54 protein-coding genes and 1 tRNA gene are annotated in these 57,671 nt (G+C 48.3%); 24 read left to right on the forward strand and 31 right to left on the reverse strand.

From position 1 onward, the window contains the following. Positions 1-109: 109 nt before the first annotated feature. Entirely contained in the window at positions 110-538 is a 429-nt protein-coding gene (locus K2Y22_06660; GenBank protein MBX9878126.1) for a hypothetical protein, read from the reverse strand. An 85-nt stretch (positions 539-623) separates the two neighbouring features. Here K2Y22_06660 and K2Y22_06665 point away from each other — a divergent pair, with 85 nt between their 5' ends. Further along, positions 624-1,547, forward strand: a complete 924-nt coding sequence (locus K2Y22_06665; protein ID MBX9878127.1) for a glycosyltransferase family 2 protein — start codon at positions 624-626, stop codon at positions 1,545-1,547. 72 nt (positions 1,548-1,619) lie between these two features. On the opposite strand, the gene K2Y22_06670 is transcribed toward K2Y22_06665, so the two are convergent. Genes K2Y22_06670 through rpmH form a run of 5 tightly spaced genes read right to left on the reverse strand, consistent with a single transcriptional unit; the run spans position 1,620 to position 4,193 of the window. After that, positions 1,620-2,180, reverse strand: coding sequence for a hypothetical protein (locus tag K2Y22_06670; protein ID MBX9878128.1), 561 nt, complete (start codon positions 2,178-2,180; stop codon positions 1,620-1,622). 50 nt (positions 2,181-2,230) lie between these two features. Then, positions 2,231-3,385, reverse strand: a complete 1,155-nt coding sequence (gene yidC, locus K2Y22_06675; GenBank protein ID MBX9878129.1) for a membrane protein insertase YidC — start codon at positions 3,383-3,385, stop codon at positions 2,231-2,233. Then, complete coding sequence (yidD, locus tag K2Y22_06680) at positions 3,385-3,678, reverse strand: membrane protein insertion efficiency factor YidD (GenBank protein MBX9878130.1); 294 nt, start codon at positions 3,676-3,678, stop codon at positions 3,385-3,387. Before yidD ends, yidC begins: the two co-directional genes overlap by 1 nt. Beyond that, a complete protein-coding gene (gene rnpA, locus K2Y22_06685) occupies positions 3,675-4,016 on the reverse strand; it encodes a ribonuclease P protein component (protein MBX9878131.1) in 342 nt (113 codons plus the stop codon). The genes yidD and rnpA overlap by 4 nt, the downstream gene beginning before the upstream one ends. Positions 4,017-4,058: 42 nt before the next feature. Next, on the reverse strand, positions 4,059-4,193 hold the full coding sequence (gene rpmH / locus K2Y22_06690) for a 50S ribosomal protein L34 (protein MBX9878132.1): 135 nt from the start codon (positions 4,191-4,193) through the stop codon (positions 4,059-4,061). A 226-nt stretch (positions 4,194-4,419) separates the two neighbouring features. Here rpmH and dnaA point away from each other — a divergent pair, with 226 nt between their 5' ends. The 6 genes from dnaA (at position 4,420) to K2Y22_06720 (ending at position 13,708) form a co-directional block, all read left to right on the forward strand. Continuing rightward, complete coding sequence (dnaA, locus tag K2Y22_06695) at positions 4,420-5,835, forward strand: chromosomal replication initiator protein DnaA (GenBank protein ID MBX9878133.1); 1,416 nt, start codon at positions 4,420-4,422, stop codon at positions 5,833-5,835. A gap of 306 nt (positions 5,836-6,141) precedes the next feature. Next, positions 6,142-7,329, forward strand: coding sequence for a DNA polymerase III subunit beta (dnaN, locus tag K2Y22_06700; protein ID MBX9878134.1), 1,188 nt, complete (start codon positions 6,142-6,144; stop codon positions 7,327-7,329). Between the two features lie 39 nt (positions 7,330-7,368). Then, positions 7,369-7,442, forward strand: a tRNA-Asp gene (locus K2Y22_06705). A gap of 624 nt (positions 7,443-8,066) precedes the next feature. Then, positions 8,067-9,380, forward strand: coding sequence for a M4 family metallopeptidase (locus K2Y22_06710; GenBank protein MBX9878135.1), 1,314 nt, complete (start codon positions 8,067-8,069; stop codon positions 9,378-9,380). 112 nt (positions 9,381-9,492) lie between these two features. Next, positions 9,493-11,379 (forward strand): acyl-CoA/acyl-ACP dehydrogenase, encoded by a 1,887-nt coding sequence (locus K2Y22_06715; protein MBX9878136.1) that lies wholly within the window; start codon positions 9,493-9,495, stop codon positions 11,377-11,379. Positions 11,380-11,461: 82 nt separating this feature from the next. Then, complete coding sequence (locus tag K2Y22_06720; protein MBX9878137.1) at positions 11,462-13,708, forward strand: hypothetical protein; 2,247 nt, start codon at positions 11,462-11,464, stop codon at positions 13,706-13,708. A 284-nt stretch (positions 13,709-13,992) separates the two neighbouring features. On the opposite strand, the gene K2Y22_06725 is transcribed toward K2Y22_06720, so the two are convergent. Next, positions 13,993-14,856: a DNA adenine methylase gene (locus K2Y22_06725; GenBank protein MBX9878138.1), complete on the reverse strand. Its 864-nt coding sequence runs from the start codon at positions 14,854-14,856 to the stop codon at positions 13,993-13,995. Between the two features lie 86 nt (positions 14,857-14,942). Next, positions 14,943-15,788 carry a histone deacetylase gene (locus tag K2Y22_06730; protein ID MBX9878139.1) on the reverse strand — a complete coding sequence of 282 codons (846 nt, stop codon included), beginning with the start codon at positions 15,786-15,788 and terminating at the stop codon, positions 14,943-14,945. Between the two features lie 487 nt (positions 15,789-16,275). Between K2Y22_06730 and K2Y22_06735 the strand changes: the two genes are divergently transcribed. Together K2Y22_06735 and K2Y22_06740 are read left to right on the forward strand one after the other, a co-directional pair. After that, positions 16,276-16,977: a hypothetical protein gene (locus K2Y22_06735; protein MBX9878140.1), complete on the forward strand. Its 702-nt coding sequence runs from the start codon at positions 16,276-16,278 to the stop codon at positions 16,975-16,977. Positions 16,978-17,213: 236 nt separating this feature from the next. Then, on the forward strand, positions 17,214-17,579 hold the full coding sequence (locus tag K2Y22_06740) for a hypothetical protein (protein MBX9878141.1): 366 nt from the start codon (positions 17,214-17,216) through the stop codon (positions 17,577-17,579). A 114-nt stretch (positions 17,580-17,693) separates the two neighbouring features. Here the strand turns inward: K2Y22_06740 and K2Y22_06745 are convergent, their stop codons facing one another. Next, positions 17,694-18,338, reverse strand: a complete 645-nt coding sequence (locus K2Y22_06745) for a nicotinamidase (GenBank protein MBX9878142.1) — start codon at positions 18,336-18,338, stop codon at positions 17,694-17,696. 84 nt (positions 18,339-18,422) lie between these two features. On the opposite strand from K2Y22_06745, the gene K2Y22_06750 reads away from it, so the two are divergent. Beyond that, a complete protein-coding gene (locus K2Y22_06750; GenBank protein ID MBX9878143.1) occupies positions 18,423-19,229 on the forward strand; it encodes a creatininase family protein in 807 nt (268 codons plus the stop codon). Between the two features lie 71 nt (positions 19,230-19,300). Here the strand turns inward: K2Y22_06750 and K2Y22_06755 are convergent, their stop codons facing one another. From K2Y22_06755 to K2Y22_06770, 4 genes are all read right to left on the reverse strand, one after another. Beyond that, a complete protein-coding gene (locus K2Y22_06755) occupies positions 19,301-20,044 on the reverse strand; it encodes a phosphodiester glycosidase family protein (GenBank protein MBX9878144.1) in 744 nt (247 codons plus the stop codon). A gap of 398 nt (positions 20,045-20,442) precedes the next feature. Next, entirely contained in the window at positions 20,443-21,390 is a 948-nt protein-coding gene (locus K2Y22_06760) for a hypothetical protein (GenBank protein MBX9878145.1), read from the reverse strand. 27 nt (positions 21,391-21,417) lie between these two features. Beyond that, positions 21,418-22,077: a hypothetical protein gene (locus tag K2Y22_06765; GenBank protein MBX9878146.1), complete on the reverse strand. Its 660-nt coding sequence runs from the start codon at positions 22,075-22,077 to the stop codon at positions 21,418-21,420. A gap of 243 nt (positions 22,078-22,320) precedes the next feature. Further along, entirely contained in the window at positions 22,321-23,793 is a 1,473-nt protein-coding gene (locus K2Y22_06770; GenBank protein ID MBX9878147.1) for a metallophosphoesterase, read from the reverse strand. A 189-nt stretch (positions 23,794-23,982) separates the two neighbouring features. On the opposite strand from K2Y22_06770, the gene K2Y22_06775 reads away from it, so the two are divergent. Then, a complete protein-coding gene (locus tag K2Y22_06775; GenBank protein ID MBX9878148.1) occupies positions 23,983-24,390 on the forward strand; it encodes a hypothetical protein in 408 nt (135 codons plus the stop codon). A 41-nt stretch (positions 24,391-24,431) separates the two neighbouring features. Then, the gene (locus K2Y22_06780; protein MBX9878149.1) at positions 24,432-25,022 is read left to right on the forward strand and encodes a hypothetical protein; all 591 of its coding nucleotides are present in this window, start codon (positions 24,432-24,434) and stop codon (positions 25,020-25,022) included. Between the two features lie 152 nt (positions 25,023-25,174). Here the strand turns inward: K2Y22_06780 and K2Y22_06785 are convergent, their stop codons facing one another. Further along, entirely contained in the window at positions 25,175-27,526 is a 2,352-nt protein-coding gene (locus K2Y22_06785; protein ID MBX9878150.1) for an aspartyl protease family protein, read from the reverse strand. A 447-nt stretch (positions 27,527-27,973) separates the two neighbouring features. Here K2Y22_06785 and K2Y22_06790 point away from each other — a divergent pair, with 447 nt between their 5' ends. Continuing rightward, the gene (locus K2Y22_06790) at positions 27,974-29,011 is read left to right on the forward strand and encodes a hypothetical protein (protein ID MBX9878151.1); all 1,038 of its coding nucleotides are present in this window, start codon (positions 27,974-27,976) and stop codon (positions 29,009-29,011) included. Between the two features lie 47 nt (positions 29,012-29,058). Beyond that, positions 29,059-29,838 (forward strand): ATP-dependent Clp protease proteolytic subunit, encoded by a 780-nt coding sequence (locus K2Y22_06795; GenBank protein ID MBX9878152.1) that lies wholly within the window; start codon positions 29,059-29,061, stop codon positions 29,836-29,838. A gap of 104 nt (positions 29,839-29,942) precedes the next feature. On the opposite strand, the gene K2Y22_06800 is transcribed toward K2Y22_06795, so the two are convergent. Continuing rightward, entirely contained in the window at positions 29,943-31,085 is a 1,143-nt protein-coding gene (locus tag K2Y22_06800; protein MBX9878153.1) for a hypothetical protein, read from the reverse strand. A 42-nt stretch (positions 31,086-31,127) separates the two neighbouring features. Beyond that, positions 31,128-31,817 (reverse strand): DUF4304 domain-containing protein, encoded by a 690-nt coding sequence (locus K2Y22_06805; GenBank protein ID MBX9878154.1) that lies wholly within the window; start codon positions 31,815-31,817, stop codon positions 31,128-31,130. Positions 31,818-32,303: 486 nt separating this feature from the next. On the opposite strand from K2Y22_06805, the gene K2Y22_06810 reads away from it, so the two are divergent. From K2Y22_06810 to K2Y22_06835, 6 genes are all read left to right on the forward strand, one after another. Then, a complete protein-coding gene (locus K2Y22_06810; protein ID MBX9878155.1) occupies positions 32,304-33,065 on the forward strand; it encodes a slipin family protein in 762 nt (253 codons plus the stop codon). Positions 33,066-33,121: 56 nt separating this feature from the next. Next, positions 33,122-33,982 (forward strand): DUF4240 domain-containing protein, encoded by an 861-nt coding sequence (locus K2Y22_06815; protein MBX9878156.1) that lies wholly within the window; start codon positions 33,122-33,124, stop codon positions 33,980-33,982. Continuing rightward, positions 33,969-34,598: a hypothetical protein gene (locus K2Y22_06820; protein ID MBX9878157.1), complete on the forward strand. Its 630-nt coding sequence runs from the start codon at positions 33,969-33,971 to the stop codon at positions 34,596-34,598. Before K2Y22_06815 ends, K2Y22_06820 begins: the two co-directional genes overlap by 14 nt. A gap of 126 nt (positions 34,599-34,724) precedes the next feature. Next, positions 34,725-36,206, forward strand: a complete 1,482-nt coding sequence (locus K2Y22_06825; protein ID MBX9878158.1) for a hypothetical protein — start codon at positions 34,725-34,727, stop codon at positions 36,204-36,206. After that, on the forward strand, positions 36,203-36,883 hold the full coding sequence (locus K2Y22_06830) for a transglycosylase domain-containing protein (GenBank protein ID MBX9878159.1): 681 nt from the start codon (positions 36,203-36,205) through the stop codon (positions 36,881-36,883). The genes K2Y22_06825 and K2Y22_06830 overlap by 4 nt, the downstream gene beginning before the upstream one ends. Then, entirely contained in the window at positions 36,871-37,329 is a 459-nt protein-coding gene (locus K2Y22_06835; GenBank protein MBX9878160.1) for a hypothetical protein, read from the forward strand. The genes K2Y22_06830 and K2Y22_06835 overlap by 13 nt, the downstream gene beginning before the upstream one ends. A gap of 6 nt (positions 37,330-37,335) precedes the next feature. On the opposite strand, the gene K2Y22_06840 is transcribed toward K2Y22_06835, so the two are convergent. Then, the gene (locus tag K2Y22_06840; GenBank protein MBX9878161.1) at positions 37,336-37,773 is read right to left on the reverse strand and encodes a helix-turn-helix domain-containing protein; all 438 of its coding nucleotides are present in this window, start codon (positions 37,771-37,773) and stop codon (positions 37,336-37,338) included. A gap of 331 nt (positions 37,774-38,104) precedes the next feature. Here K2Y22_06840 and K2Y22_06845 point away from each other — a divergent pair, with 331 nt between their 5' ends. Continuing rightward, entirely contained in the window at positions 38,105-39,568 is a 1,464-nt protein-coding gene (locus tag K2Y22_06845) for a serine protease (GenBank protein ID MBX9878162.1), read from the forward strand. Here the strand turns inward: K2Y22_06845 and K2Y22_06850 are convergent, their stop codons facing one another. The 5 genes from K2Y22_06850 to K2Y22_06870 all read right to left on the reverse strand — a co-directional run bounded on the left by K2Y22_06850 (position 39,569) and on the right by K2Y22_06870 (position 45,328). Beyond that, positions 39,569-40,786, reverse strand: coding sequence for a matrixin family metalloprotease (locus K2Y22_06850; GenBank protein ID MBX9878163.1), 1,218 nt, complete (start codon positions 40,784-40,786; stop codon positions 39,569-39,571). A gap of 2 nt (positions 40,787-40,788) precedes the next feature. Then, complete coding sequence (locus tag K2Y22_06855) at positions 40,789-42,252, reverse strand: matrixin family metalloprotease (protein ID MBX9878164.1); 1,464 nt, start codon at positions 42,250-42,252, stop codon at positions 40,789-40,791. A 124-nt stretch (positions 42,253-42,376) separates the two neighbouring features. Beyond that, positions 42,377-43,594 carry a hypothetical protein gene (locus tag K2Y22_06860; protein ID MBX9878165.1) on the reverse strand — a complete coding sequence of 406 codons (1,218 nt, stop codon included), beginning with the start codon at positions 43,592-43,594 and terminating at the stop codon, positions 42,377-42,379. A 41-nt stretch (positions 43,595-43,635) separates the two neighbouring features. After that, positions 43,636-44,808, reverse strand: a complete 1,173-nt coding sequence (locus K2Y22_06865; protein ID MBX9878166.1) for an amidohydrolase — start codon at positions 44,806-44,808, stop codon at positions 43,636-43,638. A 127-nt stretch (positions 44,809-44,935) separates the two neighbouring features. Beyond that, the gene (locus tag K2Y22_06870; GenBank protein MBX9878167.1) at positions 44,936-45,328 is read right to left on the reverse strand and encodes a hypothetical protein; all 393 of its coding nucleotides are present in this window, start codon (positions 45,326-45,328) and stop codon (positions 44,936-44,938) included. 311 nt (positions 45,329-45,639) lie between these two features. Here K2Y22_06870 and K2Y22_06875 point away from each other — a divergent pair, with 311 nt between their 5' ends. After that, a complete protein-coding gene (locus tag K2Y22_06875) occupies positions 45,640-46,359 on the forward strand; it encodes a TrbI/VirB10 family protein (protein MBX9878168.1) in 720 nt (239 codons plus the stop codon). 77 nt (positions 46,360-46,436) lie between these two features. Here the strand turns inward: K2Y22_06875 and mutL are convergent, their stop codons facing one another. Beyond that, entirely contained in the window at positions 46,437-48,239 is a 1,803-nt protein-coding gene (gene mutL, locus K2Y22_06880) for a DNA mismatch repair endonuclease MutL (protein ID MBX9878169.1), read from the reverse strand. Between the two features lie 45 nt (positions 48,240-48,284). Then, on the reverse strand, positions 48,285-48,758 hold the full coding sequence (locus K2Y22_06885; GenBank protein MBX9878170.1) for a nucleoside deaminase: 474 nt from the start codon (positions 48,756-48,758) through the stop codon (positions 48,285-48,287). 89 nt (positions 48,759-48,847) lie between these two features. Between K2Y22_06885 and K2Y22_06890 the strand changes: the two genes are divergently transcribed. Then, positions 48,848-49,819 carry a hypothetical protein gene (locus tag K2Y22_06890; protein MBX9878171.1) on the forward strand — a complete coding sequence of 324 codons (972 nt, stop codon included), beginning with the start codon at positions 48,848-48,850 and terminating at the stop codon, positions 49,817-49,819. Here the strand turns inward: K2Y22_06890 and K2Y22_06895 are convergent. The 7 genes from K2Y22_06895 to K2Y22_06925 all read right to left on the reverse strand — a co-directional run bounded on the left by K2Y22_06895 (position 49,774) and on the right by K2Y22_06925 (position 56,849). Beyond that, a complete protein-coding gene (locus K2Y22_06895; protein MBX9878172.1) occupies positions 49,774-50,682 on the reverse strand; it encodes an arginase family protein in 909 nt (302 codons plus the stop codon). The genes K2Y22_06890 and K2Y22_06895 overlap by 46 nt on opposite strands. A gap of 200 nt (positions 50,683-50,882) precedes the next feature. Further along, positions 50,883-51,974 carry an alpha/beta hydrolase gene (locus K2Y22_06900; GenBank protein MBX9878173.1) on the reverse strand — a complete coding sequence of 364 codons (1,092 nt, stop codon included), beginning with the start codon at positions 51,972-51,974 and terminating at the stop codon, positions 50,883-50,885. 28 nt (positions 51,975-52,002) lie between these two features. After that, positions 52,003-53,325 carry an FAD-binding oxidoreductase gene (locus K2Y22_06905; GenBank protein ID MBX9878174.1) on the reverse strand — a complete coding sequence of 441 codons (1,323 nt, stop codon included), beginning with the start codon at positions 53,323-53,325 and terminating at the stop codon, positions 52,003-52,005. Then, positions 53,303-54,337 carry a S41 family peptidase gene (locus K2Y22_06910; GenBank protein MBX9878175.1) on the reverse strand — a complete coding sequence of 345 codons (1,035 nt, stop codon included), beginning with the start codon at positions 54,335-54,337 and terminating at the stop codon, positions 53,303-53,305. The genes K2Y22_06905 and K2Y22_06910 overlap by 23 nt, the downstream gene beginning before the upstream one ends. 339 nt (positions 54,338-54,676) lie before the next feature. Beyond that, positions 54,677-55,465, reverse strand: coding sequence for a 2,3,4,5-tetrahydropyridine-2,6-dicarboxylate N-succinyltransferase (locus K2Y22_06915; protein ID MBX9878176.1), 789 nt, complete (start codon positions 55,463-55,465; stop codon positions 54,677-54,679). Next, positions 55,462-56,658, reverse strand: coding sequence for an amidohydrolase (locus K2Y22_06920; GenBank protein ID MBX9878177.1), 1,197 nt, complete (start codon positions 56,656-56,658; stop codon positions 55,462-55,464). The genes K2Y22_06915 and K2Y22_06920 overlap by 4 nt, the downstream gene beginning before the upstream one ends. A 5-nt stretch (positions 56,659-56,663) precedes the next feature. Then, positions 56,664-56,849 carry a hypothetical protein gene (locus tag K2Y22_06925; GenBank protein MBX9878178.1) on the reverse strand — a complete coding sequence of 62 codons (186 nt, stop codon included), beginning with the start codon at positions 56,847-56,849 and terminating at the stop codon, positions 56,664-56,666. Positions 56,850-56,959: 110 nt separating this feature from the next. Here K2Y22_06925 and K2Y22_06930 point away from each other — a divergent pair, with 110 nt between their 5' ends. Further along, positions 56,960-57,574, forward strand: coding sequence for a CYTH domain-containing protein (locus tag K2Y22_06930; GenBank protein MBX9878179.1), 615 nt, complete (start codon positions 56,960-56,962; stop codon positions 57,572-57,574). Positions 57,575-57,671 lie beyond the last annotated feature (97 nt).

The following is a 57,671-nucleotide window of genomic DNA, read 5'->3' on the forward strand; positions in this document are numbered from 1 at the left end:
AGGAATAGCCCGATTTTCATTCAACGTCAAGCCCCTATTTGACTTGACGTTATTTATTACCGTACAAGATGACAAAAATGGGGTGCTCTGAATGACAAAGTGGCGGATGTTAATGACCAGCGCCTTGTCCTAAGAAATAGATGCAAGACATCATCACGAGCATCGAGCTTGTTACACCGAGCCAGAATGATGCAATAAGAATTTGCCAGACAATGAGAGCCTGGCGCGCAGTCATGCTCACGATAATGCCCATGCGATTGACCATGTAGAAAATAACGGCAGCAACCGTACATAAAAGCGGCAATAGTTTGAGACCAGCGGCAACAGGTAGTGCAACTGCGGCTACCAAGCTCAATACACAAAGCACAACGAGTCCAATTGATACGTAGTCTGAAAATCTTTGGCGAACCGACTCGGTTACCGAAGCATCATTGATAAACTTGATTGCTTCAAAGAAGTTGTTTAGGTGCCCCCGTCTTCTTGAAGCCGGGTTGCTATCGTCCCCCGGACGACTGGTTGGAATATCAGACTCTGCCATGAGACAATCTCCAGACGGGCACTAAGTAATACCAATCTATACTATCAACCCGAAGTTGTCTTGGACCTAGATTAGAAATCACGAAATGTCTATCAACAAAACCGGCAAACTTTATGTCCTGATCCTTCATTGGCAGGAGCTGCAGCATACCCTGGCGTGCCTGAATTCATTACGGGCGCTGACTTTCCGGGATTTTCGCATCCTTGTAGTCGACAATGGCTCAGAAACGGACGACGGTCAGACTATCAGTCGCCAATATCCGGAAGTTGAACTTTTACGCTTGCCGGAAAACCAAGGCTTTGCCGGAGGGTGTAACGCCGGTATCAAATATTGCTTGGACAAAGGCGCTGAATGGATCTGGCTTTTGAACAACGATACAAAGGTTGGAATGGACAGCCTGGAGTTGCTTCTCGATGCCGGAGAGAAGAATCATAAAGCAGGCGCGTTGAGCGGCATGGTGTTAACAGGCGCCGGTGAGACTTTCGCCGCTTCCGGGCGCGGCGAAATTGACTTTAAAAAAGCAAAAACATATTTGCGTCCTGACGTGCCGAATGGTGCAACCGTTGTTGACTGTGAGTGGTTATCAGGAAGCAATTTGCTTTTGCGTGCATCTGCTTTGGCTGAGTCAGGGCTTTTTGATGAAGACTACTTTCTCTATTTCGAAGATACTGATCTGTGCCACCGTATTCGCCTAGCGAATTGGAAATGTCTACTTGTACCAGCAGCGAAAGTTGAGCACGTTGGCGGAGCGTCTACCGAAGGCAAACGGCGCTTTTGGCGCGCGTATTATTACACTAGAAATCGGTTGTTGTTCTTCAGAAGGTATTTGACGGGTACTTCGAGGTGGCCGGCGCAACTTTCCATTGCAGGACATTTACTTCGTCATGCGTTGGTTTTGCCGTTTAGAGGGCCAATTGGACGGAAGCAACTGAAGGCGGAATATTTGGGATTCACCGACTACGTGAACGGCCGATTAGGACGCGCGAAGTGTCTTGATTGGTGTGATTAAGGGCGCATGCAATGCGCGTACAGAGAACATAGGGCAAAGGGACAGTGGTTCCGTTTGACAAAAGCGGGAGAATTATTCTTCCCCGTTTAATTCGGCTTCCGACTCATCGGCGTGGAAGTCGTCTTCTTCTACTGGTTGTTCGCGGACTTCGCCTTCGGCGGGTTCGCCGGAGTAGCTGATGACGATGTGTCTGTTTGGACCCATGCCGCGGCTGTGCGAGGCGAGATCGGGGAAGTGTTCTTGCAAATAGTTGTGGACGAGGCGTCTTTCAAATGCGCTCATCGGCTGTAATTCGTATTCTTCGTATTCGCCGTTCAAGACTGCAACGGCTCCGCGCTTGGCGCGATCGACAATTGATTGTTCACGTCTTGAGCGATAGTCCATTACATCAATAATGATATGAGCTTCTTCTGCCGCGCCCGTGCGACACATTTGACGGAGCAAGAATTGCAGAGCTTCCAGCGCCTGTCCCTTGCGGCCGATTAAGAGTTTGGCGTCTGTATCCTGACAATCAATGTGGTAGCAGGTTGTTGATTCGTCGACAGGCTTTTCGCTGACTGTAGCCTGGATTTCCAATATCGAAAGTATTTTCTCTAGATGTTCTTTGGGGTTTTCTTGGGCAACTTCTGACATCACTAAATTTCCTTATCAGGTTTGCTTAGTTTACTTGGTTAGAGCTGGCTTTAGCCACCTTCTTTCTTCGGTGACTTTTTCTTTTTGCTCTTCTTCTTGCCTTCTCCGGTTTCGCCATTGGTCTCGATGACATCAATGACAGTGCCTTCCATGTTCTCGGACGACTTCGCCGGCGGGCCGTCGGACAAGACATCTACTATCGCAGGAGCAGGCTTGCGCATGATGAGCCATGTCTGCAAACTCTGAATGATGTTGGATATGACCATGTAAAGAAACACGCCTGAGGGCAGCGGTATAAAGAAGAACATACCGGTCAATGCAATAGGCATTGTTCTTTGTGTTTGCTTTTGAATCATTACTTGTTCGGGATCAGCATTTGCCGGTTGCGGTTGCACCATCAACTTCTGCGAGAGGTACATGGTGGCTCCGAACATCAAAATCAAGAATAGGTTATCCCAGTTAGCCGGCTTCAATAGATCCAGTCCTTTGGCGACTTTGCCCAGACTGCTGATGAAACCAAAGCTTTCGGATTTGGCAATGCCTGGAACCATTGCTTCAACAGTCACATCGCCTGTTTGCGGAAATACTGCCGTACCGTCACTGTTGACAGTTGCTCCGTGAGCATCGCCTGTAATTTTCCATTCGACCTTGAAGTCGTTAGGCAAAGTACCATCAACGGCTCTTGTGCCGAATACTATTTGATCACCGGCAACTACCGTTGAGTCGCCCGGGAAAACAATTACTTTAGCCAGGTTGCCTTCCCGACTAACATAAGCGCTATTGCCGCCGGAGACTTCCGCTTTTTTTACTTGTGCTGCATCTTGCTGCGAGACAACGTGAATTTTTACTGGGATTGCTTTGTCACCAAACGGCGGTCCGGTGAATGCTGCAAAGAGCGCAAAGAGAATTGGAAGTTGTACCAATGTTGGCAAACAACCACCAACTGGGTTAATTTGATTCTTTTGGTAGAACTCTGCGGCTTTCTTCTGGAACTTTTCCGGGTCGTTTTTATAGCGGTCCTGAATTATTTTCAATTGCGGCTGCAATTGCGACATGCGCTGCATTGAGCGAGTCGAGCTTGCAACAAGCGGATAAACAAGAATGCGCACTAGAATCGTCAGAAAGACAATTGCCCAGCCATAGCTATGGCAGAATTTGGCAATTTCCTCCAAGACAGGCAACATGAATGAGTATGTAATATCCACTATGGATTCCCCACTGTTTCGGTCAACAACTTGTGTGCGGTCACATTGAACGGGCGCATGCAATGCGCCCCTACGCCAACGGTACGTGTCGGCGGAAAGTCTGTGCCGCCTTTACAAAAAGGCTGGCAGCGCAAGAGTCTAAATACGGCTAGCGTTGCGCCTTTGAGGACGCCGTGCATTTCGATACTTTGCTTGGCGTAATCAGAACAACTCGGATAAAAGCGACACGCCGGCAGTCTCATCAAGCGCGTTGCTTGATAAAAACGAATTGCCAGCAAAAATAGTTCTTTCATCGTTTCGTTTTACCGAAGGACTTGTCTGCTTTATCAACTGCTTCACTCATTGTTTTAACGAGTTCATCGAAGCCGGCACTTACTGCTTGTTCGTTGATCAGCCAGACTACTGCGTACCATTGCTTGAGACTTTGTTTCTCCAGCCGTACTCTTCTGTATGCTTCACGCACCCTACGTTTTGATCTGTTGCGTTCTGTTGCTTTGCTGTGAACTTTTTTGCTAACTACAAAACCGGCAAACGGCAATCTTTCGTGGCTGCGTTCTTGCCGAGGCAAGACATACAACGTCACTGCCGGAGAAGCTACGAATTTTCTTGCTGCATAGGCACGCTTAAACAAGCTTGCTCGCCGCAACCGCTCTTCTTCCGGCAGCACAAAAACCTAGACGGAGAGTTTGTAGCGGCCTTTGGCGCGGCGCGCTTTGAGTACCTTTTTGCCTGCTTTGGTGGTCATGCGCTTCAGGAAGCCGCTATCTTTTTTGGCTTTGGTTTTTGAGCCTCTGAGAGTTCTTTTCATTACAGTGTCCTTTGTACTAGTTGCCAAATACTGGCAGAGCTATTGCTTAAATATATTAGTGATCTACAAGTTAGTCACTTATGCTATCATCTCAGGCAACATTGTTCTTGGCAGTCCTATAAGGACTCGGTTAAATATTTCCGAGACACAGCCTTAGTTTAAAGGCTTACTCTGTTATCTGATCGAGTTGCCGTCAAATGCCTTTTGATTAAGGAAAACATAAAGTTTGAGCGGGAAAGTCCAACTATCAGCGCCTGAGATCTGGGAATTGGCCAAGAAATCTCTTGCTCAAAAGCTCAGTCACCCGTCATTCAAGATGGGCGTAGATGTGGCACAGCTTCAGGACTTAACCGAAGATGAAGCTATCTTGGGCGTTCCAAATGACGGCACAAAAACTTTTGTCTGCTCTGGATACATCGAAATAATCGTGAACGCCATTGCTGAAATAGTCGGCAAAAAAGTTGCACTCAAGGTTGTTATTGATCCAAGCCTCGAGCAAGATTCTTATAATGGTTCTATTGCTTCGCTGTCTGCATCCAGCTCTGCGCCTGCGCTGAAAGCCGCTCCACCGGCTGATTTCATCGTTCCGGCGCAACCGCAATTTAACGCGCGTGTAACTTCGTCAAATCTTTCAGCTAAGTACACATTCGATAGTTTTGTTATCGGATCCCACAATCGCTTTCTACATTCTGCAGCACTTTCTGTTGCCGAAAGACCAGGTCAGTCATATAACCCGCTTTTCATATACGGGGGAGTTGGTCTTGGAAAAACGCACATCATGCAAGCAATCGGCAATCAATTGCTGAGATCCAACCCGCAATTGGTCGTGCGCTATTTGAGTTGCGAGACTTTTACAAACGAACTCATCAGTTACATTCGCGACGACAGAATGAAAGAATTTCGCAAACGTTATCGACAGATTGATGTCTTGCTTATAGATGATATTCAATTCATAGAAGGCAAAGAAGCGACGCAAGAAGAGTTTTTCCATACTTTCAATGCGTTGAAAGACAACGACAAGCAAATTGTTCTTTCTTGTGACAGACCGCCTAAAGCGCTTGCTCGTCTTGAAGACCGCTTGAAGAGCCGCTTTGAATGGGGTCTAATTGCTGATATTCAAACTCCGGATTTAGAAACGCGCTTGGCCATCTTGAGCAAGAAAGCACAGCTGGAAAAACTGGCTGTACCTGCTGATGTGCTTGAGTTTATTGCCAGCTCCTACACAACAAATATTCGTGAATTAGAAGGAGCACTGCTGCGCATTACCGCTTATTCGCGCATGACCGGTGCACCGATAAACATCGGCATGGCCGGACAAGTACTTGAGCCATCCGGTCCGCCAAAGTCCAAGAAAATTATTACTCTCGATCAAATACTTGAGGCAACCGCATCGCACTATCGCCTTGAAGTAAGTGAATTGCGTTCAACAAACAGATCACAACACCTTGCTCTACCAAGACATATCGCCATGTACCTCGCGCATGAACTTCTCGACATGAGCTTTCCAAGGATCGGCGAAGCTTTCAGTAATCGCAAACATACATCTGCTCTATATGCGCACAAGCGCATAAAAGAAGAATCTTCGAAAGATGCCGCCCTGTCACAAGACATCAAGCAAATCAGGCACCAGTTGAGCCTTTGAGTGCTTGTCGAAAACTTGTAGAAAACCTGTGTTTTGACTGTCAGCTTCTTGTCGGCCGAGGATTTTGCCAAAGAAGACAAGATTGGCAGATCGATCTCTTGGCCAACTGTTTTTCTACAGGGGTGATCCAATACTGGCTTGTCGTCCATCGGTTATCTACAGAAATCGGCTTCCCCTCTTACTCCTATTTATAGAGATCTAGTAACCTCGTCCAGAACCGTTTCACCAAAGAAGGCACCCTGCCTTGAAATTAGCTTCCCAAAGGAGTAACCTTTCAGGCATAGAGTTCTTGCCGAGGATATAGCTATGCATTTTGCTATCCAGAAGGACGCATTGGTTAAAGCGCTGAAGGACGTCAGCAGCGCAATCGCCACTCGTGTTGTTCAGCCGATTTTAAGCAATGTTCTTATCGAATCAATCGATGATGTGACATTGCGCTTTACCGCAACAGACCTGGATTTAGCTATTCAGACCAAGTGCCCCGCTGTTGTCTATAAGCCAGGCGCCGTTACTTTGCCGGGCAAGAAACTTCTGGAAGTTGTAGCAAAGTTGCCCAATGACCTGGTCACAATTCAAGTCACGCCCGAACATGAGACAGCTGTCACCTGCCAGCGTTCAAAGTTCAACATCTCCGGTTTGGCTGCAGAAGATTTTCCAAAAGTGCTTGATTCACGCTCATCAGACGGGCTTGTTATGCCGTCCGAAGTTTTGAAAAGAGCGATTGCTCAAACTGCCTTTGCTGCTGCCGGTTATGACGCTGCCAGCATTTTAGGCGGTGTCTACTTGTTGCTTTCCGATGGTTCTTTTGAAGCCACAGCAACTGACGCATCCAGACTCGCGCATAGAAAAGACACACTCAATGTCTCAAGTCCGGCCGCTCGCAGAGAAAGCGAGAAAGAAGCTGAAGGCGGTGTTACATCGACAACTGCCACGATGGATCGTCCAGTCACCTTGAAGGCAATTGTTCCAGCCAGAGCTTGTGCTGAACTGACAAAATTACTCGACGTTAAGGAATCACCGGAAGTGCGCATCGCGATGCTGAGCGGGCAAATCACTTTCGAAACGGATTCGCATTACCTGAGCACACGCCTAATTGGCGGCGAGTACCCGCGCTATCAGGAGCTTTTCCCGGCTAACTACACTCACCTAGCCCACTTCGAGCGCGAAGCCTTGATGTCGGTTGTAGAGCGCGTTGCTGTTATGTCTGATGAGCGCACACACCTGATCAACTTGCACTTTGATGGCGAGACTTTGAAAGTGTCTTCCAACACACCTGATGTTGGACGCGCACAAGACGAAGTGCCGATGCGTTATGAAGGCGAAGCTTTGGATGTCGCTGTTAACGTTCGCTATGTAGTGGAAGTTTTGCAGAAACTGACAAGCGCCGAAGTGCGTTTGGAAATGACCGGATCTTTGAAGCCGCTAATCTTCAAAGGTGACAACGATGAAAACTACCGTTACTTGTTGATGCCGGTTCAGTCAAAGACTAAATAGTCATGTGATATACTTCCTCCCCTGCTCAGAATCTATTCTGGGATCGTAGCTCAGCTGGTTAGAGCGCCTGCCTGTCACGCAGGAGGTCGCGGGTTCGAGTCCCGTCGGTCCCGAATTTTTTTACCCCTAGGCTGCCAAGATAGGCCAGCTAGGCCAGTAGCGAAGCCAGTTTGAGGCTTTGAGTGGCTCTCCAAAAAATCGCGAAAATGGCCCATTTTTGGGTTTCAAGCAGAAAAAGCTCTCTATCGGTGGGAAAATTCCTGGGCCGTAAGGTGGGCCTAGAAAACTGCAATTTGCTCGTTGCGAAAAAACGGAAAAGAAACACGAAAAAGCCAAGAGAGATCAAGAATGATACCACTCTCATAATGTGGTGCTAGCGTGAGTTATCGCGAACCTTTTTACTTCTAGATAATTGGAATTTCAATTGAAGTAAAGAGTTTCTATTTAGTAGGGTGGAAAATGCGATTTAGTTTCAAATTCTATTTGTAGTTCTTATTGAAGTAACCCCACCTAACCCAAACAGTCATTCAAAGCATTTGACCATTCAAGACGATGGCGCGACCAAGACTCCAGTTTGAGCCTGGTTCGTAGCTGACGGAAAATCGCACGCTGGCAGAAGCTAGCACAACGTAAGCCGGAACACGTAGCGCACCGAACAACGGTGCTCTTAGTGCTCCGGCTTTTTCTTTATCTCCACTTACTTAGCTCACCAACGTGCGTGAGCCAGGAGGCTAACTATGAGCAACTATCTGAACGGATTTATACCTGAGTTCATGCTCAACACCTTGACCTACAGCTCCCCGGAGAACCCAGCATTCGCCGACTTGCTCACAGCGGACAAGGAAACTGAGTACGCTCAAACATTTGAAATGCTTCAGCAACCATTCAAGCGTCGCAAGAGTCGCTTCTCGCTTGCCCTAGACAAGTTCATCGGCAAAGTCGATTCGCAAACTCTGGCGGCCTATGAACAGGCTGAGGCAATGCGCAAAGAAATGGAACTTGGCATGAAGTTCTACAAGCGCGTTTATAAACCAAGTGAGTTGGGCTTCATCGACGGCGTTATCGCCGGACTGCAATTCGTGATTCTGACCGGTCGTGCGCCTAGCCAAGAAAAGGGCAATGGCACCGGCGAGAGATTTATCTACGATGCAGTTTGCGACTCCGACTTGCCTGGAAAGGAATACTGCAGCGAGACTAAAACGCCAACCAAGGCCGATGAAGACCTGGACTCCTTGTTCAAGTTTTCCGGACAAGTGCGCAAAGTCTTTCTGGATGTCTTCGGCAAAAACTCCCTTGACGGCAAGGGCATGAGAATCAAAGCCTCAGGACACTACTCAAACACCGGCGACAAACGCAAGTGTGAATATGACAACGCGTTCTGGAATGGCTACATGTTTGTTTGCGGTAACGCCAGCAAGAAGATCTTCAAGACCTTCATCCTGCTAAGCGTTGTAGCTCACGAAATGGGCCACGGCTTTGAAAACATGACACTTCCCTCATGGAACAACGACTACTACGGCGAGCAAGGCGGACGAATGGAAGCATTCGGCGACTTTATCTCGGCAGTGGTAACGCTTGTTTCCAACAACTGGACCATTGAACATGGCGCCACGAAGGAGGTTGGTGGTTTCCAAATCGGTAAAGGCATCTTCATGCCTCAGATTCAGGGCTACTGCTTGCGCGATCCATTCCTGGAAATCGGCGAGTACGAGTACAAGGATCCCGTCATCGGCAAGTCTCACCAAACTCGCCACATGAAGGAAATCTACAACGGTGAATCCGATAGAGGCGGCGTGCACTGGAATGCCACAATCTTCTACGGAGCGTTTGCTCGCTGGTGCAGACGTGGCGGTGGCGACATCACCAAGTATGCACGTGTCTGGTACAACGGACACCAAAGAATCAAGAGCTCGCACAACTTCCAGCAGGGCATTGAGGCTATCGGCAGCGTTTGCCAAAGCGCAGAACCGAGTCTCTATCCGCATCTGCGCGAAGGCGCCAACGAAGTTGGCTTGATTCTGCCGGGTAACGTGCAGATTATAGTGCCGTGATGCAGTCATTGTGAGCGTAGGGGCGCATTGCATGCGCCCTTTTGCGAAGAATCTCACGTGTTAAAGCCGTGAGATTCTTCGCTTTGCTCAGAATGACGCAAAGGAGAAGACAATGGTTGATAACAACGAAAAGAGTCTTGCAGAAGATATGTTGCGGATTGGCGGGAAATCCGAAGAGGAAGCCAAACGCACAGGTGCCGTCGATCGCGCAGACGACGACGTAGAAAAGTTTTTTGCCGAACAATATCGCACTGCCAACAGCCCGGTTCATAGGGCGGTTTGGCGTCGGATAAAAGGCAGTAAGTTTAATTCCACTCCCGTAGAAAACAAGTACATCAACGAGGCATTTAGTCGCTCGATTGTCACTGTGCAGAATTACAAACAGCGCGGTGCTCTTTATAACGAGCAAGACAAACTCAGCGATAGCCTAATCGACGAGCTTGGCAAAGCCGGCTATTGGGGCTTGTTAATCGACAAAGAGTTTGGCGGACAAGGACTGAGTGTTCGCGAATTTATGGATTATCTCAAGCGGATGTCCGCATACGGCGAGCCCACACTTGCCGGAATGTCCTCTGTTCATGGTTGCATCGGCGCAGTAGACCCAGTGCGCACATTTGGCAACGAAGAACAGAAGCAAAGATTTTTGACAAAGCTGGCTAGCGGCGAAGCGCTTTCCGGTTTTGCTTTGACCGAGCCCGGCGCAGGTTCAGACCTGACAGCAATTAAGACGACAGCCGTTTTAGATGGCGACAATTATTTGCTCACCGGCGAAAAGCTGTTTATTACAAACGCACTGCCGGGACGAACAATAGGCGTTGTCTGTCTTGTCGACGGCAAGCCGGCTGTTTTGATTGTCGAGTTGCCCAATGAACACAACGAGAATTTCGAAGTTGTTCATTACGGATTGCATGCCTTGAGGCGCGCCCACAACAACGGTCTGCGTTTCAGGAACTTCCCTGTGCCGAAAGAAAATCTTCTTGTCCCGCCGCACGGCGATGGCCTTACCATTGCGTATCACGGATTGAACAGAGGGCGTGTTGCTCTGTGCGCAAATGCATCAGGCGTATTGCGCAAGATGTTGAAGAGCATCATGCCCTGGGCGAAATATCGTGAAACATATGGCGCTGCCATCGAAACACGCGAGTTGGTCAAGAGAAGAATTGCTCGCACGGCTGCTTTGATAATTGGTTGCGATGCGCTTGAAACCTGGTGTTCAACACTGTTGGACGAAGGATATCGAGGCGAACTCGAGTGCATCATTGCCAAGATCTTTGGCAGCGAAGCACAGAAGGAAGTCGCAATTGAATATGTGATGAAGACTCACGGCGGCAGATCTTTCCTTGTTGGTCACGAATTTGGCGATAACCTGCACGACTTTCTTGCGCCCTGTATTTACGAGGGTGAGGGCGAAATGTTGTGCATGGCTTTCTTCAAAGGGCTGGTAAAGGAGCATGGTTTGTCGTTTATGGCGCCTATTGCTAAACGCCTGGAAATTTGCCGACTGAAGACATTCAATCCAATAAATCCTGTGCACGTGTTTAAGCTGCGTCGCGAGATTTTCAATTACAGCTTCTGGTTTTTGGGACAGCTGTTCAAGTTGCCAGAGCGAGCCAAAAATATGGACAAGCGTTTGGTTAAGCACGCTCAATTTGCCAACGACCAATTGAGCAAAGCTGCACTGGAGCTTAGTTTGATCATGGTCAAACATCAACTCAAGCTCGCTGATAGACAAGTGAGAATGGTTGAACTGTCGCAGCGGATTCAAGATTTGATCGTCATATACGTCACTTGCCAGTACGCCAATCAAACTCCATATGACGGTGTGAAGATGGCTGCCGCAGACGTACTTTGCCGCGACCTGACGAGAAAGCTCACAGGCAAGCGGATATCCGACAGTGACATTGCGGCAATGAGAAAACTTGCCGACTACGTCATCGACGGACACTTCAAAGAAATAGACGGCGTTGAAGAGACAGAAATTCTTAGACGCTACAAGTAATCACAACTAAATAGAAGAGTTTCCCCCTCAAGCCCGACTGGATTTTTCCGGTCGGGCTTTTTTCTTTGCAAGGTAACCAAACATGACCAACAGAAACACAATTTCTAATAACCCCCTGTTGTTGGCACTTAATGGCCAACTCAAGGCACAAGGCGGTTCGAGCGAACAACCCAGCAAAGAGTGGCGCCAGAATCTGACCGGAATCATCAAAGTTGATCTGGAAAGACGTGCCCGAGAAAAGAAAAGCGCTCGCGGCCCGGCAATCAAGCTGAAAAAGGCGAAAGGCAAAGTGCCGGTTGCGCTGAAGATGGAACGCCAGAAGGCTCTCGATATCTATCAAGAAATTCGTGAGGTTTTTCCAGGCTACGGCAGACTGGGAGCGGATGCTCGCAGATCAGGACAGAACTTGATTCAGGTTCCTGGTACAGGTGAAGAAAACTTCCCGTATCCGACACCACATGCTTTGAAAGCAGCAGCCAAGCGTCGTTTGTTCAGCTGGATGGAAGAAGTTGATCAGCAGATTGCCATCATCGAAGCAATCGCCGGCGGCAACGTCAGTGAGCCGAATCCAACCCCTTCGAGTGTTCACACGGATGGAATGAAATCCGCTCGTCGTTCCAACGAGGAAGAACTCGGCGCTACGCTTTTTGAACAAGCGCGCGGAGTTGAGTCCAAGCTGGCCGATGGCAAACTTGAGCCTGCGTTGGCGCGAAGATTTGCTTATCCGAAAGGTGAGTTTCAGTATGTCGCTAAGATTGGCAGCAATCAAGAACAGCTGAAAAAGTGTCTTGAAGAAGCCGGTACCAATGAAGTCCTCAAGAATGCAATTCTCGAATTGGACAAAGAGCCAATTGAGGACTTCAAGCGCATGGGCAAATTGCAGCCTGCTGCGCTTAGCTTGGAGCTGCAGAGACGAACTGCCGAAGAACTCTATCGAGAAGTTCTTCCCGGCTTGTTGCTCATGCTGGAAGGCATGTATCCTCAACTGCCGGAAGAAATGCTCATCGAAGTTGCGGCACAAGCGATTGACCAAGAGTTGATGCTCATTCACTACGTAATGTGGGTATGGGCTGATATCTTCTCGCAAGATCGCAATCGTTTCTTCGTCAAGGAAAGAGCTTCAATCGATGAATTCATCGATGGTTGCTTTGATCAGTTCATCAGCAAGGAATGTGGTAAGTGCGGCGATACATGTCGCAACTTGCTGGCCACGATGACCGTGGGCGGCAAGTTCAAATGCCGCTTTGAAGCTGATGGTCCGTCGACTCTTCCTGCGCAAGCCATTCAGGCTCGTGGTCCTAGCGGAGCGGATGCGGCGCACGCAGTGAACATTCCATTCAACATGGAAAAGATCACGGCGTTTGTCAAAGTTATCTTCGCTCACGAATTTATGCATGACATTTTTGCAGACATTCAGGGCAAGGATGGCGGCCCGTCTCTGGAACAAGAGTTGCTTGACGTTGTCGACAGAGCACTCGTGACCGCCTCCAAAAAGGCAGAAGGCGAAAGAGGTCGTCTGAAACTCTCCACTCCGCACATCATGGTGGGCGAGCAGAAAGTGAAGACGATAACCGTTCTGCGCAAGGTGTTTGCCGACACGCTCAATGAAATGAACGCCGATATTTCCGGCGGCATTTTGCTGACTGGTCCAGCATTCCTCGACTGTATGATTGTGACTTTCAAGGCGCTCTATGGACCAATTCTTAGACGCTACGGTCGGGATAACAAATTCCCGAATGAAACAATCTACACCGCCGACGAAGAAGGTCGCATCGAGATGGAAGCTCACTTGCCTCCATACATTAGAGCGAAGATCGTGCGGTTTGCGCTGGAAAATCTTGGTTTCAAGAAAGAAGCTAAGAAGTACGGCAAACTGACTGATCAAGCGACGGAATTGGATGAACTGCCGAAGTTCGCCACCTGGTTTGATGCAGAGGGCGCATTCCCGAACATCGACATTCCGTGTGTTGATTTGGAAGCGGCTGGTCGCTTTGTGGTGAAAGCCATTATGTCGACCAAGCTGCAGTCACTCAATGGACGCTCGATGAGACAGCTGATGAACTACACGCGCGAATCTCAAGACAGAGTCGATGTGCTGGTCAAAATCATGATCGGTGAGTTGACGATGGATGATGTGCCAACGGGTAGCATTCTTGTGACCGACGTCGCCGCCGCAGCGGTTCTTGCGCACAGACGCTTGGTTGAGAAGAATGAAACCGGACGCAAGGCGCTGGAGCATCTGCAACAGGTAGAGCCGCTGCTTCACGACGTCGCAGTGAAAAGAAGCCGCGAAGCGAAGAAGCGCGAGCGCTGCGAGGATAAGGAGTAAGAACGAGAGGGGTGGAGGAATTCACCCCTCTTTTTTTTGTCGTTGTCTACTAGCGCCAATAGTAAAGAAGGTTTAAAAATTAAGCGCGTCCCGATCTTGGTCGTGTAGACATACCGGTTGCCCCACCAAAGCCACCAGAGCCAACAGGTATCTGTAGGAGCCCAGTTGTGGCAAACACAAATCAGGGCGGTGTCTTTCAGGACAAGAAGGGAACGCGCTAAAAACTAAAACGAAAGAACTCCTTGTGACTATTTCCATCATAGCACCGGATGCTAAGGGTGGACTCAGTAGTTAAGCACAAGGAGTTCTTTAACGGGGCCGCGGCGGTTGCCTTTGCAGTTGATGGCCCGGTTGGCTAGGACTGTTTCTTGGCGGAAGTCGGAGTATAAGTCGCGGATGAAATCGTTGTCGGAATTGCTCAACATAAGCAGGCAGCCGCGTTTGGACAATTTGGTGAATACTTCGGCCAGGCGTTCTTGGTCTTCTTCGCGGAAGGAGCCTTTTGTGTAACTCGTGAAATATGCGGTTGTGCTTACTGGTTGATACGGCGGATCTAAATAAATGAAATCGCCTTTTTTGGCGGTTTTCAGCGCCGTTTCAAATGGAGCGCAGATTACATTTACTTGTTTGAGCAATTTGCTTGTGGCGCGTAAATTGTCCGCATCGCAAATGCGCGGGTTTTTATATTTGCCGAAAGGCACATTGAATTTGCCGCTGCTGTTGACACGGTACAAGCCGTTGAAGCAAGTTCTGTTTAAAAAGATCATGCGCGCTGCACGCTGCGCTGCTGTTAATTTGTCCGGATTTAAATCCCGAACCTTATAGTAGTGATCATAATTGTTAGTGTGTTTATGGAGGGCTCTGATCACCGATTCTACGTCGTCACGAATCACCTGGTAGCAATTCGTAAGTTCAGGATTCAAATCCGAAATTGTGGCCTTTCCTGGCTGCAAGTGAAAGAAGACAGCACCGCCGCCAATAAATGGTTCAAAATATGAGTTAAACGCTTTTGGAAAATATTGTTCGTAAGATGCAAGCAATTGTGATTTTCCGCCGGCCCATTTTAAAAATGGTCGGGCAATTGTTTTTCCTGCCGGGAGGGATGTTATCCCCAGGGCAGGCTTGTAAGCGTTGACTGCCGTGTTCACTTATTTGGCTTTCTAGTTTTTATTTGCTGTTGCAACTAAAGGTCTAGAATCCATTATATATAGAAAATGAAACACAGTTAAGAATATCAGCAACCAGCTCGATTAAGCATGTGTTTCACGGCGAAGTAGTGGACTTCCCAGACGTGTGGACCGTAGCCGCCGGCAAAAACCATAGCTAATGGAATTTGTTTATCAGCAAATTTGTCTATTACGTACTTGTCGCGCTTGTTCATTTCATCGAGCGTTAGTTGCATGAATTTGGTTCCCGCCAAAACATCCTTCTCGTATGGATCGCTACCGCCGATGTAAATAACGAGGTCGGGCGTGAACATGCTCAACGCTTTGTCGACGGCGTTTTCCACATGCTGCTGATAGTCTTTCATTTGATTTTCGTAGAGACCAACATCAAGCGTGCTTTGTTGTTTTTCTTCCGGCCAACCTTCTTCTGAATGCACCGACAAAGTAAACACGGTCGGATCGTTTTTGAAAATCAATGCAGTGCCGTCGCCCTGGTGGAAATCAAGATCGACAATCAACACATTTTTGACGAGCCTGCGTTTTTGCAGCGAACGAATTGAAACAGCAATGTCGTTTAAAACGCAAAAGCCACGGCCCTTATCGGGAAATGCATGATGATAGCCGCCACCCAGGTTTGCTGCCAGTCCATGTTTCAGCGCAAGTTCAGCGGCAAGAAGTGTGCCGCCGCATTTAAGGCGAATATCGTCGAAAAGATCGCTCAGTGGCAAATTCTTGGGGCTGGCGAAAAACTCTTTGTGACGGAGTTCGAAAATTTGCTTCCAAACTTCTGAATCCTTGAGTGTCTCTAAATACTTTCTGGTGTGCACAAGTTCGAGATCTTCAACAGAGATGAGATCCGGTTCAACACGCGCGACGGACTTGTCACGATCTTTTTCTAGTTGATCTAAAACCATTTGACCCCTGTCAAGGGCAAAAGGCTTTGACACACCGAAAATTGAAAGATCGGTGTTGTACTTAGGTGAATACACCAAGATGGTTTTGCTCATTGCCATAGTTTATCGCGCTTATTGGCGTCGTTTACTTCGCGCGCGGCTCGGCCAGCTTGCGCTAGAGTCTGTTAATAAATCGTGAAGCCCCCATGGAAACCAGGCTGGCGCATCGGCCGGCGCGGGTTCTGTTTTTCACGAGTGCGCTACTGCACGCGCTAAGTACAAGTTGTCTTTGGTAGTCGAAATTTCATAAGCTAAGTTACTTGTCTAAATATCAATTGCACACCAAGAAAACCTCACTGCACCAAGCATAAACCCGAATTAGAAACTAATTGAAGCGAGCATGTTCCATGTCTGATGAACATGTGCTTTTTTGTGTTTGCCGGTGGTGTTGCATTGCTGTGTTGTTGATGGACATATTTAGCCCATTTGTTTTTCTTTGGAGAAAACAATGAACGGAATCATGAACGCTTTTAAGGCTGTCCAAAACTTCGCGAGCGTACTTGTGCGCTCTATGTTCAACGTCAAGGGATTGTTTAGCATTGCGATGATCTCCTTGCTTGTTGCCGCATCTTCGCAATTTAGCGGAGTAGCTGGCGACATTCTTGGCGCCGCTGTTGCTGCTGTGCTTGCCGGCTTTAGTCTCGGCATCATGCGCAAGCAAGCGACCAGCGACCAAGCCAGTTTGCCGCAATTCAATCTCAAGAACTTGCTGAAGTTCCTGACTGACGGCACGATTGCTATCGCAATCAAGTCGACCTTGACGCTCGGCATGATGGTTGCAGGTGGCGCGTTGGCTGGAATACCAGGTGCTTTGATTGGCTTTATCTATAGCCAATTGGCGCTAGTTCACTACGCGGCTTCTGAGGAAACTCTGCCCAAGGCAGAAAACCAAAGCGACCGCTTGAGCAGAGGCATTAAGGCCATTTCGTCTATCGCTGATCTGAGAACGATTATCGGTACCGTATTTGCCAAGCCGCTGAACACCATTGCTGCTCTCGCTGCAACGTTCGGCATCGGTCTTGCTGCTAGCTCTGCTGCCAGCGCTGCTCCTTTCCTGGCTGCTGTTGCTGCCGTGGTAGCTCTTGTGACTAATGCTCACGTATGGTCCAAGGTTTATCGCTCGGCAAATTGCGACAGCGATTGCCACTAAAGCCTAGTCTCCCTCGTGAAATGTGCGGGGCTTTCGGAAACGGAAGCCCTGTTCTTTTCTTGCAACACAAAAGGAGATTGGCATGGAAGAAGCGGAAGACACAGCAGATGTTGTAACTACTTACGAAACGAACTTTGTTGATGACATTGAAACGAAGGCGTTTCTGCTGGCCCGCTGGCTTGATACCGGCTAGCGTCGGTGTCTTACCTATTCGTTAGCAAATTTGGAGACAGAGTATGAAAGGAAAAATCGCACTCGCTACTTTGGCGTTGATGGTGGGACTTACTGTCGCGCCGAATGCCGCATTGGCTAAACCGTCCGTGAAGGATGGTGGTCAAACTTTGATTGCATGCCCCTGGGCGAAATGGTTTATGGATGAGCGTCGGTGGGAATACGGCCATCGAAATCATGATCATGATTTCGATTTTCATTCGAGCATGATCCACGACGACGACATGGACATGATTGCAGATCCGCCTCCGATGAAGACCGTTGAGGTATGGAAGGGCAATAAGAAAGAGATTCACATTGTACCGAGCGATAAGCAACCGTCGGTTGTTATCTTTGGTGGTGGAAAGACGGAGATCGTTGACCCGCAATAGATTTTTGCTTTGGAAAGTACTGCCGCGATGGGAACACGGGGCAGTACTTTCCGGCGATTTTTGTTTTTGTGGTGGTTATACTAGATGTAATAGTAAAATGCTTGAAATGAAAAACTAGTCCACGTTGATGAACGCCCGCAGTTGATGCGAATTCACAAGTTTCACTCCCAGCTCCTCAAGCTCCTTAAGTGTAGCCTCGCGCTTCTCCGGTCTCGCTGGTTTCGTGGCATCTGTCACGACGTAGGTCGGAATGCGCAGAAGCTTCACGGAATCAAGCGCCGTGTACTTGACGCAGACGTCTAAAGCCAGACCCATGACGAACACTGCTTTTATTCGGCGGTCAGTTAAGAAGCCGGCTAACTCCGTTTGCGTGCGGCCGATGTCGTCTTGGAAGGCGGACAGGCTGTCTAATTCAGGGTCTTGTCCCTTAAGAATAACAAGGTCGGCGGTCTTTGTGTTTAAGTCTGAATGCAACTCCGCATCCAGGGTGCCTATGATGGCGTGTTTTGGCCAGAGTATCTGTTGCACGCCACAGGCGAAGACTTCCACGTAAGGCTTGGCGCCGCGATGATTGTCGGCGAAGCTAATGTGATTTTCCGGGTGCCAGTCTTTTGTGAAAACTACCGTCCCAAAAAGCGGCAAGATGGAATTGATTATCGGAACAATTTGGTCGCCGTCAGGCACAGGAAGGCTGCCTGTCGGCATAAATGCGTTTTGCACATCCACCACAATGGCGGCGATTTGGTCTTTGTTAAACATAGTGGTTTCTCTCTTTTCTGTAATTCCCAGAAACATGACGTCTGAGGCGCATTGTTACGGGGTAAGACTTGCCTAGGAAAAAACATGACGCGCAAGATTCTTAAGAAACTAGCCGATACGGTTGCGACCAGTAGCAGCCCGATTAAAGGCGTCTTGTTGGAGCAACTTACCTGGCAGGAAGCCGAGGTTGTGCTGACGCCGGACACCGTTGTTGTGATTCCGCTGGGGGCGGCATTAAAAGAACATGGACCGCATCTGCGGCTAAACAACGACTATGTGATGGCGGAGTATTTGAAGAATCGCATTGTTTCGGATACGCCGGCTGTTTTTACGGCGACGGTTGGATATCACTATTACCCGGCGTTTATTGAATATCCAGGGTCGGTTTGTTTGTTGGAAGAAACCGCGCGGGATTGTATTGTTGATATTTGCAATAGTTTGGCTCGATTTGGACCGAAGCGTTTTTATGTTTTGAACACTGGTGTGTCGACGATGAAGCCATTGGCGTTGGCGGCGCAGATACTTTCGCTTGATGGTATTGCGTTGGAGTATACGGATCTTGGGAAGATTCTTGCACCTGTCGTGGATAAGGTGGGGCAGCAGGAAGGTGGAACGCATGCGGACGAGATTGAGACGTCGATGATGTTGTTTATTGATCCGACTTGCGTTGATATGACTAAAGCTGTGAAGGACTACGATACGTCGGGGAAGGGCCGCCTTACGCGCATTGAAGGTGGACAAGGGACGTATTCGCCGACGGGCGTCTGGGGTGACGCGACACTTGCGACGGCGAAGAAAGGGAAGAAGCTCGTTGACGCGCTGGTGACGGGGATAGTGAAAGACATCGAGAAACTCCGCGGACATGCTATAGAGAGTCGTAGCAGGGGGTAAAATTTTTTCTTTTGTCAACCTGAGGCAAGGGCGCATGCAATGCGCCCCTACAGTCAGGATGAGAGATAACATTAGTCCTTCCGCAGGAGCAGAAGAACCGACTTAACGTGGGTTTCCGGCTTTTTTCCGCAAGCTGTTACGCCGTAGGAGTCGCCGATGGGATGCACGAACATCGTGGTCGATGTGCCACCATCGAAGTTGAGGGCTTGGACGCAGCCAAGTTGTTTCATCACGTTGGCAAGTTCGCGGAGAGTCATGCCGGGTGATGATGAGTCTTGGGGTTGTCCAGCTACTGCTACGAAGATGACGGTTCCATCCGGGCGGATGCCGATAGCAGTGCGAGCTGCGTTGCGGCGGGAGCCGATGGAGTCGACTGTGTGTCCGTCGTCAGGATCTTGTCGCACGAAGGCTTCTTCTTCGTCTGTCACTGTCGGCAGGAGCTGTGGTCCGGCTTGTAGTGAGTGGACTAGTTGATCGCCTTCGGCGAGTTCAGCATCGTGGGAGGTGATGGCGAATTTGGTTTCGCCGCGCGAGTCCTTGAGGATGCGGAATTCGCTGCGGTTGAAGATCTTGTCTAGATGGGGTTGAAGTTTGGGGTTGTTGACGAGAGCTTCGTTCTTGGTGGGATCGCCGACGACTTCGCCGTCTACGATTACGTAACTCGTGCTCTTGCCGTCTTTCAGGTTGAAGTAGCCGCCGTTGATAGCAGCGACGGCTTTTTCCGACTTGGCGGTTTCTGAAGTTGGGCGGGTAGATTCGGTGAGGAAAGGTGCGAGCTTCCAGGTGTTGGTGGTGTCGGTTGTGATGACGTGCACCAGGCTGTTATTTGTGGAACGGAAGTGGGCGTAGAATTGGGTCGGGCCTTGTTGGAGTGTCGGCGCGGGAGTGGGTGAGAAGTTGCAGGTGGCTGCGATGAGGGCGAACAAGGAGAATGCGACGACGGAGCCCAGGATTAGGTAGGCGATTTTTTGAAGCATGAGGGACCTCGCTTTTGGGGAGTGCGGAGAGGTTGGTAAAGCATGAGAAGGTAGGGGCGCATTGCATGCGCCCTTTGTGTAAGGACTGCCGGAAGGCAGTCCTCAGGGGGGTGCGTGTTTAGTTGGACCTTGTCTTACGACTTGAACTTCGGTGAGTCGCGGCAGATTCCTCCATGCGCTGCGCTTACAGCGCGCAGCTTGGTCGGAATGACAAAACAAAGAAGCTCAGAATGACGTTAGGAGTTGGCGTTGAACAGCGCGAGCAACTGCTCCGCTGGTTCTTGGACGTTGGGCATCAGGCTGGTTTCGGCGATTTTTCGGATGAGTTTTTCGCCGTGGGATTTGATGTATTGGCGGTCCAGGAAGGCGGAGGCTTTGGCGATGGAGAGCAAGCAGTAAATTGCTTTGTTGCGGTCGTAGTGAGAGGGGCGATCTAATTGCTTGAGTAGGTTTTTGATCAAGGGGTGCTTGATGTAGGCGCCGTAGATGCGGGCAACGTAAGGCAACATGAAGCGGCTTATGTTGTTGCGCACGGATGACGATGGGTCGTCCAGGAGGTGGTGTACTTGGGCAATTGTGCCTTCGAGGTCGGACTTGGTCCAACAAAGGAGATTGGCCGCGGTTGATCGCATGTCTTCGTCGGGGTGGAACTCGATGACTTCTAGGATGTTTTGTTTGAATGACGGAACAAGCTCGGCGAGTTGTACGCAGAGTTTGTGACATTCGGGATCGTCAGGAATATCCAGGAAGTTTTGGTCGTAGTTTTCTCTAACGGCAACGCCTTCTTCGAATAGGTTGAAGATTCGTGTGTACAACTGTTGTTGCAGCTCGAGGATTTCCTCGTTTGCAAGAGTGATTTCTCGATCATTGATTGCGCGGTAGGTGCAACGATGTTCGTCGCCTTTTTCGACTACGTCGATTACGCCTATGGCGGTGAATTTGTTGTCCTGTCCGATGAAGCGGAAAAGCACGCCGCCGGAAAAGGGCAGCGTGTATTTTTCCTGGAGCTTATTGCCGGCTTCTTCAACGACGGACTTCATGGTGCTGTCGATACGCCTGCCGAAGCGGCGCTTTGGCAGATTGCGAAGTATCGTCTTGGTGTCGATCTGGTGATTGCCATGGATTTCATAGCCATACCAGGTCCAGTTGGGGACCGATTTCTTTTTCTTAGAGCTTTTTGGCATGGTTGATTCCTTGAGGTGAAAATGGAGTTAGTTGAGTTGACCGAACTGCACCCAGAGATCGAAGTTGTCGATCAGTAGTTGTGAGTCGGGCAGCTTCGTGTCGGAGTAGAGTTGGGATACTTTGCCGTCTACGTCGTAGATGGCAAGTTGTATAAGGCAGGAATCGCCGGATGCGTCGCGTGTGAACGTGAGCGTGGCGGTTGGTTTGCCTTCGTTGGTGTAGGTTTTGGCGGAGACGAGTTGTTTCACGCCGCTGACTACTTCGTATTGATACGTCGTGCGCCTTGTGAATTTGCCGGAGCTGTCGGCTTGAGCGACTGTTATTGCTCCGTCGTTTGGTGCCACGATTTGGTGCGCACAGGCTGCTGGAGATGGTTTTGGCAGGTCGGTGAAGTAGTGACCTAGTCCAAACACAGAAGCTAGCCCACAGATGACGGCAAGCAGTTTCCATGGAAAGCTCAATTGGCTAAACCAATTTCCTTTTTTCTGTGGAGGAAGCTCAACCGGCTTTTTCGTTTTGGGCTTCTTTGAGTCGCGCTTCTTTGGTTGGTTGACTGCTTGTTGTTGCGGATGTTCATCGGCGCAATAAAAGCAGGGCTCTCCCACATCTTGGGGAATGTCGAGAATCTCTGCGGCACAGGAATTTTCTTGAGACTGTGCGTCTTGGTCGTTGGGTTTTTCGGTCATAGGGATTCCTCCGGTAAAAAGCGAGAGCCCCAATGCCTGCAGTAATCTGCGCAGGAAAATCATTGGAGCCCTAATGGGTGTTGGTATTTGCGGGGTTGTTCGGTTTTGCTTTAATTTAAATAGCTAGTGCTTATCAAAGACCAACTTACATAAAATCTAGTATTAAAGGCAAGAAAAAGAGCTAAGTTTTAGCGTAATGTGTTCACGCAATTGCGCTACGCCTTGAAAATGCTGTTGTATGAGCTATTTGTTGATCTGAAAACGATCGAGTTCAACACCATCTTCTGAGATCTGTTTCACTATTAGATGGCGGCCATTTACTTCGCAGTTGGTAAACGAGTGGGTGTTGGCGACGAAGACTTTGGTGAAGTTTTGCCAGCGCTCCGGGTGCGCGGCGATTGGATTGCCGGTTAGATTGGCACCGCCGCCGCCAGTGATGAGATAGACCACACCATTTGGTTTGGCTGTCACTTTTGGATTGTTGTCTTGAAATTGTTTATCGCACAATGCATCGCCTGTGACGGTGCCGTTAAAAGGATTGGGGAAAACATTGGTGAGATTCTTGGACAACTTGAAACGTAGAGGATAAGTTCGCTGATAGTTGTGAACGTGTCCGCCAAAGGCTACGTCCACGCCGTATTTCTCGAAGAGATCGCATAGCAAGCGAATACGCTGATCGTAAAAGTGTTTTCTATCGGAATTAAACGGTGGTTGGTGAAATGCGACAAACTTCCATGTTGCTTTGCTTGCGGCCTTGAGATCTTGTTCTACCCATTTGCGCAGTCTTGGATTTGCCCAGTCCATGTAATTGTTTGCGTCGAGAATTAGCCAGTGAGAGTTGCCCCAATCGAAAGAATAATTGGCCATTACTGGATATTTGGATCCTGTTTCAGCAAGAAAGACACGTTTTCTTTCTGCTGATCCAATGAGAATTGGGGTATTTGGATTCCCTTGAAGTTTTATTGGTCCATTCAAAGGCAAGTCCCAGACTGCGAAGTACGCAAGTCCGTCCGGAAAGAAATCTAGATTTCTCGCATAAGTTGAATGGGCCAAATCGACATCGTGGTTGCCGGGTGCGGGAATAATCGGCACTGAGCGCATTAGCGGAGCGCCTGTTTCAGGAGAGGCTACGTCGTTGTTGTATGCAGGGTAAAAATTTGTCCGGTATTCAGATAGGCGTCCGTGCTTGTAAGTGATATCGCCTGTGATGACGATGAATTCCGGTTTGCTCAAATATGTCTGATAGGCGACTTTCCTTTGCGCGGCACTGCCGTAGCCGCCATCGCCAAAAACCGCAAAGTGATAATTGGTGCTGTTGTCTTCCGGGGTTTTTGATTCGCCCTCAAAGCGAAGTTCCTGATCGTCGTAGAGGCGGTATTTAAAAGGCTGACCTGGTGTCAAACCTGTGATGTCTGCCGCGTACAATCGTGATGGAGCGAGCAGCTCTGGTCTTGCGTATTTGTAGACAATGGCGTCGCTTGTTGTCCATTTGTCATTTTGTGAATATTGAAGAGACCAATTTCTATTTACGTCTGTTGTTTGCCAGAGGATTACGGCTGATTTGTGATCTTGGTTGTTGCCGATCTGCACATATGGTTTGACCAATAAAACATCGGTGACTTTTGGTGGCACAAACAGGATTTGAAACAAATTGACAACAGGCACTAATGCCAGTGCAGTCAAAATGATAATCAGGGCTATCCAGCGTTTGTTCATCTATTGATGCAGTCTGAGTTGGTATGTACTGTCAACCCAAAAGCCGATTATCAGGGCAATCAACATTAGGATGAAAAGGAAGAATGCCAAGGTCAGGGCGCTCATTTCTTCGGGTTGTGACACGTCAAATCCTCGCGGCTCGAATCAATTATAATTTGTGCTTGTATTGATGACAAAGGTCGGCACAAATTGGCGAAACAACAAGTTATTGGCATCATCCTTTGTGAGCGTGTACTGCAGGATGTTTTGCGGCGCGATCACATTTCTTGCATAAACATTCACAATGGCATTCCAGTGCAGGGATTTCCGGCAACGATTCCATTGATATATGCCTTTGCGCAACTAACAGGCTCGCACCAGGAATTTACGTATCAATTTAAGATAGTCGACAGGCAGAACAACATCATTACGTCGTCACCGGTGGCGAAAGTTGAGCCACTGCCTAATAGATTTATGACGCACAAGATTATCAGCGCATTCAGCGGTCTTACATTTAATGAAGAAGGAATGTACAACGTCGTCCTGACGCTGGAAGGCGAAGAGTGTGGCACATTGCCGTTTCAGGTCATGCAAATTAGTCCCGACGGGCAAGGTTAAATCGGCTATGCTGGATTTAGGCAGCCGAGGAGACTCTGTATATGGAAGCAGTTCTATGGAATGTAGAAGGCAGACAGGCGGAGAATTGCTTCGATAGGCTACAACATCTTTGTCACCAAATGGACAGCTCGGGCGGCTTGATTAAGGCGGTAGCCGGCGCTGAAGAAGGTCGCGGTGATAGGTTTGTGCTTGTTACATTTTGGAAGTCTTGGGATAACGTCTCGCGCTTTCTAGGCGGGGCGAAGTCCGACTTGTTGCCGAAATTGGGCAGTCCGCATTCTTTTGAAGTCGTCTGGCAATTCCCTGTAGAGGAAGTAAGTGTTACTCGGAGCGGGAATTACTTGGTTGCGTATGACGTGTACGCAGGTGAGTCCTCGGATGCGGTGCTCGAGCATCTGCGGTCGGGAGTCGGCCGGTTGAGTCACGAGACGGGTTTTGAAAGCGCTGCTATTTGGATAGACAGGAATAATCCACAACACTTGTTGCTCGCCGCGCATTGGGGAAGTGAGCCGTGTCCCGACGCGGGGCGCGTTGAGGAATGCTTGATGCTGGAGAGTGACCACGTGCGCGTTGCGGAGAAACGGGTTGGCGTGTATCGCGTGAAGGCGCTTGATCCGCTTGCGCGGGTGTAACATGTCATTTCGAGCGAAGCAGCAAAAGGCTGCGTAGTCGAGAAATCTTCTACAGGTGTTGGGCGGGGCAGGTGATCACCAGCTTCTTCTTCTCGTCGTAGCAGATTTCTCCACTCCCTCGCCAAGGCTCAGTCGGTCGAAATGACAAAGAACTAGCGTTTACGCGTGGGTTTCGAGGCACCGGGTTTTGCGTTTACAGGTTTCGTCGTTGCCGCCGGCTTCGCAGGCGATTTTCCCTGCAACGCAAGAACATCCGGCACGTCGGGGTAATACCGCTTTAGTTGATTCGCGATAAGTTGCTGCGACGCAGTGTCCCCGCTTTTCTTTGCTAATTCGTACTTGCCCCAAAGCGCGGTCCAATTCACCGGATCCAGCATGAGGGCTTGATCCCACACAGTACCAACCATGTCGGTGCGGCCGATTTTTAGAAGGAGCAATCCCATCTCTGCATACGGCTGTGACTCGGTCGGACACAGAGTTGATGCTTTAGCGATGAGTGATTGTGCGCTTGATAAAGTCTGTGGCGAGTCAGCGGATCTTATAAATAAGTCCGCCCAGTACGCCAACACGCGTGCCTCAATTTGCTTGTCGCCGGATTTTCTAGCGGCATCAACAGCTTTCTGGAATTGTCGTGTTGCCTGTGTGGTGTATTCGACGTTGTGAGTTGCGACATATGCAGCCGAGTAACACACACCCATTTGCATCAGTGCTAGTGCTTCCGTGGGAAAATCTCCAGATTCATGCGATGCCTGCGCAAGCTCTGTGTACTGCGCAATCGCCAAGTTGTAATTCTTAGTCTTCAAATACTCATTGCCGATTTGCTTATAGCGCTGCATGTGTTGCTCAGCACCTTGCTTCCCGCCATTGGGCTCAAGTATCAAACGCTCGTTGCGATAATCCAATGTAGTGCGGAATTGTCGCCAAATAGGATTGCCTAAAATCCCAAGTGCGCTCGCCGTGAATAAACCTGACGGACTTGTTGCAGCCATCTGCGGAGAGACAGCAAATACAGGATCATTCACAACCAAGTTGTCCAACTTCAATGTCTTGAAGCGCACAGCACCCATGCTGACTTTCTGCCCGTCGAGTCCTGATGCTTTTGCCACCGGCAATACAGGCGCGTTGAGCAAACTCTTCGCCAGACCAACAGGTAAGTTATTGAATGGTGCGCCCGTATCCAAAAGAAAATTCGCGCTCAACTTATCATCAAGCGTTGCTTTTACAACAGGCACGGCGGCACTGAACACAGGCGTAATTGGCAACACGGTTGCTCCCTTAGGAATAACAACACTGCGCGGATTAGCCAGAATAAGAACTTTGTCGCGATAGTCAATTGTGACCAAGAAGCGACGCAACACATTTGCACCAAGCAAGCCACCAATGCGAGAACCAGGCGCAAGACTCAAAGACGAAATGTCGTAGACCATCGCTGTGACGTTGTCGATGCTCACATCACCCACGGACAAGCTCGACAACGTCATGTAATTTACGTCGAGCGCCTTACCACCGGTTGTAATCGAATAACTACCGGCAGCATACGGACCAAGCTTCTGCGCAACAGCTTTATCGAGCACCGTCTGGCTGGCGCCTGTGTCAACGATGAACTTCTCTTCCGTTTTGTTATTGAGTCGTACTCTAGCGATGATGTAATCGCCGATGAAATCAAACGGGATTGTTATTGGATTGACATTGACTTGCGAGACTTCTGACTCTCTCGGCATTTGGAAAAGATCATCAGTTACGGCAAAGTTGAAATCCACTTCGCTCATAACTGTGTCGGACACTTTCTTCCCATTTAAATACTCAACCGTTTTAAACGGCAGTAGACTTCCGGAAACCGGGCGATAGTCTAAGTAATCAACCGCCTTCAATCCCATTACGCCTTGTTCGCGATCAATGCCCATGTACTCAGCGCGCAACACAAGATGATTTTGCGGGTCGGAATAAATTGTTGTCGGCGTCTGCCCCAGAGGGGTAATTTTGATAGCGTCGCACAACTTACCTTCTATAGGCTTTGCAGGCAATAACTCCAATTTGGTAGTCGGTAACGTTACAGCCAGAATCACCTTCATGCTGTGCTCTATCTCGTCATGCACTTCTTTGGTCGGCGTCGCAGTGTCCTTGGATATCCAGTCGCCGAATTGACTCCAGCTATTCTGCCCGTCGTAGCCGGCGACGACATTTTCACCCAAGACTTTTGTCTCAACGCGATATTTGTCTCCGCTGCCGTAGACGACAAGATCAAGAGCATTGGACGCACCGGACATTGCCGCGCTTATCGACTTTTGTGCTTTGCCTTTGAATGGCGCGTCGTTCATTTTCTTGAACGCGTCAGCGCCGCCATATGCCGCAAGAATTTGTTGTGCGACGTCGCGAGCTGTTCTTGTGGAAGCGACTGCCGTCTTGGTCGGTGCTGAAATTACCGGCAACGGAGATGATCCCGCAATTAGGAAAACTGACAAAAGGATGGCAATCTTGTACTTGCTGTGCAGGCTGCGCGACATAAAATCTCCGATCAAAATGATTCAAGAATTGTACTATTGCAGGCTCTCATGACAACCAAGAGATCTTTGCAGGTTGATCGATCTCGCGCGAGGACTTAGAAGTCAATATTACAGAAGCGCGAAATATACGGCAGAATCAAGGTTTCCAATATATTGCGCGATCTCTTGATAATGCCTAAAGTTGTAGTTATCAAGTCATATAAAAAGGATCCTTCTAAATAGTAGTTTGAATTGTTCAATAACTCAGAAACAGATCGAGTAACCCCAAGTCCCAAAACAGCTCTAAGCAAAGCAGCTATTTAGTTTGAGCAGATCTCCCTCGGAAATTATCGAGGCTGAGTTTTTCTACTCTAAATTCACAACGTAGAACACGTCAGGTGTAGAGGCGAAGCAGCGAATTCGCTTCCACACCGATGTGTGACTGCGCACACAAAGGAGGTCGATGACATGCGTGGACTAACCAGAAAACAAATCAATCACTACCTCGGCGTTCAACCGATTGCGCTGGTTGATGACAAAGACATTTGGCGCTATCTAGTGTCGCCCATTACGAAAAAGATACTGGGCGATATTAAATACGCTGAACCGAATGTGACGATGATTGACACCGTGCAAGGTGATTTCCCCGGCGATGAAGTGAGCAATCTCAATGGGCACCGCATCAACGGCGAAAGCCGGCACATCAGATTCCCGTATCTGAAGTCGACATTCGTGACCGAATCGGGTCAGCTCATCATCAAGCGCGACCAAACAAAATTCGTCGTGCTTGGCTGGTATGGCAGACCCGGCAAAGGACAGCTTATCTACAAAGTTGCCTTTAGAGATCGTTGCTTCGACGGCACGCCTTATGCAAATGACTGCTCGCTGCAGGATTTCCCGCGGCACGATCCGGTCTTGCACAAGAAAATGGACGTCGATGCGCTGTCGGTTGAACTTTCAACCTACGGCTTCTTGCCCGGATCGCGGGTGCGAGATGTAACTGGTGACGCTGAATACGAAGCTTTCATCGCAAAGCCTTTCCAATTCATCGAACAACCGGAAGTATTCTTGAAGCACTTCGAGCGCGCGTTCAAGAGCGCAATGGCTCCTGGACAAATCGCTGCTCCAATTCCGGACATGGCGCGCTTCATGGGACCTAACGTAGACAGCGTTGCTCTTGCACGCGGCTACGAAGTCGCAGAAGGCGCCGCAAGTCACTATCACGTCTACCGTTGGGGACAATCCTTCGGCTGGCGTGTAACTGATCCCGAGAAGGCGGCAATTCTCGCTGAGCTGACAAAAGGACTTGCATCCCTCAAAGAAAAGGGCGTGCGACTGACCCGTTCGCAAGAATCTTGGGTCTGTGTCCTGCAGAGCCTGCCGAGGAAGTACATCCCGGATAACTTGTACCTTGGTGGTGCCACATGGCAGCACGATGGTCTCAATAAGAATTATCTCTGGATGCACAAGCCGCTATCAGAAAGAGCAAGAGGGCTCCTGCTTTAAGCAGGGCCCTTCTTTTTCAACCTTGAATTTTTCACTGGGTGGAAATTATGTCTAAAGAAATCAAAGGACCGAATGAGGCTTATACCAAAGACGACGCTGCAAAATTGGAGCAGCATCTCAAACTTCGTAAACTCGAAGCCGACACTCGCGAGAGTGAATTGCGTGTGCAAAAACTTGAGCGTGACGCAAAAACTACCGAGCGCCAAGAGAAAGACGCCGAGTACAAAACCCGCGAAGCGCAAGCAAAAGCAGAAATCGCCGAGCTGCAACGCGACCAAATGAAGCGCCAAGAAGAAAACGCAAAAGCAGATGCCTCCGAGCATTTGGTTTACACCTTCTACGCCGCAGTTGACGAAACAAGCATCAAGCCTGCCATGGACACCATCGGCAAATGGGCAAGACGCTTCCCCGGAGAAAAGATAACCATCATCCTCAATTCTCCCGGCGGCTCCGTCCTTGACGGACTCGCTCTCTACGACTACCTGCGTCACCTGAGCGCCAATGGACACTTCATCACCGTCAAAGTGTACGGAATGGCAGCTTCAATGGGCGGCATCCTGCTACAAGCCGGCGACAAACGCATCATGGGCCCCGAAGCAGAATTGCTCATCCACGAAGTAAGCTCCGGTACCAGAGGTAAAGTCAGCGTCCAACAAGACAGCCTTGATTTTGCCAAACGCCTTTGGGACAAACTAGCGAACATCCTCGCCAAGCGTTCCAAGTACACCAAAACCCAAGTCAAACGCAAAGCCCACAAATTCGATTGGTGGCTCACCGCCAAAGAAGCAGTCCGCGACGGCTTCGCCGACGAAGTAGAAAAAGGCTAACGCCAAAAAGATAGAGCAGCGACCTGCTGCTCTTCTTGTTGTTTGTATATACTAAATGCAGTAGTATAAAATTTGTCATTCTGAGTGTGAGCGTGAAAAGTCAGTTATTTGGTGAGTGCCAACAAAAGAGAATTCCCAAGTTGGGCTTCTTCGTCTGTCTCAAAATCAATTAGGAATAGCCCGCCTGTCTGGTCTCCCTCGTGTACGCCGATGTATGCGCTTTCATTCCGAATAGCCAGAATACACAGATTTTTCTCTTCTTGTACGACGATGCGTGTATTTATTGGTGCCAACACCTGCCAACCATTGATAGTGGTGTCACCATTTCGTACTAGATCAAGATAATCTTGCGGTAGGACAAAGTCCTTGAGGTGATCTGTTGATGACTCTCCAGAACTTAAATCTGTTAGGAGTTTGGCTTTTGAAACTGAAATATTCCTGCTGAGCGAATTTGGTGATTTATCAAAGTTGATTGAGAAGATCCTGCGGGTTGCTACCCATACGATAGCTTTAATCTCCACATTGGTTTGTGAATCTACTATTGAGACGGATGCCAGAGGATATTCCGTTTTGATATTTGGAAGCATATCGGATTCGGGCAGTGGCACAACTTTGCCGAATTCGACGCAATAAAGATTGACTTCTTTGTCATTTGCGTGACGCTGTATTTTATTTACTCGACTCAACTGGTAGTCGTATATTTCTTTCCAGGTAATTGTGAGGAGCCCACCAACCGCTTCCAGTACCAGTGTCTCGACCGCCGAAAATTTGTGCCCGAATAATTTAGACCAAATACTCACTTTCTTGTTGAGCCTCGCTTTTTCTTTATCGATTAACTCACGGGGAAACCAGTGCCATTCAATCGTTAATAACGGTTTATTGCCAAATTCCTTTTGTGCCATTGTGAATGATTCTTCTAGGATGATCTCGAAGGTATTTGCGAGTTTGCGTACCTCATTCAGTCCGCCACACGCTTTGCCGACGAAGTTAAACCACCCGCTCATGGGAATTTGACCCGGCTCTCCAAACGTGACAACTTCAGCCTCTTTCTTGTGGTCTATTCCAAGCTGTTCAAGAATGTTTCGAAACTCTTGTGGGTAAACCTCGTCTCTAATTTGAGAAAATCGTCGGCATCCCGCACAGGTACATATATCGGCATCGCTTCCCGCAATTTGTTGGTAAATTTCTCGATTTTCGTCAGGATCACAGAGGATTTGCCAACTACCTAATGTTATTAACTGTTCCATATTTAAAAACCCATCGTTCTAATTCAGAATCAAATTGAATGATTAATAACCAATTCTCTCGACGAAGCAGCGAAGGCTCTCTTTGTCGCGCGTGCAAAGCCACTCACATACTTCTTCCTCATTCTCAAATGTTTGCTCAATTCTACGATGGTGACGCCATGTGTCATCTAATTCGGAAATTGTGAAAGGCATGAACTTTCGCAATGATCCACCAGCCAAAACGGTCACCTGCCCTTGCAAATGCATTGGTCTATGCACTCTGTATTGTGGTGGCTTTTGTAATCCCAAAGCTTTCGGATTACATATGATGTGCGGGTGAAATGTGAATTCGCGAAAATAGTCTCGAATCGACGCTATCGATGACAAAGAGTATAGCCATGGAAGCACAACAGTTCTAAGGCTTTCGGACAAAAGTAATTCTCGTTCTGCTAAGGGGAGCTCGTTGCGCTGGTCCCACACTAGGGAATTGTGTATATCCTTGCCATCGAATCTGTCCCAAATATGGAAGTTGTCGTAATGCAATCCCGAGTCGGGAAACCGTAGTGGTAGGAGTTTAGTGATGCAGCCGACATTCAGGAATGCTTCGCTACCGTGCCGGCCTCCCTGAAAGTTGATTAAGAGGTGGCATTCTTCAGTCTCTTTTATCCAATATACAGAACCACGCTTTTTGAAACCCTCTGGTTTGAGAGTTTTCCACATGATTTTGAGTACGTCTTCTCTTATAGAACTCAATATTCATTTTCCTGAATTGGGGGTGGGTAGCAACCTGCTAGGAATTAGCGGCGTGAGCGATTAGTGAGATTTGGCCAAAAACCAGTGGAAGCAGCCTCTTCAAGGTCTTGAATGGTTACAGGTATTTTGGTGTTGAGTATCTTAGTAAGCAGTGTCATGCAAAGTGGCTCAATTATGTTTGCCTAGCCAGGGATCGTGTTGTTTGTTTGAAATGCTAATGGGCAAAACAATAGCATTCATTTTGTAGTTTGGTATATTTCTATGTTGATGCGGGATTGCCAGCTGCCAAGTTGATGTAATCAATTTCGGTTCAGCGAGTTGGATTCCCAAGCTGATGGTGAAGCTATCAACTTCTGGGTTCAAATCCCATAGCATTTGTCTCTCGGGGTCGGCTTAAGTGCAGCCGACGATCTGCTTTGAAGGTTAAATCCTCCGCTGTTTGTTGGTGATCCCGTGAGACCTATGCACTATACAAGGAGCAAGACATTGTTGGGAGTCGTTATAGGTCTATTTTTGTTTTTCGTCTTTTGGCTTGCTGTTTTGAGTTTAAGGCGAATAACTGTATTTGAGTATGAGCGTGGCTTGCTTTATTCGAACGGTCAGTTTAGTCGCGTTCTGGAACCTGGATTGCACAAGGTTTTCGGTTTTGGTAAGACGGTTAAGACTGTTGATATGCGCGCAGTCATGTTGACGATTGCAGGACAGGAAGTCTTGACGGGCGACAACGTCGGGTTGAAGGTAAGTTTGGCCGTCAACTATCGAGTAAGCGACCCGGTGAAGGCTATGAATTCACTGCAGTCGTACGCAACGACGCTCCATACTATTGCCCAAATTGCGCTGAGAGATACAGTCGGCTCCTTGAATGTTGACGATCTCTTGAAGAATCGTTCTGGCTTGGGCAAAGAAATGCTGAGCAAAGTGGCACCGGTTGCACAGAGGCATGGTTTGGTTGTCGACATGGTCGAAATCAAGGATGTGATATTTCCGACCGAACTCAGAAAGATTTTCGCGGAAGTAATAAAGGCTCAGAAAGAAGGTCTAGCTGCGCTTGAAAGAGCGCGCGGCGAGACGGCTTCACTTAGAAATCTGGCGAACGCTGCGAAACTTATGGAAGACAATCCGGCGCTGCTCAATCTGAGAATGCTACAGTCGGTTGCTCAAGGGAATGCCACAGTTGTTTTAGGATCAACCAATGGACTAGTGGCGACTTCCGCTAAACATCAAGGGAAAGATTCAACTGAAAAGTAGTGAGGGATTTCTATTTGTTGTAATCTTTGTCTGAGAAGGGGTTGCGATAGAAAGATATGACAGATGAATTTTGGAAAGAAATTAACCGATCCCAGGCAACTGCAAAAAGTATTGATGAACAACTTGAAATGCTAAGAGGCTATTTGCAGCGCGCTGGTGATGCCCAAGTACAAGCCTTTCAACAAAGCCTTATTGAAGCATTGAACCAGTCCAACCGGTTTACGCTTGCTTGGGGATTTTGCGGTGTCGTGCCCCGCGATGGTTGGACCGGCGAGATGTCGTTTCACTATTACTGTTGTTGGTTAGTTCTTCAAGGAAAAGACGTTTTTGTCAATATCGTAGCTAATCCTGATTTGCTGTCAAACTATGACGATGTTGTACCATGTTCAGAATTGTTTGATTTAGCAATTGATGAATGGCAGCGTCGGCATGGGAAGCCATTACAATCTAAATTGCAATTCGGAGATCAATCGGATGAACCTAAGACGGTTGAAGAGTACAGAAAATTCCTATTTGATGACTTGAAGTCAATTTACCCTGTACTTAGTCAGACGTCCGAAACTCTTATGGAGCTAGCGTGGCATCCGACGGATCGACACTTAATGCACAAATTGAGATATGACGGGGTTTGCCTACGAGATGCCCGCGAAGTAGATCATTTCTTCTTTTGTAACGAAGTCGAGGCAGTCAGTGTATTGCGACAGCAACTAGAGGACAAGGGGCACAAAATTGAAGAAGTTGACATGGAGATGGTCGATGGCAAGGAAGCATATATAGTGCACTCGATTGAGAATACATCTCCGGTCGAGTTGACTAGACGAACTCAGTCTTTGCTGGACTTAGCAGATGAACTTGGTGCACATTATAATGGCTGGGGTGTAAGCTGCGAGGTCAAGGCGCCAATTGGCATTCCTTAAACATCCTATGTTGCCAGAAGAAGTCAGACTCGTATTGAACGAAGATTTTCCGCATAACTATAAAGTCAAGCAAATTAGATCGATTGCTGGTTTAAATTTGAAATCCAAGCATTTCCCGCTGCGATCTTACTGCAATTTTGATAACTTCATTTCTTTGTATATTGAACCTGAGAATATGGCTCCTTGGGTTGGCAAATTCCAAATGCCAAGTCCTCGTGAATCTCTAGGACTTTCGGCGATATATTGTTGTGCTAATCCCGATCAACTTTGTGTAGTTGTAAATGGACTAACACAAATCATCAATGTTCGCTCTAAGGAACCGTTGGAACCGGCTGATCCAAGCTGTTACAACATTAGTCGAGTTGATTGCTGTGTGGGTGGGCAATTTATATTATTTAGTGGCGATCCTTGGCTTTGGGCTTGGGGTAGCAAGGGGCTTTTGTGGGATGAACCAGCGGATGGAGATGATTTAGAAATATTGGAAGTGAATGCAGATTTTATTCGAGCTAAATGGTGCTTTGGAGAGGGTGGTAAACCGGTTTATTGTCGAGTAAATGCGAAGACAGGAGAATGGAGACGGGAAGATCCTTTCGTTGATTGGAAGACAGATTCTTAGCCTGTAGTCATATTATGCTGTGGAAATGGTGCGATTTGGGAACGTGTTTTGGCGTTTTGGTTTGAGCTGCGTGATAATTGTCTAGTAGTAAGCTGATAGAGTTAGAGCCCATCAAGGATTTTGATCGTGAATCACGAGTCCGTCTCCATTATTTTTACTAGCCGAGCTCCTGTGGACATTATCCCTTGGGAGCGAGTGCGGCAGGTATGGTTTGAACCGGACGAAGATTTGGGCAGACTTGCATTTTTCACTTTAGTTGAAGCCGGTTTCTTTGAAAAGGTACGTGTCAAAGATTTATCTATGGCTTTTGAAATGGTTGTACCGTGGGATAGACGGCAAGATCCAGACATCTATAGGTTCGAAGGTGTTTTGTGGGTGACGAGCCGGATTCACTTTCAAGACTTTGCTTATCTTGGCGAGGCAGATTGCAAGAGGTTTCAGGCGGGAAAAGTTGCAGAAGCGATTCTAGCTTTGTGCCGAAAGTTTAAACTGCCCGAAGCAGCAGCAAAAGTTCTGATGGAAAGATTTCCTCTTACTCCGATTCCCTACTCTGTATTGGACTACAGCCCCATTGTTAAGTCGAATGATCAGTCATACACACAAATAGAGGAGTTGACTGACCGAGAGCTAGGACATGAATACTACGACAGATCTAATTGGTGTATAACGCCACCGTTGACAGGAAAGGAGTTAGCCAAAATCAATGATAAGACCTTGAATGTGTGTGTTCCAACAGAAGCGCTGCCGGTCGATACATTTGTCGAGGTGGCGAACGCAATGGTCCGTGCACCAAGAGCAACATTACGTGTGCAAGATTCGTATGACAATGGCTATATTGGTCTTGGCTGCTTGAAATATTTTGGGCAAGTCCGTCGTGTTTGTCTTGATCATGTGCAGGCAACGTCTTTGGACGATTTGCGCTATTTGTCACCAGACATGATTAGACTCGAGTTGGATTTTTCAGAGTCGAGAAGCAAACCTTCTCTAGCGGTCCTCAACCATTTTAATTGCCTGCAGTCTCTCACCTTGCGCGGACTCTATGAGGACTTATCTAAATTTCCCAATCTCAGGTCGTTGCGAGCCCTGTCGCTACAAGATATTCAGATAAAGGATTTGTCTTCAATTGCCTGCCTGGAAAATTTGGAATCATTAGCTATTTCCAGCAAGAAGCTTGAAAATCTTTCAGTGTTGTCTAAGTTTAAAAACCTAAGATACCTCTGTTTGGAACGGGCCTCGAAGATAAATACACTAGAGGAATGTTCGCAACTGACCAAACTTGAATATTTGAAGCTGATTCGACTCAATAGTGTAGAGGAATTACCGTCTTTAGAAAATTGCAAAAATTTGCGGCGTCTGCACTTGCAATGGCTGAAGAACTTCAGTAATTTTGAAAATTTTATCAAAATACCAAATCTAAAAGAGTTGCTGCTATTCAATATGAAACATGTGAAGCCCGAACACCTTCAATGTCTTGTGCGTAACCCCCAATGCCTTGAATTTGATACCGATAACAACCGCCTGAGAAAGGCTATGGCTTTCCCGGGAGTGCTATCCGGCTCTGTATTTAAGTTTGACTCGGTAGATTGTGGCAAGGTTTTTGTCAGATGAAAACCCCAAACATTCTAGGTATTTTGTTGTTCATTGCTATTGGCATTGGAATTGTCTCGGTTCCAATTGCAAGAAGTATTTTGAAAGTGCCAGAACCACATCTTGAAAGATTGGCTAATCATTCCTATGTGCCGCTATCAAGGATTTCGAAAAATATGCAATTGGCCATTCTGGCTGTAGAAGATCATAGGTTTTATGATCATGGCGGAATTGATCTATTAGGATTAATCCGAGCAACAATCGATAATACACGTGCAAAACGCATGGTTGAGGGAGCATCCACAATCTCGCAGCAATTAGCAAAGATCGCTTTTCTTGATCAGGATGAGAAAACAGCGCAACGGAAATTGAGTCAACTGATTTTGTCCGCGGATTTGGAGCAGAAATATTCCAAAGACGAGATTCTTGAAAGCTATCTGAATTCAATTTACTTTGGTAGAGGTGCTTATGGGATTGAGGAAGCATCCGAAAAGTACTTTGGCGTTAAAGCGAGTAAGTTATCGATAGCTCAGGCCGCATTCCTTGCGGGAATTGTAAGAGCGCCGTCTGTGTTGGGTGATCCTGGTAATAAAAACGTTGCAGCGGCTCGACAGAACCAGGTTATAGATAATATGGTGCAATACGGTTATATTTCAATTCACCAGGCTCATGAGGCGATTGGCAAATGCATAAAATAGTGCGAGGCTTAGTTTATTTACTATTTGTGATGCTTGTTATTGTAGGACTCATGTGTTTCTGGGACTATGTTGGTAATGCGACAAACTGGTTCGGCACAAGAAAACAATTTGAGTCATATAGTTATAGTTTTGTACCGATTATTTCTTTGCTGAGTTGTTGGGCAATTTTTTTGATTGCTATGAAAGTTTCGGAATTAATATATGGTCCGCCGAAGCCTTTCAAGGATTATGATCGGAAGGACATGGCTAAGGTGTTGGAGATGTTTCTTCAGGAGGACTATGAAGACGAAGCAGATTTTGGAGGGATAGAATCCTTTGAATTTGAAGATCCAATAATACTGAAAGCGGCTGCTAGACTTAAAATAGCTTTGGAGAATCCTTTACCTACAACGCGCGACAAGGAAGAGTTGCGTGCATTGAGGTGTGATCTACTTGGTGATGCTTAGATAGAACTAGCTCTGTTCCTCCTTGAATTCCAGAATAAGCGTTCTAATTGTCCTCTCTGAGCCCTTGTAGCCGTGTTGTTCGACAAGCATGGCGAATATCCACTGTGCTGTCACTTTGTCGCCGTCTGGTTGAGACGAGTGGTATGTCCAGATTTTTCTTACCGTCTCACGCCAGTGGTCGCGTACAGGCTGAGGACGTCTTGCTGGACGTGCCTCTTTGTTGATGTACTTCTTGAGTGTATTGCGCGAAATGTTGAATTCTTTGGCGATTTGCCGATAACTCTTCTGTTCTTGTTCGGCGAGGTGCTTGAGGTTGTCCCAGTCCATTTGGTGGTAGGGAAGTACAGAGTTGCGCTCATACCACTGCGCGATTGTCTGGGGCTCGTCATCCCTCATTCGGGTGTGTTTGAGAGCGTTTGATGCTAATGGATTATCATTGTGCATGCTCATCAGCCTCTAACTTGGATCCCTCTGTATTCAACTGTATGCAGAGATTATGTAGAATGTATGGAGACCAGATTGGAACCGATAAAAAAAGCGTCATAACCATGCGTGGTATCACTGCGAAAAACGGTCGCCATATTGACATTAGCACGAAGCTGGCTATGGCAAGCTTATTGAGCCAAAACAAAATATTGGCAAACAAATTTGAGCCACTTGAAGCTAGATAGCAGGAAAATTTGATGATATTTATTGCTATCGAATTGAATAGTGTTTATCCGCTTGCTATTGTTTGTCATAGTAGTGTCTGAGTATGTATTGGAGCGATATCATAATGATGTTGGCGCGTAAACTATTGTCTGCAACCGGCGCGGTTGTGTTGTTCGGTCAATTGTTGGTGTCCCCGGTTTTGGGTAGGGAAGCTCTAACGGCGGAAGAAGTTTTTCACGCCAGTAAGGCAGGCGTCGTTAGCATTTTCACTGGCGCGACGTTCGGTTCAGGATTTTTGGTGGATGATGCCGGACTTGTTTTGACGTCTTGCGATGTATTGAAAGACGGCTCGAAAAATCTTCGAGTCAAATTCGGGCCAGACCAAATTGTCGAAGGAAAAGTTCTCATTAGAGACCAAGATCACAATCTGGCTGTCCTGAGAGTCAATCTTAAAAACATTCGCGTATTCAAATCCCTTCCTCTGCAGGCGAAAGATCAGCAGGACAGCACTAAAGCAAATGACCAGCTAGTTGCGCTTGCCTTGGACAAGAAGACCTCTGAAAAAGTCATGACGTCTACGACCGTCAGGTCAGCGGAGACAGACGGATTTTACTTGCGAGGAAAGTCTGACCCGGCAGCGTATGGTGGACCGGTGCTTAACTTGTACGGCGAAGTTATTGGTGTAAGCTCGGTGGTTCCGAGTATGCCTGGACAGCCGCCCGCTATTCCAATAGCGCTTGCAGCTAACGACATTGAAGATGCGAAGTTGGATGCGCAAAAATTGGAAGCGCCGTCTGCAGCGCTTCTGCCGGATGTGCCACACACGCCTTTCAATGTGTCTGAGTTGTTGAAAGACAATCCGGACATGCTCAAGAATCGTAAGCAAAGTGATTACAATTTTGGCTCACCGTTCTTTTCTGTGAGTGTCTTCACCCCGGTACAGGGTTATTTCCAATTGGCTCAGCTTTGGGAAAAACTTACGGGTACAAAGAAAGAGTCGAAGGAAGTTTCGCTTGATCCGCAAGATCTCGAGATAAGCAAGCAGTTTTTCGATACAGAAAAGCCTGTTGTGACGGTAATGGTAATTCCGAAGACGAGGCAGACTAATGGAGCGAAGTTTATAAACGCTGCAAGCTTTATTGGTTCAACATCGGCGCTTGTCGCCGGCGGCTTGGTGGGTGTGCCTGTAATTACGCCTGGCATTTACGTCAAGCATAAAGTAATTCAGAGGGATTTCTTGGATCTCAGCCTTGTGGCAGATGACGGTAATTCGGTTGGACAACCGATTGAAGCTAATCGTGTGCCGTTGGAAAAGGAGACTATAGCTTTGACTGGCTATAAGTGTCCCAAGCTCGAGGACATGGCTTACATCGGTATTTATACCTTCGATGCCCGTTGTTTTGACACGGACAAGAAGTTAACGCTTTCCGTGAGCGGTGAGGGTAAGGAAGGCAAAGAGGCGCCTAAAACCACAATTGAACTTCCGGAAGCATTAAAGAAGAAAATTGTTGAGGACTTCAAGCCTTACTGGGATGCCACAGGCAAAGGCACGGTTGCTAAGTCTGATGACAAAAAGACAGAGATGTAACTAGTCCCAAGGCGTCATTGTATAGAGTGCATACAGGTGATTTATCGTGCCTGTGTCTCGCATGCTGACTGGCTGAAGCTTCTTGGACATTATTGGATACATCACGTCTGTTTTGCTATTTGAATGTCCACTAATACCCAACGCGTGTCCGACTTCATGTCTGGACACGTTGAAGACATCGTCATTTTTCAATGCGCGTTGAGTGAATATATTGGAAGTGCAGATGGTGATTTCGACTTTCTCTATCCAGTGTTCGTTGGCTTTTGTTTGTAAGACGCTGACGAAGTTGGTTACACCTTGCTCCTTGTGTTTGTGTTCCGGCAGTTCTTCTTTTCTAGCGACCCACTTGCAGACTATATTGGCGTCGTCTTTTTTGTTGACGAGTCTCCAACTTAAGCGGTAGTTGGATGCTTTTACCCAATCGTTGAAGCTTGTGACGATGGCTTGCCTGTAGGTGTCTCTGTAGTTGTGGATGTCATCGCCTGGTGTTATGTACACCTTGATGGGAAGCATTGTTTTCGGCCATCTGGCAACACTGTCATCTTTGGTGAGCTGCTCATAGTAGTCTGCGCCGCCGCTGTAAGTCGCTGATGCACGTCGTGCTTCAAGTGCAAGGTCGTCTAAGTTGTTTGGCTCGGACGGCTTGGCTGGGGCTTCGGCTGTTGTGGGTTGGCCTATTGATTCAATCGTCACTGAGCCTTTAGACCCAGATGCTTGTTGCAGGATTTGATCTGGAGAGATGTCGGCCATTTTTTGGAAGGCAAGGTTGATTTTCCCTTGCTTTGCGAATTGACGGCATGTGCCTGTAAGGGATCTTCCATCCTCGGAAAGTTGGAATAGATATTCGGTCATGACGGCTGGCTTCCAGTCGGACTGTCCGAAGATCAATTCTACGTGTGAGTCACGGAATACGAATTGCTTTTTACTTTCATCGTATTTGCCGTTGAGGAAGTGCTTGGATGTACCGCCTTTCCCTTGAGCGATAAGCGAGCCTTGGTAGTTATCACCGTCTGGAAAGAGATGCAGCGTGCCGATAAGCTCGATTCCGTCTGTCTCGACTTTTCCGTCCCATTCGCCACAGAGTGCTGGGAATTGGGTCTTTTCCGTTGCGGCTTTCGTGACGGTGGATTGTTTTGATTTGCTTGTTTTGGCATTTGCGCTGAGAGGCATTATTGCGATAAATGAAAGCAAAATAGTCAAGGAAAGTAATTTTGTCATGGCTAATTGCTTCCTGTTAGTTCGCGTTTGAGCTTTGTGTATTTGGCGATGTCGGCGGAATTGGAATCTCTACTCGCTATACGCAAAATAATGTCGCAGTACTGGACTGCGAGCTCTTTGCGCTTGGCCTTGATCAGATTTGTTATTGCCAAATCAAAGTTCTTTTTTACACTGGCATAATCGTGGTCCTTTATTGCTTCATTTCCCAGTTCGTTGTATATTTTTGCCAAATCGAGATAAATAACTTCCATTGACGGTGCAAGCTTCTTAGCTTCTTCCAGCAGCTCTAACGCTTTGCTGTAATGTTTTTGATCAATTTCGTGAATTGCATCTGCTGTCAGCAGTGCCGCTTTGTTTTCTGGACTGGTTTGTGCGCCTTGAAATGCTACGTTGGTAGTTTTGACTGGGTGGGCTTTGATGACTTCATCTGGAGCGGTGTATAACAAGTAAATAGTTTTTTTGTCCCTATCTGATAGTCCAAGTAATTGTGTTCCGTCTGAGGTAGCGCCTAGCATGATGTCGCCGGGCTGACTGCTGTGCCCGAGCATTCCGAGCATATGTCCGACTTCGTGCAGCGCTATTGATCGCACGATGTTACTGGGTAGATTCGTCTGAGCGCCTTTTTTAGTTAGAAGTGTTATACGTCCACCCATAAGACTTCCGTCTAAGCTTGACATTGGCATTGCTTGTCCGCCTTCGGCCGGATTAGCTAAGGTCGTCTGATCATCACTCCATGAGCATTCAATCAGAGAATCGCTTGGGTCAGTGACGAATTTATAAGTAAACTTTCCTTGGGACGCATCGGACCAGGTCGCAAATGCTTGCTTGAGAATGTCGGTAAACTCATCTCTGTAGCCGACTTTGCCCTCTCCTGGTGCTATGTAAATCGGTATTGGCATTTGCGAAGACTTCCATCGCATTGCACCCATTGCCATCGCTTCGTCCAGATAGTTGTCCTGTCCTTTTGAGCTCATGATGCCTTTATTGCGAGCGATCTCCGTTGAGAGAAGGTCGACACGCGCTTGTGATTCGGATGCGAATTGGTCTTTGGGATGAAGGCGGATGTACTTTTGAAATTTTTCGACGGCACGCTCGTTTTTGCCTGTCAGCATGTAGGCAGTGCCAAGCGTGAATATCATTAGACCGTCATTTGGATCGATGTTTTCAGCGGCGTGCAGCGCAGGTATTGCATCTTCTGGCCTGCCTAGCCGTAGGAGTGCTGCGCCGTACATTATGTGGGTGTCTAGAAAGTCGGGATGAGATTCGCTTAGCTGTTTGAATTTTTCTGACGCTGGTTGAAAATCTTTGTTGTTGTATTGATTAACGGCGGTGTTAAATTCGGCGACTTCTTTTTGAGTGACACTTTTCGGTGCCATTCGAGATTCTGTCTGTGCCATGGCGGCATTGTTGCTTAGCAATAAACCAACCATTGCGAGAATAGGCAGATAGGATAACTTCCTAGGCATTTGATAAACCTCGTGAGCCGTTCTGTAATTGAACCAGGAAATTGGTGATTGTGGCTGATTAGGGGTTAATAGTCAGTTGCTAGAAGCGTGATGGCACGCTGAATTGAGCCAATTGTCAGGGTGGTTATTGGCGGAGTTCTGGTGGTGGTTGCCAGCCAAATTCTTCTAGTGTGTCGTCGAAGCTGATTCGGCTGCGTTGGCAGTAATTCATGGCGATGATTGCTTGGTCTATCTGCAATGCTTTTTTGTCTAGCAGATAGTGACAGCGCATGGCGGCGGTGAGTATTGCTTCGTCGAGGACGCCGGCGGATAGGAAAAGTTGTGTTGTGATTTTCGGATTTTGTAGGACGCGTTCGGTGGCTTCTTGGATTTCTTTTTCGGTGACGAATCCGCACATTTTGAGTAATTCTGCGAGAGTTATTTGTTTGTGTTCTTCAGTTTGTTTGCCGGTGAGTTCGCGAATTGCTTGCTCGACGCTTATTTGGCGGGACTGTACTACGCGTAGTGCGTCGGCGGCTTGTAGTCCAGTGATTTTATCGTCGGCTACAAGTTGTTGTAATTTTAGTGCGGCATCTAGAGCGGACTTTTGGATGAAGCCGTCTTCGACTAGGATTTGGCCGATGAGTTTTTCTTTTACTAGACCGAGTTCTAATGCGGTGAGTAGGTCTTGTTCGGAAAGGAGTCTGCTCATGACGAGTAATTCGCCTACGCGGACACTTTTTTGATTTGGTTGTTTAAGGATTCCTTGTTCGATGAGGTTTTGCTCAATGGAGACTTGTCTGTCATAAGATGCTTTAAGGCTGGTGATGCCTTGTTCTTTTGTTATTTTTCCGTCGCGAATTAGGACTTGGGTGTTGAGTGCGGAGGCAAGTACGGATTGAGATATGAGTCCCAATTGAATGAGGATGCGTCCCATTGGGAGTCCTGTTTCGTAGCTTCGTGTTAGTGATTTATTTAGTTGATCGCTGTCGACGATGCCGGAGGCTAGGAGTAATTCGCCGAGTTTGTTGGTGGGGCGATTGCCTTGCTTTTTGTAGCCGACTTGTGCGAGTGCTTCATCTAGTTTTAGTTTTTCTCTTTTGACCAGAGTTAGTGCGGTGACACCGGATTCTAAATCCAATAATTTGTCGTTGATCATTGATTGGATTTGTAGGGCAGCTTTAAGAGTATCTTCGTCGACGAAGTTGGACATGATGAGCACGCGTCCGAATGGCAATCCTATTTGTGTGGCTATCTGAATTGCTTCGTCAAAGCCGATTGGGTCGAGGATACCGGCGCGAATTAGTAAATCGCCGATGCGGATGGAGCCGCCTCTTCCACCAGATCTTGAACTGCCGCTCATGGTCATGTGCTGTGATTCCTTTGGTTTCGTTACTTTTGGGTTTACTTAGACAGATAACGCATTGCAGATTCAGCCAGCATGGCGGAGCCGATTGGGATGGCGTTTTCGTTGGCGTCGAAGAGTGGGGTGTGTATTTGGCGGAGGACTTCGTCTACTTTCACGCCGAGTAAGAAGTAACAGGCGGGTAATGCTTGGGAGAGGAAGCTGAAGTCTTCGGAGCCCATTTCCTTGTTTGCTTCGACGACAGAATCTTGGCCGAGGACGTCGTGGGCGACGTTGCGGACGAGATTTGTCAAAGAAGGATCGTTCATCAGGGTGACGGTGTTGTGGTGGATGTCGATTTTGTAGGAGCCGCCCAAGGTTTCGGCGATGGAGCACGCGTTTTTGATTTCGGACAAGAGCAAATCTTGCATGTGCTTGCCGAAGTAGCGGATGGTGCCTGTGATTTCTACGGCGTCGGCTACGATGTTGGGACGATATGTTTTGCTGCGGATGCCGCCGATTGTTAGAACGGCTGGTTCGAGGGCGGATTTGCGGCGGGAAATAATTGCTTGCGCGGCCTGCACAACTTGACTTGCGAGAACAATGGCATCGATTCCGTATTCGGGATAGGCACCATGCGTGGCGCGGCCGGAAATGGTGATGTTGAAGGTGTCGCATGCGGCGAGGAATGCGCCGTCGCGGACGCTTATTTTGCCGGCTTGCAGGCGTGGATCGCAGTGTAAGGCGAAGATGGCTTCGGCGTCTTTGATGGCACCGGCTTCCATCATTAGTGTTGCTCCGGCTTTGCCGTCTTCGTTGATTGTTTCTTCGCCGGGTTGAAACATAAATCTGATTCGGCCGTTTTTCGGTGGATTGTCGGTGATCAGTTTTGCTGCGCCCAACAAGCATGTGGTGTGAACGTCATGTCCGCATGCGTGCATAACGTTTGCCTTGCGCGAGCAATATGGTTTGTCGTTTTTCTCTTGTATTGGAAGTGCGTCGATGTCGGCGCGAAGGACGACTGTTTTGCCCGAGCCTATTTCGGCGATGACACCGGTGCCGGCGACGACGGTTGTCTTGTAACCGAATTCCTTTAATGTCGATTCGATTAGCTTCGATGTTTCTGTTTCTTTGAAGCTTAATTCGGGATTTGCGTGTATGGTGCGGCGGATATCCACCAGCTTTGGTGCCAGGGCGGATGCGCGGTCGAGAGTTGTTGTTGTAATTGTCATGAAGTCACCACAAGGCACGCGCCTTGAGAAGAAAAGGGAGCTGTACATGTTACCACTGGCAGCTCATGCCCAACACAAGAACCTAATGACAACCAGGATCAAGTTCACAATTTGTAGTGAACAGGACTTAGGTTCCGGCTAGTTGTTTCAAATCGTATGCCACTGAATCCGGTATCTGGAAGTGTTCTTCGTCAGGAAAACTATCTGGGTGCGTGGTCAACGCGGAGCGGATGAGACCGCCGAGAAGTAAGCTGTGATCGGCTAACAGCTCTTTTTCTACATCATCCAATTTGTAGTAGCCCTTGTCTTTGAGCTTGGCCAGCAATTGGTTGAGCGAGAGGATGTATTCGAATGGTGCGAATGTTGTCCAACCATCCTTTAACGGATTGTCGGTGGTTAGGTTGTCGCCAAAGACGTTGATGAGATCGAGAACGAAGTCGGTGACGATCTCCAAAGTGTTGTGGACGATCACCTTCTTGTTTCTATATGTAAGGTAGAGGTCTTTGACTTCGTTGTTCATATTGAAACTTTAGCAGGTGTAGGAGCGGGCGCATGCAATGCGCCCCTACGAGGGCAGGTAGGACCAGGGCAATGCAGCAGTGCGCACGGTTGGATGCAGGACAAAAGCGCCGTAACGATCATGCATGGTGCATTTTGGTGTGGTGGCGTATTTGATGGCAGGTTGTCTGATGTATATACAACAGTAATAGCACTATATGTTTTGGATTTTGGAAGTGGTTAGTTTCGATAAAAAAATATCGGCTACAAGATAAAAAGTGTGTTATCCTTTCGCTTAGTTTAAAAGCAACTAAGCTAGCTAAGGAGCGTTCTATGAGAAGGTCACTTCTAAACACAGCGATCGCAGCAGTAATATCCGTGGGGATGGTTCTGCCTGCTGTTGCACAAACATACAATGGTCAGCAATTACAGGGTCGCGTAACCTATGTACCTGCCGGCACGACACTAGATGCGGTGCTCACCAGCCCGATCGATAGTGCGGTCGCTAAGCCGGGCGATATATTCAACGCCAAGCTTTATGCACCAGTTTACTTTGGTAATGACTTGGTTCTTCCGGTCAACACTGTTCTTGAAGGGCAAATCGCCGCTGCAGATAAGAGCGGCATGCTTGGTGTCAATGGTTCGATGAACTTGCGTTTGACAGCGGCAGTCACTCCGGACGGCACACGTTTGCCATTGTCCGCAGTGGTGGCAGCTACTCAAGCAGCACCAACTTCCATTAAGGAAGACAAGCAAGGCAACTTGCATGGCAGAACCGTCAAGGAAAATCTTGCTTCGGGTGCAATTAGAACCGCTGCCTGGACCGCGGGTGGAACATTGCTCGGCGTTATGTTTGCGCCAATCGTTGCTGGTACCGTTGCAGCTGGTGCTGTGACCGGTGTTGCAACGGGTGCAGGCGTTGGTCTGGCAAGCAACCTGTGGAGAAAAGGCAAAGACGTGAAGGTACCGAGCGGATCGCGCGTAACCTTCTCGCTTGATCAACCGCTTTCCATGTCGGCTGGCGTTGCTGGAGTGCCCAACTACGTTCGCTAAGCGTGCGTAGGTAAAGTACGGTCCAGACATTTGGCAATTGAAAACGGGCGGTGGTGACGTCGCCCGTTTTTCTTTGGTTACGGATGGAAGAGTTGGAAGAGTTTTTCCATGGACAATTTCAAGCGGATGGGGCGGCCGTGGGGGCAGGTGTCGTTTCTTGGGGTTTTGTCCCAAGCGGAGAGCAAGTCGATGATGTCGGATTGATTTAGTTGCATGCCGTTTTTGATCGCGCTCTGGCAGGCAATTGATTTGGTGGCTTCAAGGCGTGGGTCCAAGTTGCCGTCGGTGAGTGTGCCGTCGACTCTCAAGCTTTCGATGACGGCTTGAATTGTTTCGCGGCGGTTTGTTTGTGGGAGAGTCGCCGGTAGTTGAGTGCAGGCGGCGGAGTTGCCTTTTACTTCGAAGGTGAAGCCTAGTGACTCAAGTAGTTCGGCGTTTTCGCAAATCCACGCAAATTGTTCTCTGCTTAGATCTAGCGGTAATGGTAACGCCAGCTTCTGAATATTATCAGTTCTAGTGTCGTTGGTCTTCTGCGCAGCGAGAAGGCGCTCGTACAAAACACGCTCGTGGGCGATGTGTTGTTCGACTATCTCCAGTCCTTCGTTTGTTTCAAGAAGGAAGTAAGTATTTTGCAAATAGCCGAGTAAACGCCAGTCTGGTGGCAAGGTGGCAGGGGGCTCTGTTCTTGGCGCGGTTGCCGTGCCTGCGCTGTGTGCGACAGTTGCGGTGGATCTGGCTGCGGGCGGAACATACGCCAACCTGTCGGAAAGGTTCAATTGTTGCGGTGCCGAGTAGTCAAACGTCGCGACTGGCTCTGCTATTGTGAGCGCAGCGGCAATGTCTTGGTTGGGCGCATTGAATGCAGCGTAACTTGGTCTTTCAGATCCCTGGAAGATGCTGCTGATTGATTCTTTGATGGCGCGGTAGATCGACAGATAGATATCGTTGGCTTTGGTGTATTTGATTTCTTTCTTTGTCGGGTGGACGTTGATGTCCATCTCGGCTGGATCAATCGTGACAAATATCGCGGCTAACGGATATCTTCCGCGCGGAATCAAATCATTGTAGGCATTGTCTAATGCTTTGAGTGTCAATGGGCAGCGAACTGGTCTGTTGTTGACGATGGAGATGATGCCTTTGCGATCTCCGCGAAAATGTTTTGGTCTGGCGATAAAGCCCTTAACGCTAGTTCCATTTAAGCTGTTTGTAGCATCGACTTTTATAAGTTCTTCTTGTCCGGCGAAGAATTTGCTTTCGACTAGTGCTTGTTGCAGTTGACCCGAACCGGCTGTTCGCATTACTACTTCGCCGTCGTTAATCAAGCTGAATGCGACATTGTTGTAGGCAATAGCCAATGCTTGAACAGTGTCAAATATATGCGCGAATTCTGTTGCTGGTTTGCGCAAGAATTTCAGTCTTGCCGGTACGTTGTAGAAAAGATCAAATACTTCGATGACTGAGCCTTTTGCGCAGCCTGTTTCTACAGCTTTGACTTGACCTTCAGACGCTTCGACTTTTGTGCCGACTTCAACGTCTGCTGTGCGTGTTGTGCAAATCATGCGTGAGACTGAGGCGATGCTTGGAAGCGCTTCGCCACGGAAACCCATTGTTTTCAATGACCAAAGATCATCTGCGGATTTTAGCTTTGATGTTGCGTGCCTGTGAAATGCCAGTACCGCATCTTCCGGTGACATGCCACTGCCGTCGTCTGCGACGCGGATGTCGCGGCAGCCGGATGAAATGGCGATTTCGATCATGGTAGAGCCGGCATCGATTGCGTTTTCCACCAATTCTTTGACGACGGAAGACGGACGTTCGACTACTTCACCAGCAGCGATCTGGCTTGCTACGTGATCTGGTAGCACTTGGACTTTAGGCATGGACCAATATTAGCATCGAGACGCCACGCAAAATTCTCTTGATATCTATTGTCTAATTGCTTTTGGCTTTAGGCGGAAGAAATCGACAATGATTTGTTTGCACTCATCTTCGAGTACGCCGCAGGTAAGTTGCGGAATGGGATAGATGCGCCCTTCGACGAATAAGTTGAAGACTGTGCCGCATGCGCCGGAGGCGGGATCGTAAGCGCCGAATACGACGCGGTCGACGCGTGCTTGAATCAGTGCTTCGGCGCACATTGGGCATGGTTCTAACGTTGTGTAGACGGTGCATCCTTTAAGACGCCATGTGCCGAGTAGTTTTGCAGCTTCGCGTATCGCTATTATTTCGGCGTGGGCGGTGGGGTCTTGTGCCGTTTCGCGTTCGTTGTGACCGCGGGAGATGATGCGGCCTTCGTGCACAATCACGGCGCCGATGGGCACGTCGATACCCGCGAGTTTCGCCTCGGCGAGGGATTCGAGGATCCACTTTTTGTCGGTGTCGAGCGAGTTGGATGACATGGAGGTAAGTATACACGTCCTGCATTGCTCGCTATGGTAAAGTAGACGCGTTTATTTGACTTGTGCGCCGGGAGTGGTGGGGAATTGGTATGAAGACGAAGAGCTTGTTGCTATCGGGAATCCTGGCTGTCTTGAGTGTCTCTATGATTGCAGAGACGTGGGCGGGTGACTTGCATGCGAAGGTTGCGACTACCGCTGCGCCGAAGACGAAGGCGCTGGTTGATCTCGATAACGAATTTATCAAAGTGTTCGCGGCTACTAAGAAAGAATGGCTGGCACATTCCGAGCCGTTTATATTCATCATGGATGGAAAAGCCATCTTGCACAGAGGTGGCAAGAAGGAAGAAGTTACCTTCATCACGCCGGAATTTGATTTGGTAAAAACCACAGACCATGCGATGTTGGGTGTTTTTGCAGTACTGAACAGACGCACAGACAAAGAATTAGACGAACACACAATTGCAAGCCTCGTAGATCTAAAAAAGGCGATGGTAAAGGCTGAGCCGGAAATAAGCACATACGAATTACCCGCCAGCACTATTGATAGACAACGAATGATTCTGCACAAAGGAATCGCATTTATAGACAGTGTCCTTGCGAAGAAGAAAGTAAGCACCGCTGAACTCAAGGCCTTTTGTCGTTCAATGGCGCCGGCGGTGCTGGCTAATGCCGACGATGCGGAGTCATTTGAGTTGCACAATCTTGATGCGCAAGTGATGAGGTGGAGAAATCAAATGTCGGCTGACGAGTGGAATCGTCTACATGTGGTTGTTGCCGATTCGCACATGGCTCGTATTGATGACAGATACATGCAATACTTCCTCTTCTTGCTTAAAGAAAAGGAAGAAGGCAAGCGCGTTATCTTCTGTGAAAACGCCAAGGGGGAAGAAGATTGCTTGAAGCTTCTAACTTCGCACATCACAGATGAACTTGCATCCGAATACTTTTTCAATGACCCGATGCGCATGCACCGCGATTTTCTCGCTGATGGTGCGACGTTGTACCTAAAGCGTCATTACAAATACTTCTTGGTTACGCCCAAATCCAAAGCAAAGCGATAACCAATTAGCTTGTAAATCAGTTTGGCAACAAGAATGCTTGGAGCGCGCAGTCCTTCCAGTGGGACAAATTCCACAATGTCTGCCGCAACAACATTTTTGCGAACACACAAATGCTTGATGATTTCCATCAGTGTGTACCAACTCATGCCGCCTGGTTCGGGATACTTGGTCGCCGGCATTAAGGCTGAGTCCAAGGCGCCCACGTCTATGGTTAGGTAAACATTATCCGACAGTGAGCCAAGAATTTCGTTGATATTCCATTTATCTTGATGGCGAGCCCAGAATATATTGATGTCCGGCTCTTTCTTTTCCATCCATTCGGCTTCATCGGCGTTCAAATTTCTGATGCCGACTTGCGTCATGTTTGGAGTCGGAAGCATTTTGTAGAGGTTGTAGCCCACGGAATCCAACTTGAATGGAGTGCCGTTTTTCGGAACGGTCAAATCCGGACGGGCATCAATCTGCAATATGGATAAGTCTTTGTGCTGTTTGATACAAGCGGCTACTGAAGCCAAACTTACAGAGTGTTCGCCACCTAAGATGATTGGGAATTTGTTTTTCTTGATCAATCCGGAGACGGTTTCGGTCAATGGTTCAAAAGGTTTTTTTGTTTCTTCGGTTGGTGCTTCAAGGCTAACAGGAGCTAAAGTCTCGATTCCAATTTTGCCCGGCTCGACCCAGAGTTCTTCATCGAAAAGTTCTAAATCTTGGCTGGCATCGAGAATCGCTTGCGGACCAGCGGCGCTGTTGTTGTCTTGATCCGGCGCACGATCAAATGGAACAGGCACAATGGTGACCTTTGCCTTGTCCCCATCGGTGTATTCTTCCGGCAAGTTGAAGTAACGTTTTTCTGGCTCTTGCATTATCAGTTACATGCTGGGGAAATCCTTGTTGTTCTTATACCACCAAATGGAGTACTTGACCTGGGTGATAATGGGTTTTCAGAGGTGTTAAGAGTGATACTATAATAAATAGTAGAACTTAGAAAAAACATAAGGGCGCATGCAATGCGCCCCTACACATAAGGTTACGTATGCGTTTCGTCACGCACGACGAAGAAACGTTACCACAAATGCGGGCGCTTCACGATGTAGTGGGGTGACTCGCCGCCACGTACTTCTTCGCAGATCGACCGGTTGTGAATGAAGCCGGGATGCACACCCAACTTGTTCTTCGACGGCTTGCCCATCAACTCGCGGAGAATGAGCGCGATGGTGCGCATTCTCAACATGTGGCCGAGAATTCCATGATCGTTCTCCGTGTCATCAACGAATGTGATGCCGGGAATGATAGGTGGATTCTTGGCTTGTCCAAGTCGTGGGTGATTGTTGTCTACGCCGAATTCGCGGAAGAGTTCCGAGAGGCGTAGGGGCAAGTCCCGTTCGGACACAAGGACAAACACGTGATGAGCACTGGCGCGCAGTGCGTCGACATAGCAATTGAGAAATTCATGCGTATCAAGGTCTGGAGAAACCAGCCAGATCGAGTGAAGTTTTTCAGGCTTGCCGAGCGATCTGTTGTAGCGATTGAGCAACTTCTGCAGCAACATGGGCGCGCCAAGGCTGTGAGTCACTACCATCACTTTGTCAGCGCCACCGGCAGCTGCAATGTCGAGATCCAATTGCGCATCCGATGCGGGCACAGAAGCGGCATTGTTGGACATGTCCGACACATAGGCTGTAAACAGCGGCTTGCCGTGTGACGGCCAGCTCATTTCGGAGACAGCAACGCCGAGTTCGTGCACACCTTCGGAAAGTGCGAGCGCGTGCATGAAACCATTTAACGAGGAAGTGTCAAAGCCGTGGATGAAGTTTGCCACCATGTCCAAGCCATTTTCATGCATGTACGTGGATAGGCTTGCCACATAGTTGGCGCTGCCTGAAAGCATTGTTGGCTGCCAAACGCCGGGGGCTTGTAGTCCCAGGATGTGCTTGGCGAACCAAGGATATTTGCAGAAGTGCAATTCCATTTCGGTCAGTTGTCTGCCTGTAGACACTGTGCCATCAAAGTGGAAGAAGTGTGTGAGATCTTTTGCCGGTTCGCGCAAGAAGAAATCATTTCGTGCCGAATTTGGATAACGCTTGAGAGGGTCAGGCTGCGCCCCTGCCACCATTAGACGATTGGTAGCTACGTGAATTCTTGCTCTGTGTAGCATATGGGATACCTCGGGTTGGAAAGGCGGATTACGGAAGCGCATCCCATAGAGCCAGGGCCGCAAATGCTGCGTTATGAACAAACTTGCTTGCAAAACTATGAGTCGGTACTCTGCTCAAAACTTGACCTGCCAACGACAAGCGCCGTTTGTGGCTGAAGAGCGAATGAAGTTCCGATTCTTGTTGATCAATCAACTCCAATACGGCTTGCCCGAGCATCAATGCTGAGGGAATGCCGTCAGTTACTGCTGTTATCAGAGTGTTGTTGTTTGCAAGTTGCCTGGATGCCAACACGGGCATTCCGTCAAACGGAACCGTGAGACTCGCGCGCCAAGCATGTTCAATGGGGGGTAAAGCAATTGCGTGATGCTCATGCGCCCATGCATATAATTTGCGAATTTGACTGTCGTCGGGTGCAAGCGCCGTGTTAGGGATGAATCCCGGAGCGTCCATGCCACCGACAAGAATGCGATTGTCGGGCAGATAACGCCCGTAGTGATAGAGCTGCAGTGAGTCCCAGAAGTTAATGCACCCCTGGGACAAGTTTGTATTTTCAACCGGCTTGGTCACAAAGATGTGACCGTTAGCCGGAATGAGTAGGCGGCGAAAACGTTCGAGTTCTTTTGAGCCGGAAGTTTTCATGCCCTGACTGCAGATTAGATTGTCAGAGACGACCTCATGCGCGCCGCAGCGCACAACAAAGTTTTTGCCGTTAAATTCCCATGACACAACGGGTGAGTTTTCGAAGACTTCTCCACCATTTGACTTTACTTGTCCGGCAAGCGCGAATAGCAGTTTCACCGGATGTACAGCATGTTCGTTTCCCATTTGAAACGCAGAACTAAAGCCTGTAAGTTGGCTTGGGATCTGCTGCTTTTCAAGAAACTGCGCGGATGAATCGAATTCGTTGAGAGTCTCAACTTCTTCAACAAAGCTCTTTCTGTGACGTGGCTTTGCGCCAAGGCAAAGTGAATTACCGCTTTGCCAGTCACAATCTTTGCCGAGCGATTGCTGGTGCATTTTCAATAAATCAACCAGTTGATTGGCAATGAGTTTTGCATTATCGCAGCCGAATGCTGCTTCGAGAATGCTCAACTCGACAGTTGTATCTTTGGAAAGAATTCCCGCGCACCAGCCGGTGCTGCCTTCGCCAAGTTGTGATGTGTCGAGGACGACAACACTTTTGCCTGCGAGCGCCAAGCGAAAAGCGGCAGCAAGTCCAGTTATGCCGCCGCCTATAATTGCAGTGTGGCACCGCTTATTTTCGCTCAGTTGTGTAGCGAGAAATGGTCGGTCAATGCGCCAGGCAGGAGCAATTGACCAACTCTGGTTAGTTGAATTTTTTGAATGCATATTTGCTCCTCAGGTATTTGACCGCTGCTTCCTTTGCGCTTTCTTTGGGCTGCAACACGACGTCTGGAGTTAGTCCTGCTTTGTGAAGGCACTTGCCGGAGACGGGCAAAGTCCAATCCGCAAATGTGTAGCGAAGTGATGTGTCGAAGGAGAGATTTTTGAACTCCTGCGCAACACCTTTTCCAAACGTCTGCTGACCAATAAGCGCGGCGCGTTTGTGTTCTTGCAGGCAGCCGGCAAGCATTTCAGATGCAGATGCCGTGTCGTCATCTACGAGAATGACAATTGGCAGGTGCTTCGCAATTGCCGGTTCGTGGCGCTCAGTGAGTCGGCCTGAATCCACTGATGAGTAGAATTCTTTGCCGATCTTCAAGGGCACGAGTTTGCGTTCAGTATTGGATTCTTGCGTTGCCATCGTGACAAACGCGCCTTCTTCCAGAAAGAAAGACGTTGCGTGAAGGGCTTCGTCAATGTAACCGCCGCGGTTGTCGCGCAAGTCGAGAACCAACGCTTTGGCGCTGTGCAGTTTCTGCAAGGCGGCGTAGACTTCTTTGGCGGTATTTCGTGAATTGAAGTTGTCGATTTCGATGTAACCGATTTCATCGGTAAGCATCTCGGAAGCGACAATGCCAGTCTTTTTGCTGTCAGCTGCTTTGTCGCTTGTATCTTTTCCGTCGAGGAAGAAAGAATACGGGTCTTTCAATGAGCCAACCATCTCCTTGATGGCAGATTCGGTTTCTGAAAGCGATGTAAGCTTACCGTCATACTTGTGCTGCCAACGTGACCAGTCGCCCATGTTTTCCCTGAAGAAATATTTGTTCTGCAGGGTTTGCCATGTTTGCTGGTACATGTCCTCATAAGTCTTCCGGTTAAGCGGGTTGTCTTGGTTGATGACCGCCGAAGCGTCTTGCAATTCAAGAGCGGAGCCACCATATTCCGCGAAGCAGGAATTTGGCAGGACGAACAGAAATAGCGCCATCAAGATGGCGAGGAAAGATTTATGAGGGCTCATGATGGACCTGCCTTGCCGTAGGCAATTGATATTTGTGAGTCGTTTTCGAGAGTCGGCAAAAAACCCACTGACTTGTTTTGTCAGTGAATGTTTCGGATTCCTAGGTGCTGCGTGCTTTGTGCTTTAGATATCTATTTCAATGTGAAATGGAATTTGAACTTATAAGGCACCTTAGCGAAAAGAACTTTCAATAAGCAATGCAATATCAATAGACATAGTTAGTCAGGCGCTGAAACAGCGGACCAGCCTGAGTATTTGTGATTCGGCCAGCTCGCGATAACTCTTAGCAACAGGGCGCATGCAATGCGCCCCTACGCCTCGGACCTGACAAAGGGTGAATTAACGAAGAGATTCTTCCAATGCAACCTTTGCGCTAACTGACGGATCGCGTCTCTTGATAATCATTGGTGTTTGCAAAACGATTTCGGTTTTGTTGACTGTTTTCTTACGTCCACCAGGAACAACAACAGCATTCTTCGGAACACGACCATAAAATTCTTCGCCTGTTTCAACATCAATAATTGGTGTGCCGGCTGTAATGATCGTCCCTGCAGCAATGACGGCATTCTCTTCGACTAAACAGCCTTCATAAATCCCGCAGCTGCCGCCGATGAATGCGTTGTCTTCGATGATTACCGGTTGTCCATTAGGTGGCTCAAGAACGCCGCCGATGATTGTGCCTGCGCCTAAGTGGACGTTTTTTCCGATGCGTGCGCATGAGCCGACGAGCACGAGCGAGTCCACCATCGAGCCGCTGTCGACGTAGCCGCCGATGTTGATGAAGCTTGGTGCCATGATGATTACGCCTGGCGCGACGTACGAGCCGTATCTTGCTGATGCATAAGGCACGACGCGGTTGTTGTCTGCCCAGTTGTGTTTCAAGGCGATTTTGTCTTGGAATTTTCCGTCTTCGATTTTCTCAATCGGTCTTAGACGGAAGTAGAGAAGAATGGCTTTTTTCACCCAGGCGTTGACTTGCCATTTGCCGTCGACTTTGTCCACGATGGTCAAGCGTCCTGCATCAAGTGCGGCAATTACTTCCTCAATTGTTTTGAGGGCATTGTCGGGAAGTTTTGATTCGTTAAACCAGGTCTCGATTTGAGCGGCAATGGTATCAGTTGGACTCATTTGATCTCCTTGGTGGCGAGCAGGCGCGCTGTTGTTTCGGCAAGAATTGCTGAGCCGATGTAGAGTCCTGATTCGTCAATGTCAAAAGTTGGGCTATGGTGTTGGCGTCTGTCGCCTTTTATTTCTCCACCGAGAAACATAAATGCGCCGGGCGCTTCTTCTGCGAGCAGTGAGAAGTCCTCAGCCCAAGTCTTAGGTGGAATGTCGAGGACGTTTTCAGCGCCGATGAGGTCGATGGCCGCTTTGCGCATGACGGCGGCAACCTCAGCGTTGTTGACTGTGGCCGGATAGCCTAATTCCCATTCGAGTTTGTAATCGCCGCCGAAGTTGCGAGCAAGCGAACAGGCTTTTTCCAATTCTTCCATTAGTTTGGCGCGTGTTGTTTTGTTGAAGCTGCGCAGAGTGCCGAGCAACTCAACATAATCGGAAATAACATTGCCTCTGACAGATGAGCTTTTCACGGAGCCAACTGTGACGATGGCTGGGTCTAGTGCTGAGACTTTGCGCGAGACTATTTGTTGTATTGCCTGAATAACTAGAGACGATAAGTAAACCGAATCGATTGTTGTTTCAGGATAAGCACCGTGTCCACCTTTGCCGGTGATTGTTATTTTGAACACATCAGCTGCTGCCATTGTCGGCCCTGTTAGTATGCCGACTTTGCCTGCTTCAAGTGACGAGTCCATGTGCAGACCAATTACAGCAGACACGCCTTTCATGGCGCCATCTTCGATCATGCGCGTCGCGCCTGATTTTCCTTCGCTGTCGGAAAATTCTTCAGCAGGTTGCATGAGGATGCGCACGCAACCGTCGAGTTTTGCTTTGGCGAGTAATTCAGCTGTGGTGAGAACACACGATACGTGTGCGTCATGCCCGCAGGCGTGCATGACATTGGCATTTTTTGACTGATATGGATGGGCATTCGTTTCTTGTATCGGCAAGCCGTCCATGTCCGCACGCACAGCAACTGTGTAGCCGGAGCCGATATTAGCTACGACACCCATCTTGCCGACACCCGTTTTAACGTCATAGCCGAATGATTTCAATTTTTCGGCTGCGAGCTTTGCTGTTTCTTTTTCTTGAAAGCTCAGCTCTGGGTGTTGGTGAATGTGCCTGCGCAAATTGACAATGTCAGATTGCTTTTGTTTGGCTTCGGCAAGAAATGATATGAATGATGTGGAAATAGGTTGCATTGTTGTTAACTGTAGAAATTCGGTTTGCTTCCTGGGACGCCCGGCTTGAATGTGGCAAGTGCCTCTTCCATCAAGCGACCGGCGATTTTCAATATTGCAATTGCCAGTGCCTCGGTTTGTTCCGGGGTGAATGTGGCGCCTGTTTCTTCAACGGCTCTTTGGACCATTTGTTCAGCTTCAGACTTCAGCATAAACGCCTCCTGCGACAACGACCTCTTGAGTTTAGCGCAAAAACAAGTTTGTTCACAGTAAGGACATAATTTTGTTGACAACGATATACTTATTTCCAGGAGACAGGGATATGCCGGAAGCGACAAAACAACCACTGCTTGAGGTCGAACGCAAGTTTCGAATTACCAACGCTCAGGCGTCGGCGTTGCCGGAAAAGCTTTTGTCCTTTGGTTTTCAGGCCAATGGTGAAACCGTCATGAAGGACACTTTTCTTCCGACCGAAAATCCGTCAGATATGTTGCGCGTGCGTGAAGAAGACACTGTGAAGCCGGATGGTAGCGTCGAACAACGCATCGTGCTTACAGCGAAACGTTGGAAGATATTTGCCGACGGCAGCAAAGAGCGTGAGGAGCAAGAAGATGTAATTGCGCCTTTGACGCGCGATAGTTTTATCAGGCTTGGCGAGTCTTTAGCTGGCGGGAAGTTGCTTACATTTACGAAGAAACGGATTCTTTACGATGGACGACTTGGTGAATTTGACGCCGTCGTATCCATCGACTTCGCGGAAGGCTTAGGGGAATACTCGGGCTACTACACCGAAATCGAAGTACTTGTTGCATCAGACCGCAACTTATCCGACGTGCGCGACCAAATTCTGGCGCACGCAACACGTCTACTCGGCGCGGACGCGGAGATGGAAACAAAGTCGTACATGGACATGCTGCGTCTTGCGGGGCGTGGGTAAAACACAACGAACGCAGGTCTCCTGAAATGTAGGGGCGCATTGCATGCGCCCGTTTTTGTAGACTACTATGGGAAGTAGTGGGTGGGCTCAAAATTTT

The organism is Candidatus Obscuribacterales bacterium (assembly GCA_019744775.1).
Lineage (GTDB): Bacteria > Cyanobacteriota > Vampirovibrionia > Obscuribacterales > Obscuribacteraceae > SBAT01.

Coding starts and splice junctions, on each gene's coding strand:
- K2Y22_06660 (MBX9878126.1), bottom strand. CDS start 538: ATGGCAGAGTCTGATATTCCAACCAGTCGTCCGGGGGACGATAGCAAC.
- K2Y22_06665 (MBX9878127.1), top strand. CDS start 624: ATGTCTATCAACAAAACCGGCAAACTTTATGTCCTGATCCTTCATTGG.
- K2Y22_06670 (MBX9878128.1), bottom strand. CDS start 2,180: ATGTCAGAAGTTGCCCAAGAAAACCCCAAAGAACATCTAGAGAAAATA.
- yidD (MBX9878130.1), bottom strand. CDS start 3,678: ATGAAAGAACTATTTTTGCTGGCAATTCGTTTTTATCAAGCAACGCGC.
- rpmH (MBX9878132.1), bottom strand. CDS start 4,193: ATGAAAAGAACTCTCAGAGGCTCAAAAACCAAAGCCAAAAAAGATAGC.
- dnaN (MBX9878134.1), top strand. CDS start 6,142: ATGCATTTTGCTATCCAGAAGGACGCATTGGTTAAAGCGCTGAAGGAC.
- K2Y22_06710 (MBX9878135.1), top strand. CDS start 8,067: ATGAGCAACTATCTGAACGGATTTATACCTGAGTTCATGCTCAACACC.
- K2Y22_06715 (MBX9878136.1), top strand. CDS start 9,493: ATGGTTGATAACAACGAAAAGAGTCTTGCAGAAGATATGTTGCGGATT.
- K2Y22_06720 (MBX9878137.1), top strand. CDS start 11,462: ATGACCAACAGAAACACAATTTCTAATAACCCCCTGTTGTTGGCACTT.
- K2Y22_06730 (MBX9878139.1), bottom strand. CDS start 15,788: ATGGTTTTAGATCAACTAGAAAAAGATCGTGACAAGTCCGTCGCGCGT.
- K2Y22_06735 (MBX9878140.1), top strand. CDS start 16,276: ATGAACGGAATCATGAACGCTTTTAAGGCTGTCCAAAACTTCGCGAGC.
- K2Y22_06740 (MBX9878141.1), top strand. CDS start 17,214: ATGAAAGGAAAAATCGCACTCGCTACTTTGGCGTTGATGGTGGGACTT.
- K2Y22_06745 (MBX9878142.1), bottom strand. CDS start 18,338: ATGTTTAACAAAGACCAAATCGCCGCCATTGTGGTGGATGTGCAAAAC.
- K2Y22_06750 (MBX9878143.1), top strand. CDS start 18,423: ATGACGCGCAAGATTCTTAAGAAACTAGCCGATACGGTTGCGACCAGT.
- K2Y22_06760 (MBX9878145.1), bottom strand. CDS start 21,390: ATGCCAAAAAGCTCTAAGAAAAAGAAATCGGTCCCCAACTGGACCTGG.
- K2Y22_06765 (MBX9878146.1), bottom strand. CDS start 22,077: ATGACCGAAAAACCCAACGACCAAGACGCACAGTCTCAAGAAAATTCC.
- K2Y22_06770 (MBX9878147.1), bottom strand. CDS start 23,793: ATGAACAAACGCTGGATAGCCCTGATTATCATTTTGACTGCACTGGCA.
- K2Y22_06780 (MBX9878149.1), top strand. CDS start 24,432: ATGGAAGCAGTTCTATGGAATGTAGAAGGCAGACAGGCGGAGAATTGC.
- K2Y22_06785 (MBX9878150.1), bottom strand. CDS start 27,526: ATGTCGCGCAGCCTGCACAGCAAGTACAAGATTGCCATCCTTTTGTCA.
- K2Y22_06790 (MBX9878151.1), top strand. CDS start 27,974: ATGCGTGGACTAACCAGAAAACAAATCAATCACTACCTCGGCGTTCAA.
- K2Y22_06795 (MBX9878152.1), top strand. CDS start 29,059: ATGTCTAAAGAAATCAAAGGACCGAATGAGGCTTATACCAAAGACGAC.
- K2Y22_06800 (MBX9878153.1), bottom strand. CDS start 31,085: ATGGAACAGTTAATAACATTAGGTAGTTGGCAAATCCTCTGTGATCCT.
- K2Y22_06815 (MBX9878156.1), top strand. CDS start 33,122: ATGACAGATGAATTTTGGAAAGAAATTAACCGATCCCAGGCAACTGCA.
- K2Y22_06830 (MBX9878159.1), top strand. CDS start 36,203: ATGAAAACCCCAAACATTCTAGGTATTTTGTTGTTCATTGCTATTGGC.
- K2Y22_06835 (MBX9878160.1), top strand. CDS start 36,871: ATGCATAAAATAGTGCGAGGCTTAGTTTATTTACTATTTGTGATGCTT.
- K2Y22_06840 (MBX9878161.1), bottom strand. CDS start 37,773: ATGCACAATGATAATCCATTAGCATCAAACGCTCTCAAACACACCCGA.
- K2Y22_06845 (MBX9878162.1), top strand. CDS start 38,105: ATGATGTTGGCGCGTAAACTATTGTCTGCAACCGGCGCGGTTGTGTTG.
- K2Y22_06850 (MBX9878163.1), bottom strand. CDS start 40,786: ATGACAAAATTACTTTCCTTGACTATTTTGCTTTCATTTATCGCAATA.
- K2Y22_06855 (MBX9878164.1), bottom strand. CDS start 42,252: ATGCCTAGGAAGTTATCCTATCTGCCTATTCTCGCAATGGTTGGTTTA.
- K2Y22_06860 (MBX9878165.1), bottom strand. CDS start 43,594: ATGAGCGGCAGTTCAAGATCTGGTGGAAGAGGCGGCTCCATCCGCATC.
- K2Y22_06865 (MBX9878166.1), bottom strand. CDS start 44,808: ATGACAATTACAACAACAACTCTCGACCGCGCATCCGCCCTGGCACCA.
- K2Y22_06870 (MBX9878167.1), bottom strand. CDS start 45,328: ATGAACAACGAAGTCAAAGACCTCTACCTTACATATAGAAACAAGAAG.
- K2Y22_06875 (MBX9878168.1), top strand. CDS start 45,640: ATGAGAAGGTCACTTCTAAACACAGCGATCGCAGCAGTAATATCCGTG.
- mutL (MBX9878169.1), bottom strand. CDS start 48,239: ATGCCTAAAGTCCAAGTGCTACCAGATCACGTAGCAAGCCAGATCGCT.
- K2Y22_06885 (MBX9878170.1), bottom strand. CDS start 48,758: ATGTCATCCAACTCGCTCGACACCGACAAAAAGTGGATCCTCGAATCC.
- K2Y22_06890 (MBX9878171.1), top strand. CDS start 48,848: ATGAAGACGAAGAGCTTGTTGCTATCGGGAATCCTGGCTGTCTTGAGT.
- K2Y22_06895 (MBX9878172.1), bottom strand. CDS start 50,682: ATGCAAGAGCCAGAAAAACGTTACTTCAACTTGCCGGAAGAATACACC.
- K2Y22_06900 (MBX9878173.1), bottom strand. CDS start 51,974: ATGCTACACAGAGCAAGAATTCACGTAGCTACCAATCGTCTAATGGTG.
- K2Y22_06905 (MBX9878174.1), bottom strand. CDS start 53,325: ATGCATTCAAAAAATTCAACTAACCAGAGTTGGTCAATTGCTCCTGCC.
- K2Y22_06910 (MBX9878175.1), bottom strand. CDS start 54,337: ATGAGCCCTCATAAATCTTTCCTCGCCATCTTGATGGCGCTATTTCTG.
- K2Y22_06915 (MBX9878176.1), bottom strand. CDS start 55,465: ATGAGTCCAACTGATACCATTGCCGCTCAAATCGAGACCTGGTTTAAC.
- K2Y22_06920 (MBX9878177.1), bottom strand. CDS start 56,658: ATGCAACCTATTTCCACATCATTCATATCATTTCTTGCCGAAGCCAAA.
- K2Y22_06925 (MBX9878178.1), bottom strand. CDS start 56,849: ATGCTGAAGTCTGAAGCTGAACAAATGGTCCAAAGAGCCGTTGAAGAA.
- K2Y22_06930 (MBX9878179.1), top strand. CDS start 56,960: ATGCCGGAAGCGACAAAACAACCACTGCTTGAGGTCGAACGCAAGTTT.